54 protein-coding genes and 1 pseudogene (1 of these 55 running past the window's edge) are annotated in these 57,671 nt (G+C 39.6%); 24 read left to right on the plus strand and 31 right to left on the minus strand.

What is annotated here, in order from left to right:
* Positions 1-145, plus strand: a pseudogene (locus H5159_RS12500) (IS4 family transposase); the annotation flags it as partial.
* A 70-nt stretch (positions 146-215) separates the two neighbouring features.
* Here the strand turns inward: H5159_RS12500 and H5159_RS12505 are convergent.
* Positions 216-545: a 5-carboxymethyl-2-hydroxymuconate Delta-isomerase gene (locus tag H5159_RS12505; RefSeq protein ID WP_002957818.1), complete on the minus strand. Its 330-nt coding sequence runs from the start codon at positions 543-545 to the stop codon at positions 216-218.
* Positions 546-752: 207 nt separating this feature from the next.
* On the opposite strand from H5159_RS12505, the gene H5159_RS12510 reads away from it, so the two are divergent.
* From H5159_RS12510 to H5159_RS12535, 6 genes are all read left to right on the plus strand, one after another.
* On the plus strand, positions 753-1,238 hold the full coding sequence (locus H5159_RS12510) for a CreA family protein (RefSeq protein ID WP_002957817.1): 486 nt from the start codon (positions 753-755) through the stop codon (positions 1,236-1,238).
* 47 nt (positions 1,239-1,285) lie between these two features.
* Positions 1,286-2,059, plus strand: a complete 774-nt coding sequence (locus tag H5159_RS12515; protein ID WP_002957816.1) for a hypothetical protein — start codon at positions 1,286-1,288, stop codon at positions 2,057-2,059.
* Positions 2,060-2,070: 11 nt separating this feature from the next.
* On the plus strand, positions 2,071-2,709 hold the full coding sequence (locus tag H5159_RS12520; protein WP_182780379.1) for a LysE family transporter: 639 nt from the start codon (positions 2,071-2,073) through the stop codon (positions 2,707-2,709).
* Positions 2,710-2,736: 27 nt separating this feature from the next.
* On the plus strand, positions 2,737-3,231 hold the full coding sequence (locus H5159_RS12525) for a gamma-glutamylcyclotransferase family protein (RefSeq protein WP_182780380.1): 495 nt from the start codon (positions 2,737-2,739) through the stop codon (positions 3,229-3,231).
* A gap of 15 nt (positions 3,232-3,246) precedes the next feature.
* Positions 3,247-4,788 (plus strand): serine hydrolase, encoded by a 1,542-nt coding sequence (locus H5159_RS12530; protein ID WP_182780381.1) that lies wholly within the window; start codon positions 3,247-3,249, stop codon positions 4,786-4,788.
* Positions 4,789-4,888: 100 nt separating this feature from the next.
* A complete protein-coding gene (locus H5159_RS12535) occupies positions 4,889-5,806 on the plus strand; it encodes a histone deacetylase family protein (protein WP_182712045.1) in 918 nt (305 codons plus the stop codon).
* A gap of 13 nt (positions 5,807-5,819) precedes the next feature.
* Here H5159_RS12535 and H5159_RS12540 read toward each other — a convergent pair whose 3' ends face one another.
* The 14 genes from H5159_RS12540 to rsmD form a co-directional block, all read right to left on the minus strand.
* Positions 5,820-6,113: a hypothetical protein gene (locus tag H5159_RS12540; protein WP_002957811.1), complete on the minus strand. Its 294-nt coding sequence runs from the start codon at positions 6,111-6,113 to the stop codon at positions 5,820-5,822.
* A 6-nt stretch (positions 6,114-6,119) separates the two neighbouring features.
* Positions 6,120-6,929, minus strand: a complete 810-nt coding sequence (locus H5159_RS12545) for a DUF2797 domain-containing protein (RefSeq protein ID WP_024597548.1) — start codon at positions 6,927-6,929, stop codon at positions 6,120-6,122.
* Positions 6,930-6,951: 22 nt separating this feature from the next.
* Entirely contained in the window at positions 6,952-9,492 is a 2,541-nt protein-coding gene (locus H5159_RS12550; RefSeq protein WP_182682567.1) for an EAL domain-containing protein, read from the minus strand.
* A gap of 112 nt (positions 9,493-9,604) precedes the next feature.
* Entirely contained in the window at positions 9,605-10,888 is a 1,284-nt protein-coding gene (gene purD, locus H5159_RS12555) for a phosphoribosylamine--glycine ligase (protein WP_182780382.1), read from the minus strand.
* Between the two features lie 15 nt (positions 10,889-10,903).
* Positions 10,904-11,725 (minus strand): class I SAM-dependent methyltransferase, encoded by an 822-nt coding sequence (locus tag H5159_RS12560; RefSeq protein WP_182682566.1) that lies wholly within the window; start codon positions 11,723-11,725, stop codon positions 10,904-10,906.
* Between the two features lie 106 nt (positions 11,726-11,831).
* A complete protein-coding gene (purH, locus tag H5159_RS12565) occupies positions 11,832-13,418 on the minus strand; it encodes a bifunctional phosphoribosylaminoimidazolecarboxamide formyltransferase/IMP cyclohydrolase (protein WP_024603688.1) in 1,587 nt (528 codons plus the stop codon).
* 325 nt (positions 13,419-13,743) lie between these two features.
* Positions 13,744-14,034 (minus strand): DNA-binding transcriptional regulator Fis, encoded by a 291-nt coding sequence (gene fis, locus H5159_RS12570; protein WP_002957804.1) that lies wholly within the window; start codon positions 14,032-14,034, stop codon positions 13,744-13,746.
* 19 nt (positions 14,035-14,053) lie between these two features.
* Positions 14,054-15,025 (minus strand): tRNA dihydrouridine synthase DusB, encoded by a 972-nt coding sequence (gene dusB / locus H5159_RS12575; RefSeq protein WP_024597553.1) that lies wholly within the window; start codon positions 15,023-15,025, stop codon positions 14,054-14,056.
* Between the two features lie 282 nt (positions 15,026-15,307).
* Positions 15,308-16,189, minus strand: a complete 882-nt coding sequence (gene prmA / locus H5159_RS12580) for a 50S ribosomal protein L11 methyltransferase (protein WP_182780383.1) — start codon at positions 16,187-16,189, stop codon at positions 15,308-15,310.
* A gap of 68 nt (positions 16,190-16,257) precedes the next feature.
* Entirely contained in the window at positions 16,258-18,108 is a 1,851-nt protein-coding gene (rpoD, locus tag H5159_RS12585) for an RNA polymerase sigma factor RpoD (protein WP_002957800.1), read from the minus strand.
* Between the two features lie 390 nt (positions 18,109-18,498).
* Positions 18,499-20,250 (minus strand): DNA primase, encoded by a 1,752-nt coding sequence (dnaG, locus tag H5159_RS12590; protein WP_182780384.1) that lies wholly within the window; start codon positions 20,248-20,250, stop codon positions 18,499-18,501.
* Positions 20,251-20,494: 244 nt separating this feature from the next.
* Positions 20,495-20,941 carry a GatB/YqeY domain-containing protein gene (locus H5159_RS12595; RefSeq protein ID WP_007376027.1) on the minus strand — a complete coding sequence of 149 codons (447 nt, stop codon included), beginning with the start codon at positions 20,939-20,941 and terminating at the stop codon, positions 20,495-20,497.
* A 19-nt stretch (positions 20,942-20,960) separates the two neighbouring features.
* Positions 20,961-21,176, minus strand: coding sequence for a 30S ribosomal protein S21 (gene rpsU / locus H5159_RS12600; protein WP_002957797.1), 216 nt, complete (start codon positions 21,174-21,176; stop codon positions 20,961-20,963).
* A gap of 145 nt (positions 21,177-21,321) precedes the next feature.
* Entirely contained in the window at positions 21,322-21,927 is a 606-nt protein-coding gene (gene rsmD / locus H5159_RS12605; RefSeq protein ID WP_182780385.1) for a 16S rRNA (guanine(966)-N(2))-methyltransferase RsmD, read from the minus strand.
* A 207-nt stretch (positions 21,928-22,134) separates the two neighbouring features.
* Between rsmD and ftsY the strand changes: the two genes are divergently transcribed.
* The 4 genes from ftsY to rpoH all read left to right on the plus strand — a co-directional run bounded on the left by ftsY (position 22,135) and on the right by rpoH (position 27,040).
* Positions 22,135-24,114: a signal recognition particle-docking protein FtsY gene (gene ftsY / locus H5159_RS12610; RefSeq protein ID WP_182780386.1), complete on the plus strand. Its 1,980-nt coding sequence runs from the start codon at positions 22,135-22,137 to the stop codon at positions 24,112-24,114.
* An 87-nt stretch (positions 24,115-24,201) separates the two neighbouring features.
* Positions 24,202-24,879: a cell division ATP-binding protein FtsE gene (gene ftsE / locus H5159_RS12615; protein WP_002957793.1), complete on the plus strand. Its 678-nt coding sequence runs from the start codon at positions 24,202-24,204 to the stop codon at positions 24,877-24,879.
* Positions 24,876-25,862 (plus strand): permease-like cell division protein FtsX, encoded by a 987-nt coding sequence (gene ftsX / locus H5159_RS12620; protein ID WP_002957792.1) that lies wholly within the window; start codon positions 24,876-24,878, stop codon positions 25,860-25,862. Before ftsE ends, ftsX begins: the two co-directional genes overlap by 4 nt.
* A gap of 314 nt (positions 25,863-26,176) precedes the next feature.
* On the plus strand, positions 26,177-27,040 hold the full coding sequence (gene rpoH, locus H5159_RS12625; RefSeq protein WP_002957791.1) for an RNA polymerase sigma factor RpoH: 864 nt from the start codon (positions 26,177-26,179) through the stop codon (positions 27,038-27,040).
* 344 nt (positions 27,041-27,384) lie between these two features.
* Here the strand turns inward: rpoH and H5159_RS12630 are convergent, their stop codons facing one another.
* From H5159_RS12630 to gpmM, 4 genes are read right to left on the minus strand one after another with little or no spacing between them, the layout of a single operon-like run.
* On the minus strand, positions 27,385-28,146 hold the full coding sequence (locus tag H5159_RS12630) for a divergent polysaccharide deacetylase family protein (protein ID WP_024597557.1): 762 nt from the start codon (positions 28,144-28,146) through the stop codon (positions 27,385-27,387).
* Between the two features lie 50 nt (positions 28,147-28,196).
* Positions 28,197-29,462, minus strand: coding sequence for a S41 family peptidase (locus H5159_RS12635; protein WP_024597558.1), 1,266 nt, complete (start codon positions 29,460-29,462; stop codon positions 28,197-28,199).
* Positions 29,463-29,496: 34 nt separating this feature from the next.
* Complete coding sequence (locus H5159_RS12640; RefSeq protein ID WP_024603730.1) at positions 29,497-30,636, minus strand: murein hydrolase activator EnvC; 1,140 nt, start codon at positions 30,634-30,636, stop codon at positions 29,497-29,499.
* 3 nt (positions 30,637-30,639) lie between these two features.
* Positions 30,640-32,184 (minus strand): 2,3-bisphosphoglycerate-independent phosphoglycerate mutase, encoded by a 1,545-nt coding sequence (gene gpmM / locus H5159_RS12645; RefSeq protein WP_002957786.1) that lies wholly within the window; start codon positions 32,182-32,184, stop codon positions 30,640-30,642.
* Between the two features lie 340 nt (positions 32,185-32,524).
* Here gpmM and H5159_RS12650 point away from each other — a divergent pair, with 340 nt between their 5' ends.
* Genes H5159_RS12650 through gpsA form a run of 4 tightly spaced genes read left to right on the plus strand, consistent with a single transcriptional unit; the run spans position 32,525 to position 34,776 of the window.
* Positions 32,525-32,956 (plus strand): rhodanese-like domain-containing protein, encoded by a 432-nt coding sequence (locus H5159_RS12650; protein ID WP_024604567.1) that lies wholly within the window; start codon positions 32,525-32,527, stop codon positions 32,954-32,956.
* Positions 32,957-32,987: 31 nt separating this feature from the next.
* On the plus strand, positions 32,988-33,245 hold the full coding sequence (gene grxC, locus H5159_RS12655; protein ID WP_002957783.1) for a glutaredoxin 3: 258 nt from the start codon (positions 32,988-32,990) through the stop codon (positions 33,243-33,245).
* Between the two features lie 34 nt (positions 33,246-33,279).
* Positions 33,280-33,765, plus strand: coding sequence for a protein-export chaperone SecB (gene secB / locus H5159_RS12660; protein WP_002957782.1), 486 nt, complete (start codon positions 33,280-33,282; stop codon positions 33,763-33,765).
* Between the two features lie 3 nt (positions 33,766-33,768).
* Entirely contained in the window at positions 33,769-34,776 is a 1,008-nt protein-coding gene (gpsA, locus tag H5159_RS12665) for an NAD(P)H-dependent glycerol-3-phosphate dehydrogenase (RefSeq protein WP_024597561.1), read from the plus strand.
* Between the two features lie 68 nt (positions 34,777-34,844).
* On the opposite strand, the gene trmL is transcribed toward gpsA, so the two are convergent.
* Positions 34,845-35,309 carry a tRNA (uridine(34)/cytosine(34)/5-carboxymethylaminomethyluridine(34)-2'-O)-methyltransferase TrmL gene (trmL, locus tag H5159_RS12670; RefSeq protein WP_002957780.1) on the minus strand — a complete coding sequence of 155 codons (465 nt, stop codon included), beginning with the start codon at positions 35,307-35,309 and terminating at the stop codon, positions 34,845-34,847.
* Positions 35,310-35,469: 160 nt separating this feature from the next.
* Between trmL and H5159_RS12675 the strand changes: the two genes are divergently transcribed.
* Positions 35,470-36,333, plus strand: coding sequence for a cation diffusion facilitator family transporter (locus H5159_RS12675; RefSeq protein WP_182194048.1), 864 nt, complete (start codon positions 35,470-35,472; stop codon positions 36,331-36,333).
* Here the strand turns inward: H5159_RS12675 and H5159_RS12680 are convergent.
* The 3 genes from H5159_RS12680 to H5159_RS12690 are packed head-to-tail and all read right to left on the minus strand — an operon-like array spanning position 36,296 to position 39,329.
* Entirely contained in the window at positions 36,296-37,243 is a 948-nt protein-coding gene (locus tag H5159_RS12680) for an alpha/beta fold hydrolase (RefSeq protein WP_182780387.1), read from the minus strand. The genes H5159_RS12675 and H5159_RS12680 overlap by 38 nt on opposite strands.
* A gap of 3 nt (positions 37,244-37,246) precedes the next feature.
* Positions 37,247-38,662, minus strand: a complete 1,416-nt coding sequence (locus H5159_RS12685) for an ATP-binding protein (RefSeq protein ID WP_182692887.1) — start codon at positions 38,660-38,662, stop codon at positions 37,247-37,249.
* Positions 38,640-39,329, minus strand: coding sequence for a response regulator (locus H5159_RS12690; RefSeq protein WP_182692886.1), 690 nt, complete (start codon positions 39,327-39,329; stop codon positions 38,640-38,642). The genes H5159_RS12685 and H5159_RS12690 overlap by 23 nt, the downstream gene beginning before the upstream one ends.
* A 165-nt stretch (positions 39,330-39,494) precedes the next feature.
* Here H5159_RS12690 and H5159_RS12695 point away from each other — a divergent pair, with 165 nt between their 5' ends.
* The gene (locus tag H5159_RS12695; protein ID WP_039488264.1) at positions 39,495-39,983 is read left to right on the plus strand and encodes a periplasmic heavy metal sensor; all 489 of its coding nucleotides are present in this window, start codon (positions 39,495-39,497) and stop codon (positions 39,981-39,983) included.
* Between the two features lie 72 nt (positions 39,984-40,055).
* Here H5159_RS12695 and yacG read toward each other — a convergent pair whose 3' ends face one another.
* From yacG to nadC, 8 genes are all read right to left on the minus strand, one after another.
* Positions 40,056-40,286, minus strand: coding sequence for a DNA gyrase inhibitor YacG (yacG, locus tag H5159_RS12700; RefSeq protein ID WP_002957774.1), 231 nt, complete (start codon positions 40,284-40,286; stop codon positions 40,056-40,058).
* 110 nt (positions 40,287-40,396) lie between these two features.
* Positions 40,397-42,073 (minus strand): type IV-A pilus assembly ATPase PilB, encoded by a 1,677-nt coding sequence (gene pilB / locus H5159_RS12705; RefSeq protein ID WP_182675564.1) that lies wholly within the window; start codon positions 42,071-42,073, stop codon positions 40,397-40,399.
* 126 nt (positions 42,074-42,199) lie between these two features.
* On the minus strand, positions 42,200-42,841 hold the full coding sequence (coaE, locus tag H5159_RS12710) for a dephospho-CoA kinase (RefSeq protein ID WP_182747965.1): 642 nt from the start codon (positions 42,839-42,841) through the stop codon (positions 42,200-42,202).
* 1 nt (position 42,842) lies between these two features.
* The gene (locus H5159_RS12715) at positions 42,843-43,736 is read right to left on the minus strand and encodes an A24 family peptidase (RefSeq protein ID WP_182720037.1); all 894 of its coding nucleotides are present in this window, start codon (positions 43,734-43,736) and stop codon (positions 42,843-42,845) included.
* Between the two features lie 162 nt (positions 43,737-43,898).
* Positions 43,899-45,128, minus strand: coding sequence for a type II secretion system F family protein (locus H5159_RS12720; RefSeq protein ID WP_182780388.1), 1,230 nt, complete (start codon positions 45,126-45,128; stop codon positions 43,899-43,901).
* Positions 45,128-46,438: an O-antigen ligase family protein gene (locus tag H5159_RS12725; RefSeq protein ID WP_182780389.1), complete on the minus strand. Its 1,311-nt coding sequence runs from the start codon at positions 46,436-46,438 to the stop codon at positions 45,128-45,130. Before H5159_RS12725 ends, H5159_RS12720 begins: the two co-directional genes overlap by 1 nt.
* 49 nt (positions 46,439-46,487) lie before the next feature.
* The gene (locus H5159_RS12730) at positions 46,488-46,937 is read right to left on the minus strand and encodes a pilin (protein ID WP_182780390.1); all 450 of its coding nucleotides are present in this window, start codon (positions 46,935-46,937) and stop codon (positions 46,488-46,490) included.
* 483 nt (positions 46,938-47,420) lie between these two features.
* A complete protein-coding gene (nadC, locus tag H5159_RS12735) occupies positions 47,421-48,272 on the minus strand; it encodes a carboxylating nicotinate-nucleotide diphosphorylase (RefSeq protein ID WP_182193949.1) in 852 nt (283 codons plus the stop codon).
* A gap of 326 nt (positions 48,273-48,598) precedes the next feature.
* On the opposite strand from nadC, the gene ampD reads away from it, so the two are divergent.
* The 7 genes from ampD to H5159_RS12770 form a co-directional block, all read left to right on the plus strand.
* Positions 48,599-49,153: a 1,6-anhydro-N-acetylmuramyl-L-alanine amidase AmpD gene (gene ampD, locus H5159_RS12740; RefSeq protein ID WP_182780391.1), complete on the plus strand. Its 555-nt coding sequence runs from the start codon at positions 48,599-48,601 to the stop codon at positions 49,151-49,153.
* A 13-nt stretch (positions 49,154-49,166) separates the two neighbouring features.
* Entirely contained in the window at positions 49,167-50,018 is an 852-nt protein-coding gene (gene ampE, locus H5159_RS12745; RefSeq protein WP_182780392.1) for a beta-lactamase regulator AmpE, read from the plus strand.
* Positions 50,019-50,370: 352 nt separating this feature from the next.
* Positions 50,371-51,120 (plus strand): pyruvate dehydrogenase complex transcriptional repressor PdhR, encoded by a 750-nt coding sequence (pdhR, locus tag H5159_RS12750; RefSeq protein WP_002957764.1) that lies wholly within the window; start codon positions 50,371-50,373, stop codon positions 51,118-51,120.
* A gap of 90 nt (positions 51,121-51,210) precedes the next feature.
* Positions 51,211-53,877: a pyruvate dehydrogenase (acetyl-transferring), homodimeric type gene (aceE, locus tag H5159_RS12755; protein ID WP_002957763.1), complete on the plus strand. Its 2,667-nt coding sequence runs from the start codon at positions 51,211-51,213 to the stop codon at positions 53,875-53,877.
* A gap of 10 nt (positions 53,878-53,887) precedes the next feature.
* Entirely contained in the window at positions 53,888-55,804 is a 1,917-nt protein-coding gene (aceF, locus tag H5159_RS12760; RefSeq protein ID WP_182780393.1) for a pyruvate dehydrogenase complex dihydrolipoyllysine-residue acetyltransferase, read from the plus strand.
* A 205-nt stretch (positions 55,805-56,009) separates the two neighbouring features.
* Positions 56,010-57,434, plus strand: coding sequence for a dihydrolipoyl dehydrogenase (gene lpdA, locus H5159_RS12765; protein ID WP_002957761.1), 1,425 nt, complete (start codon positions 56,010-56,012; stop codon positions 57,432-57,434).
* Positions 57,435-57,570: 136 nt separating this feature from the next.
* A protein-coding gene (locus H5159_RS12770; RefSeq protein WP_182780394.1) for a tRNA-uridine aminocarboxypropyltransferase crosses the window boundary here: on the plus strand, positions 57,571-57,671 show its beginning. The gene runs 580 nt beyond the window's last position; the window shows 101 of its 681 coding nt (coding positions 1-101); the start codon lies at positions 57,571-57,573; its stop codon lies beyond the right edge, outside the window.

Here is a 57,671-nt window from a genome sequence, read left to right on the forward strand (position 1 = left end):
TCAGGAACTGGCAAAGTTAGGAGGCTGGAAAGATACCAAGCGCACAGGGCGTGCATCTGTGAAAGTGTTATGGCAAGGATGGCTTAAGTTACAAGCCATCCTGGAAGGCTACGATTTAGCAAAATTTCTTGAGTCAGACTTGTGATCAAGAGACAGCTATTGGGGCTTTTTACTTACTAGTGTTTACTTTTATTGCTCAAAGCTACAAGAGTTAACTAATTTTTACGGTATATCTCATGCTCAATATCGTAAATATTTACGCTTAGACTGTCTGATGCTCTGCAATATGTTTTTAAACATGAAAGTAGCAGTTCGCTTAACATTTGTTTTTGCTCAATTGAGCGTCCTGCCAAAATATGTACCGCGATATGTATAAACCCTGATTTTCCTGCGCCAAGTTGATATTGCTGATAAGCAATAGCACGTGTTTTTATGGTTTCTAATTCAAACAAGTTACTTTCGAAAGCGGTTGTATGAATTTTTTCTACCAGTACTTGAGGTAAAACGGGGAGGTCTTCTGAGTGTTCAATAATAATGTGCGGCATTTAGGCGTTTCCTATTATGAGTTACTGCATGAGCGAGAGGTAATTGTATCAAATACAAGAGGGGTCACTAAACCCTGAGCTATCTAAAATCTTTACTTTAAACTAATTTAGTCGTATTTATTTTTGATGTTAGTATAAAAACAAACAGGTGAACCTTCGCTTAGTAACTTATCTACTAAGTTACCTATATATTGATTAAGGATAAGTATGAAATTACCACAAAAATTTAAACGTTTAGCTTTACTTGCAGGTGCAATTGTTACGTTAAGTGCTTGCTCTGACGATGTTGCTTCGGTAAGCCTTGGGTTATTTACAACTAAAGATGTTGTGGTGAATTCGCAGCAAGATCCTATTGTTGAGGGCGTTACTTGTCATATTAGTCATATAGAGGCTAATTTAGATTTTTCAGATCCCTCTGATATGTCTATAGCGTGTCGTCAAACGGGGCCAATTACAGCGCAGCAGCTACAAAAAATAGACCGTAGCAAATCGGGCGAAGTGATCTTTAAATCATCTAAAAGTATATTATTTAAATCACTAAAAGTACGTCGTATTTACGATGCTGAAAATCGTACTTTATTGTACTTATCGTACTCAACTAAAGAGTCTAGTGGAAGCCACCACCATGCGCTATCAACAGTGCCGCTATACAATACTCAAGCGTGGGACTGGGCGCTTACACAAAAAGACTAAGTTAGCACCTACGTAAGCACCTAAACTAAAACCTAAAAGAGCACACTATGTTAGCTTTATTTAAATCAAAGCCATTATTAGAGCAGCAAGAACAGCAATGGCTTATTGATACATTTATTTGGGCTGTAGAAAACTTTGATGCTGAGTTTTTTACAAAGCACACTCAAATAATACTGCCAACGGCCACTTTTTTCCCTGATTCGGTATCGAGCATTGAAGAAATGGCGAGTAATGTTTTTAACCGCGTTACTAATTACGCGGGTATGAACGCATGGCCTATCCAACTAGTTGCACCGCAGCAATTACAACCGCAAGTTTTTCCACACTTTGAATTTAGCAATGAAATACGTGGCGAAGGCAGCCATCTAATTGTGCCTCCAAGCCATACGATTAATATTTCTTTTAATCCTAACCAGATTAATCAGCCACAAGATTTAGTGGCTAGTTATGCAGGTACTCTGGCCACCATACTTATTCATCACGTTGGGGTGCTACCGCCAGGTGGTAGGGAGTATTTACCACAAGCTGCTGATGCACTTGCTTGTTTTTTAGGGTTTGGTGTGATGATGAGTAATACGGTGTATCAGTTTAAAGGCGGGTGTGGCTCTTGCTATAACCCATACGCTAACCGTGAAGCTAAGTTAAGTGAAACGCATACGGTATTTATGCATGCCCTAATTAGTTACTTTAAAAACGATAAAGTGTCTAAAAAGCATTTAAAGCCGCATTTACGTGGCCAGTTTAAAAAAGCACAAAAAGAAATTAAAGCATTGGTAAATAACTCGGCCAACCCGCTGTTATTAGCTTATTCGCCAAACTAGCAAGGATCTGCGTGGAATACTTAGATGAATTTTTACTGATTGTTATTGCTCATTTTTTTGCAGTAGCAAGCCCAGGGCCTGACTTTGCCGTAGTACTCAAGCAAAGTGTGCAACAAGGAAGGGGCAATGCACTCTGGACAAGTGCCGGTGTTAGCGCTGCTATTTTATTACACGTTGCCTATTGTGTTTTAGGTGTTGCGCTTATTTTAACGCAGTCACCTAGCTTATTTATGGCGCTCAAGTACCTTGCTGGTGCATATTTAGCTTACTTAGGCGTACAAGCTCTTAGAGCTGCAAAACCGCCTGCAAGTAATGAAGGCGAGGCTGTAAAAGATGTTGAAAACAAAACCGTTCAAGAGGAACCCGTTTGGGTGGCTTTTAGGCGCGGCTTTTTCACCAATGCATTAAACCCAAAAGCCACGTTATTTTTTATGTCGTTATTTACACTCGTGATTAGCCCAACAACACCTACTAGCATACAAGTCGGCTACGGCGTATACATGGCATTGGCTACTTGGGCGTGGTTTTCAATGCTTTCAATGATGCTTTCTCGAGATAATGTAAGGGGCTTTTTCCAACAACGCGGTTATTGGTTTGACCGTGGAATTGGCATTATTTTAATTGCACTTGCAGTACGTGTTGTTATTTAACTAATTCAAAAAGCGCAGGAGATAAAAATGCCGCTATATAATTTTTCGTTTGGTTCTAATATGTCATCTAATCGTTTGTTAGCGCGCTTGCCCAATGTAAAGCGTGTAGGAACTGCGGTACTTAAAGGCTACGAGCTTACTTTTGATATGCTATTTAAAGATGGCTCAGGTAAATGCAGTATTTGTCCAAGCGATAAAGAAGATGCATTGGTTTACGGCGTTATTTATGAGCTTAATGAAGATGAAAAAGCTATTTTAGATGGTATTGAGGGCGTAGGTTACGATTGTGTAGATATAGCCCCAACGCTTTTAACGGGTGAGACTGTAGCCGCACATTGTTATATAGCTAATACCCATGACAGCAATGTACTCCCATATGATTGGTACATAAAACACGTTCATCGCGGTTCACTTGAAGCGGGCGTACCAAAAGAATACAGTGATGCCATATTAAATCGCGCACAAAAAAGCGACACCAATCAAGAGCGCGCAGCAATTGAATTTGCAGTTCATCAAAAATAATAAAATAGGATTGATATGAAATTAACCAAACTTGCCGCAATTGCACTATTAGCAGGCTCTACGTTTAGCAGCTGGGCACAAGTTGATACCAACAAAGTTGACGACGTAATTAAAGCGTCAATGGCACGTTTTGACGTACCCGGTATGGCAGTTGCCATTGTTGAAAACGATAAAGTAATATTTGCTAAAGGCTTTGGTGTAACTAATCTCGATACCAACAAAAAAGTAAACAAAGACACTTTATTTGGTATTGCTTCAAACACAAAAGCATTCACTACTGCGGCACTGGCAAAGTTGGTTGATGAAGGTAAATTAAGCTGGGATGACCGCGTAATTGATCATTTACCCGAGTTTAGATTGTACGATTCGTACGTAACACGCGAAATGCGTATTCGTGACTTATTAAGTCATCGCAGTGGGCTTGGGCTTGGGCAAGGAGATTTAATGATTTGGCCAAGTACCGATAAATCAGTTGATGAAATTTTAGCGGGATTACAGTATTTAAAACCAGCGAGCAGCTTTCGTAGTAAGTACGCTTATAACAACTTGATGTTTGTTACCGCTGGTGAAGTGGTTGCACGTGTGTCGGGTATGAGCTGGAACGATTACATCGAAAAAAATATATTACAGCCGCTGCACATGGATAACTCACGCGCGGGCTTTTCACGTATTCCTAAAAGTAATAAAAACTGGGCGACAGGTCATATCCCTATGGATGGCACGCTTCATCCATTTTTTGTGAACTACCTTGAGGACTTTAGAGGCGCAGGCGCCATTGCTTCAAGTGTAAGCGATATGAGTCAATGGCTACGTACGCAATTAGCAGGCGGTAAAATGCCAAGTGGCGAGCAGCTATTTAGTGAAAAGCAACAAGCGCAAATGTGGCACCCACATATTACATCTATGGCGTCTAAAAGTGCGTTTGAATCGTATCATCAGCAGTTTAGGGGTTATGGGTTAGGCTGGAGTATTGAAGACTACCACGGCTTTAAAAAGCTAGGTCACGGCGGTGGTATTTTGGGAATGGTATCGCAAGTTACTTTATTGCCTGAGAAAAACCTCGGTATTGTTATTTTATCTAATCAACAAGCTTTTGGTGCACTTTCGGCAGTAACCCATGAAGTGCTTGAAGATGCACTTGAACTTGAAGATAAAGACTGGGTAGAAGATTTAGCTAAAAGTCATTTTGAAGGCAAGCAACAAGCGTATGCTAATGCAAAACCAGAAGCCCCCGCTGACTACCAACCACAATTACCAAATATTAATTACACCGGAACATTGCACGATGACTGGTACGGCGATGTAATTATTGAGCAGTTAGATGGTAAATTACGCATTGATTTTACCCACACTAAACGCTTGAAAGGCACTCTTGAGCATTACACTGGCAATACATTTATTGTTAAGTGGGATGAAAAATTACTAGAAGCAGATGCGTTTATTCGTTTTGAAATGAGCTCACAAAACCGTGTAAACAGTGCCAAAATGCGCGCGGTATCAACACAAGTGACCGACTTTAGCTTTGACTTTAGAAACCTACATTTAAAAGCAAAATAGCTAATATTGATATTTAAAGTATTGATATAAACCAAAGTCGCAAAGCCACCCATCGGTGGCTTTGCTATATTAAGTTTTTACACCTTGTAAGGGACTTTTTATGCGTACCGCTGTTATTTCTCATCCTCATTGCCGTAAGCATAAAATGATAGGCGACCACCCCGAGTGCCCAGAGCGTCTAGATGCCATAACCGATAGATTACTTGCCAGCGGCGTAGATGTTGGCTTAACACACCTACAAGCACCCAAGGCCGAGCGTGAGCATTATTTACTTGCTCACGATGAAGCTTTACTTAAACACGTAGAAAATACGCTACCAACAGAAGGGCTCGCTAATTTAGATGGCGATACGTGGCTGTGCCCCGATTCGTTTAAAGCGATTGAGCGGGCAGTAGGTGCAGGATTGTTAGCGGTTGATGAAATACTTGCCGATAAACTCGATGCTGCTTTTTGCTCAGTACGCCCGCCAGGGCATCACGCTAATAAAAACTCATCATCTGGGTTTTGTGTGTTTAATAACTTAGCTATTGCTGTTAAGTACGCACAAAGCAAAGGGGTTAAGCGCATTGCTATTGCGGATTTTGATGTACACCACGGTAATGGCACGCAAGATATTTTTATTGATGACGAAAATGTACTGCTTTGTTCGTTATTTCAGTATCCGTTTTATCCAAATACAGCGGTTAAAAATAATAGCCATATAGTTAATTCACCTCTGCCAATTGCCAGTAATGGCGACGATTTAAAAGAGGTGTTTACTGGGCAATGGTTACCAAAATTAAAAGCGTTTAAACCTGAATTACTTTTTATAAGCGCAGGGTTCGATGCTCACCTAGAAGATGATATGGCAAGCTTAAAGTTTGTAGAGGATGACTATATTTGGCTTACCGAGCAACTATGTGGTGTTGCTAAAGAGGGCGGTTGTAAAGGGGTTATTTCGTATTTAGAAGGTGGCTATGCGCTATCAGCTTTAGGTCGCAGTGCTGTAGCGCATATAAAAGTGCTTACTGAGGTTTAAATAAAGAGAGTGTTTATAGTCCTAGTAAATCAAACGCCTGCGCAGTACTTAGGGTTTTGATTTTACCAAGGCAGCATTGCCCTTCATTTAATAAGTAAGCTGTAACAAGCTGTGCTAGTTGCTCGCCATTCAATTTAGGGCAAACAGTGCCTTGTAAATTAAGGTAGTCACCTTGCTTGTTAAGTACTCGCACATCGCTTAGCTCACTTTGCGTAACGCTGTGCAAGCATTCTTGTTGCTCTTGTTGGTTATGGGCTATCTCAAGCTCATTATAAATAACCAATAATTGTGGGTAGCTGTTTAACATGGCCCGTTAGCCTACGGTTACTTCATAAGACGTAAATTTACGTATATTAATAACGCCTTTTTCAAAGATTAAGTACTGACCTTTAATACCTTGTAAAACACCACTTACAACAGGGTCTTTATCAAAGTTAAATGAGCTGATTTTTGTTGGGTATTCGGTTACTGGAAAGTTTAAATCAACCACATCTTCATCAAGTTGCTCTATTGCTGTTGCGCCAAATAATTCACTGAGCTCGTTTAGCTTTTCACTAATTTGTGGGATCAGCTCGGCTGCCGCTGCTTTTAAGTCAATTGCGTCGTTTTGACCTTTTAGCATATTGCGCCAATTAGTTTTGTCGGCAATAAATTCAGCCAATGCAACTTCTACTAAACCAGATTGCAGGCGAGTTTGCACTTTAAAAATAGGTAATGCCTGAGTGGCGCCTTGATCAACCCAGCGAGTCGGTATTTGTGTGTGGCGGGTAATACCTACCTTTAAACCTGAGGTATTAGCGAGATATACATAGTGTGGGATCATGCAGTTTTCTTCGCCCCACTGCGGCTCTCGGCAAGTGCCTTGATCGTAGTGGCAGGTTTCTGGTTTCATTATGCACATATCGCAACTAGCAAGCTTGCGCATACATACAAAACAGTGACCTTGAGAATAGCTTTTTTTGGTTTTTTTACCGCAGTTAGAACATAAAATAGTGCCACTAAAGGTAAGCGTAAGCTCCTTACCTATAAATGCATTTAAGTCTACTAAGTGTTCACCTACAGGTAAGTGATATTGTACTGGTTCGGTTAAGCTCGATTTTAGTTTACGCAGTGTGCCTTGCATCTTTACTTGGCCCCTAAAGATGTTAAAAAGAGGAGTCTAACATTTTTAAGCTATATTGGCTTTTTAAGAAGTGTAAATAGTCGGTGTAAGGCAGTGCTTTTGCGTATAAATAACCTTGGGCGGAATCAGCGTTCATATCTTTGAGCAAGTGATGGATTTCTTGGGTTTCTACCCCCTCAATTGTTATTGATAAATTGAGGTTATGCGCCATATCAATGGCTGTTTGTACAATAACTTGGTGAGTTGGGTTATTAGGCAAATCAAAAACAAATGACTTATCTATTTTAAGCTCACTAAAGTGATAATTAACTAAGTAGCTAAGTGACGCGTAGCCTGTCCCAAAGTCATCCAGTACCACTTTAATACCTAACGCGGTTAACTCATCAACTAACTTTATAAGTGCATCTTGACTATCTACGAAGGCCGATTCGGTTAGTTCAAATTTAAGTAAGTGTGCCGGCACTTGGTATTTAATTAAAATATTTTCTACTTTTTCGGCTAAGTTATTTATGGTTAAGTTTTTAGCACTTAAATTTACGCTAATTGTGTGCTCGTTATAGCCATTTTTTGTAAGCTCAACTATGTCTTTACAGGCTTGCTCTATTACCCACAGTGTTAGCTCGTTAATAATACCTGTGTGTTCAGCAAGTATTATTAGCTCTTCAATTGATAAGTTGCTGTAAGTTGGGTCGGGCCAACGTAATAAAGCTTCAGCACCACTTACGTGGTTACTTAATAAGTTTATTTGAGGTTGGTAATAAAGCGCCAGTTGATTTGTTTTGATTGCTTGTTGCAGCTTAGCGGCTAGAGCAACGTCCATCATCAGATTATTACCGTTTGACGATGACCCAACTTGATTAACGCTACCTTTTGCTTTTTTAAGCGCTAAATAACCACGCTTTAACCAATATTCAAAGTCGTTAGTCTTGCCTGCACTACTAATACCTATACTGTAACTAAGCTGCAGGTTTAGCCCTTTAATTTCATATTGTTTTGGTAGGCTACTAATTATTTTAGTCAGTAGTGCTTCTAGCATTTCTTGGTTTTGTGTTTTTGTAGAAATACAGGCAAATACACCACTGCTTAAATCGGCTAAGCGAGGACTGGTGTTTAAATCTGTTTCGAGGTTTGTAAATTCACGTTCATGGCTGAGTTCTAATTCAAGCTCTTTGGCTATATGCTTTATAAGTGTGTAGCCCTGAGAAGAGGTAATAATCGTATTAAGTGAATTAAAGTGACGTATTTTTATTAAACACAACGTTGTTGAGCGGTTTTGGCTTTGTAGTGCCATAAATGCTTGTTTTAGCTTGGAGCTATTAAGTAATCGTGTTTGTTGTGTATGCGTGGCATGATAAAGCGCACGTTCTCGCTGATACCTTACCCTGTCTGCTAATGCCATCGCCATTAAAATAACTTCACACAAAATAGCGACTAAAAAGGCATGGCGGGTTGCAAAGGTATACGGTAAAACACCAGTGAGTTCCATAGGCTGAATTGCCGCACCAAAAATTAGCGGTATCCATGATAAAACATAAAACTTAGCCCACCTAAAACCACTGCGTAACTTGTTATATATTAAAATAATACAAGTAATATAAAGCAGTACCATTACACCAAAAAATATAGGAGCCGCTATATTTTCAGGAATAAACAAGCTACATACAGCAAGAGTAAACATAAGCCAAAGTAGAGCTATACTCATTTTGTAACGCCAACATTTATCTTTATGATAGCGCAAAAACATGGTGCAAAAAGCAAGGGTGAAAAAGGCGACCCCATAATTACTAAACACAATTTGTTCGTGAATAAAGAGCTGCCATTGCTTAGGCCATAAATAAAAACCAAAGCCCAGTACTGCACCCATTAGTGTAATAGCGCTGACGATGTAGCCAATATAAATTAAATAAACACGGTCTTTTATACCAAAATAAAGCACCAAGTTGTAAAGCGCAGCCATCAATAGCACGCCTACAAAAATACCCCAGATCCCAGTTTGAGAGCGCACTAAGTCAATAAACTCTTTATCACGATACAAGTTTACAGGTGTTTTACTTATGCCTATTGTGTCTATTTTTATTACTAGGCGTTGTGATGATTTTCTTTCTACTAAAAAGCGAATATGCGGTACGCTGTATTCAAACAAAGAGAGGGCTTCTTCTTTATCGCCGAGTTTGTATGTTTCAACTAGTTTGTTATTTTTATCGAGGCGATAAACCGTAAGGTGATCGACCATAGGGTTGTCAAAATGTGCTACAACATTTTGCTTGTTAAGGCTTTTATTTTCTAAATCAAGAAACAACCAATAATTTTGTTGGCTAAAGCTCCATGGAACATCTGAAAATGGTTGATGAGTAAGTAATTCAGGTTGGTTAATGATGGTATCGAATGTTTTAGTTTTGGTTTCGTCAATATAGTAGGCGTAATCGAGGTACATTGGAGCCGTTTTATCAATTGTATATCGTGTAGGCACGACTAAGTTTGATGCCAATGTACTGATTATAAAAAATATAAAAATCAGTATGGCAACAGCAATTGCATGGTAACGTAAAGTTCTTAGTTCCAACGTTAATTTACTTTTAAAAAACCTTTTAATTAGTGTAGCACTAAAAAAGCGCAGGGAAACTGCGCTTTTTTAGTTAAATTAATTGGTTATACCAATGAATAGGTATTATAGGCTATTGCTCGCGTGCAATAGCACGGTAAGCTATATCTGTACGATATTCCATACCATCCCAGCTAATTTGTTTAACAAGCTCATAGGCGCGTTGCTGCGCTTGCGTAACAGTGTTACCAAGTGCTGTTGCGCATAATACGCGACCGCCTGCGGTTACAACCTCATTGCCACTTTGTTTAGTACCCGCATGGAACACTTTTTCACCTGCAGGGTAATCCACTTTTAGCCCCGAAATAGCGTCACCTTTAGGGTAATCACCAGGGTAGCCTTTAGCGGCAAGTACAACACCAACGGCTGCGCGTGGGTCAAACTCAATTGTTGTTTTATCAAGTTCTACACGATTAGCAGCTTCAATCAATTCAACCAAATCTGATTGCAAACGTAGCATCATTGGTTGAGTTTCAGGATCGCCAAAGCGACAATTGTACTCAATTACTTTAGGGGTGCCTGTTTCGTCAATCATTAAACCTGCATATAAAAAGCCGGTGTACGGATGGCCTTCGCTTGCCATGCCTTCTACCGTAGGGTAGATCACCTCGTTCATAATACGCTGGTGGATTTCATCAGTAACAACTGGCGCAGGTGAGTATGCACCCATGCCACCCGTGTTAGGACCCGCATCGCCATTGTAAGCGCGTTTATGATCTTGGCTTGTTGCAAATGGTAATACGTTTTTACCATCAACCATTACAATGAAAGACGCTTCTTCACCGTCTAAAAACTCTTCAATAACAACACGACTTCCCGCATCGCCAAAAGCATTACCCGCAAGCATATCGCGAATCGCTTCTTCGGCATCGGCCTCCGTCATGGCTACAATTACGCCTTTACCCGCAGCCAAACCATCTGCTTTTACAACAATTGGCGCGCCTTTCTCTTTTAAATAAGCAAGGGCAGGCTCAATCTGTTCAAACGTTTGGTAGTCGCCAGTTGGGATTTTATGACGTGCTAAAAAGTCTTTAGTAAACGATTTCGAACCTTCAAGCTGAGCTGCGCCCGCCGTTGGTCCAAAAATAGCCATGTTATGCTCACGAAACTTATCAACAACACCCAGTACTAACGGTATTTCTGGACCTACAATAGTAAGCTCTACCTTATTTTGCTGTGCAAAACTAAGTAAACCATCTAAGTCGTCAACGTTTATTGCTACGTTTTCAAGTTTTGGTTCAAGTGCAGTACCTGCATTACCAGGGGCTACAAATACAGTATTTACTTTGGTGTTTTGAGCGGCTTTAAACGCAAGTGCGTGTTCGCGGCCGCCGCTGCCAATGACTAAAACATTCATGGCGAAAATTCCTATTTAAAGCGGTTTCTTAAATTTCAGCGTCATGCGGTCGCTTTCACCAATGGCTTTATATTTGTCAGCATCTTGTTCGCCGAGTCTTAAGCTTGGTGGCAGCGTCCATACACCTTTAGGGTGATCGGCTGTATCTTTTGGATTTGCATTTATTTCACTGCTTGCTACTAATTCAAACCCAGCTTGTTCAGCAAGGTCTACTACGTAGCTCTGCTTCATATAACCTGATGTTTTTTGATCTTCATCAGCACGCTCTTCAGCTAAACGGTGTTCAACTAAACCTAATGTACCACCTGGTTTAAGGGCTTTATAAAAAGCTTGGAATGCACTTAATGCACCGCTTTTATCTTTGCCCATATACCAGTTATGTACATTACGAAATGTTAAAACCATATCGGCACTGCCAGCTGGTGCAATATCTAAATGTGTTACAGGTGCAAACTCAGTAATTTTAACGCTACTAAAGCGCTCATCTTCAGCTACTTTTTGTTTAAAGCCTGCAAGAGAGCGTTGGTAGTAGCCAACTGATGAATCAGCAGGAAAGTGCGCGGCATAATAAGTGCCTTGCTCTTTTAATGCTGGCGCTAAAATTTCACTATACCAACCACCACCGGGTGCAATTTCAACAACTGTCATGGTTGGTTTAAAGCCAAAAAATGCAAGTGTTTGAGCTGGGTGACGATATTCATCACGAGCGCTGTTTTTAGCACTGCGTTCGCTTGATTGAAGTGCATGTTCAAGGCTTGATTCGTGGTTATGGCTAAGCGCCATAGTCGATGTCATTGTTAGTGTGGCTACAAGTAGCGATTTTAGCGCAAATTTCATTGTTTGTTCCTTCACATTATAATTTTAAATAGGTTATTGAATAATCAGAATACGTGAATTTATAGCAAACAAAAAGGGTTAAACCAACGTTTAACCCTTTGTGTGATTAGTGGCGGAAATGGCGCATACCAGTTAGTACCATTGCCATGCCAGCTTCATCAGCAGCTGCAATCACTTCTTCATCACGCATTGAGCCACCAGGCTGAATTACCGCAGTAATGCCAGCGGCTGCGGCTGCGTCAATGCCATCACGGAATGGGAAGAATGCGTCAGACGCCATAACTGAACCTTTAACTTCAAGGTTTTCGTCGGCGGCTTTTATACCTGCAATTTTAGCTGAGTATACGCGGCTCATTTGGCCTGCGCCTACACCAATGGTCATACCGTCACGGGCATAAACAATTGCGTTTGATTTAACAAATTTAGCTACTTTCCAGCAAAACAGTAAATCTTTAAGTTCTTGCTCAGAAGGCTGGCGCTTAGAAACAACTTTTAAGTCGCCTTGCGTTACCATGCCTAAGTCGCGGTCTTGAACTAAAATACCGCCGTTAACGCGTTTAATATCTTGGCCAGCTGCTTTACCTGTCCACTGTCCACATTCTAATAGGCGCACGTTCTTTTTAGCTTCAACAATTTTTGCAGCGTCGCTCGAAATACTAGGTGCAATAATTACTTCAACAAACTGACGGTCAACAATTGCTTGTGCAGTTGCTGCATCTAGCTCTCGGTTAAAGGCAATAATGCCACCAAATGCTGATGTAGGGTCTGTTTTAAAAGCGCGCTCGTATGCTTGTAGAATATTGTCGCCAATTGAAACACCACACGGATTAGCATGTTTTACAATTACGCACGCAGGTACGTCAAATTCTTTAACACATTCAAGTGCTGCATCGGTATCTGCAATGTTGTTAAACGAAAGGGCCTTACCTTGCAATTGAGTTGCTGTTGCAACTGATGCTTCAGCAATGTCATTTTCAACATAAAAAGCAGCATCTTGATGTGAGTTTTCACCGTAACGCATATCTTGCTTTTTAGTGAACTGCATATTGATAGTACGTGGGAATTTAGTCTCTACAGCAGCTTCCTCGGTGTAATCAGGCACCATTTTACCGAAGTAGTTAGCAATCATGCCATCGTATTGTGCAGTGTGCTCGTAGGCGGCAATCGCTAAATCAAAACGTGTTTTGTACGTTGTTGAACCATTGTTGTTTTGCATTTCGCTAATAACACGGTCGTAGTCGCTCGCGTTTACCACGATTGTTACATCTTTGTGGTTTTTAGCGGCTGCACGAACCATTGTAGGGCCGCCAATATCAATATTTTCAATGGCATCTTCAAGGCTGCAGTTTTCTTGAGCGACTGTATTCGCAAAGGGGTATAAGTTAACTACAACTATGTCGATAGCAGAAATGTTGTTATCTGCCATTACGCTTTCATCTTGTCCGCGACGGGCTAATATGCCGCCGTGAATTTTTGGGTGAAGGGTTTTTACGCGACCATCCATGATTTCAGGGTGGCCTGTGTGATCTGATACTTCAGTCACTTTTATGGCGTTATCAGCAAGTAGTTTACATGTGCCGCCAGTTGATAAAATATCAACGCCTTGCGCTTCAAGTGCGCGGGCAAATTCAACAATACCGGTTTTATCAGACACACTTAATAGTGCGCGACGAATGGGACGATGAGTATCCATTGTAGTTTGATTTCCTCAGTTAATGAGCTAGCTTAGAAGCGGGCATTTTAACTGATTACTACTCAAAAAACGACTTATAAAGGCTCAATAAGCGTGAGCATTTTGCAATTTAGTTAATAAACTGTAGGCATAAAAAAAGCACCCTAAGGTGCTTTTTTTGCAAAATACCAGTTGTATTGGATTAGTAAGTAGTAATAACGATAGAAAAACAAGTCTATAACAAGGCAAAAATTTTGCAGTGTAGTTATTCTACATAAAAAACTTTTAACGACGTTATGGGCTTGTTTAGCTCGTTAGAATACTTACGCTTTCAATATAATTGGTATTAGTTCATGCCGTATTTTTTAAGCTTTTTACGTAAAGTACCACGGTTGATACCTAGTAAAATTGCTGCACGAGTTTGGTTACCACGTGTATATGTCATTACTTCTTCAAGTAATGGCGCTTCTAGCTCTGAAAGAACAAGGTCGTAAACGTCTTGCACATCTTGACCGTTAAGCTGCTTTAAATAGTGGTGAACAGCTTTTTTTACTGCATCACGCAATGGCTGCGGTTTCTCGTGTGACTGAACATGAGGGTTAGTGATAAATGGAGAAGTCACGTTTTGTTCGAACATTATTAAGTCTCTTTCTTTCTTAGTTAGCTGCTAGTGTTTTAAAGTATTGCTCTAATGCGACGACCTGTGCCTGTGGGTTGTCGAGCGCATTAAATACTCGCCTAAACTGACCATCACTGTCATGGGTTTGCAAATACCAAGATACATGTTTGCGAGCAATTCGCGCTCCCATTGGCTCACCGTAAAACATATGGAGGTTTGTTAAATGCTCCATTAATATACTGCGCACCTCTGCAATAGCAGGTGGCTGTAAATGTTCCCCAGTTCGCAAATAGTGGTCTATCTCCCTAAATATCCAAGGGCGACCTTGGGCGGCTCGGCCAATCATAATGGCATCTGCACCCGTATAGTCTAAAACCTGTTTTGCTTTTTCTGGTGATGTAATATCACCATTGGCAACTACAGGAATCGACACTGAACGTTTTATATCCCTAATCGTGGCGTACTCAGCCTCACCTTTGTACATACATGCGCGCGTACGCCCATGTACAGCAAGTGATGCAATGCCATAACGTTCAGCTATTCTCGCAATCTCTACACCATTACGGTTATCCGGATCCCATCCTGTACGGATTTTAAGTGTCACAGGTATATCAACAGCATTAACAACTGCATCAATAATCTCTTCCACAAGTTCAGGAAACTGTAATAAGGCAGAGCCTGCGAGTTTCTTGTTCACTTTTTTTGCTGGGCACCCCATATTGATATCTATGATCTGTGCACCATTAGCAACATTGAATTGTGCGGCCTGCGCCATAAGCTCAGGATCTGCTCCTGCAATTTGCACCGCGCGTATACCCGACTCACCGCTGTGATCCATACGGTTCATCGACTTTTCTGTTTTCCAAACCTTAGGATTTGACGATAGCATTTCAGACACAGCTAAGCCCGCACCTAAGCGTCGACAAAGTTGTCTGAATGGTCTGTCTGTAATGCCTGCCATTGGCGCGACAATTACATTATTCTCAAGTTGGTATTTACCGATACGCACTATATTCAATAGGCCTCTTTTCAAGGGGCGCTAAGTTTACGGTTTTTTTCACAAAAATCAAAGGCTATAAATTGAACAAAAGTAACTTTTTTTTGCCCTTTTCGTATTGACATTTGATAACCACATGACAAGTAGGTTGATTTGTTTGAAATTCATACAGATTTTATTTTTTACAAGATAACTAGAAAATTTTTTGATATGTAAAAAAATAGTAAAGCCTGTTAAATACAGGCTTTACATGCATGTTTTGAGTTAATGCTCTAGATTTGATTGTTCGATTTATTACGCTTTTTTAGTGCCACTTACTCGAGTCCAATCACCTTCAACGGCAATGTCATCTAGTTCAATAAACGGTGCATAAATGTCAGCAACCGATTGTGCTTGTTCTTCTAAAATACCTGACATGGCAATTTTACCACCTGGCTTTAATAACCCTAAAATCACACTATGTAATTCGCGAAGTGGCTGGGCTAAAATATTGGCCACTACTATATCTGCACTAAACTCAGGTTGGTTTTCTGGAAGGTATACTTCGAGTTTGTCTGCAACACCATTTCGGTTCGCGTTATCAAGGCTAGCTTCAAGCGCTTGAGGGTCAATATCTATCCCAATCATACGCTCTGCACCTAGTTTTATAGCTGCAATACCTAAAATGCCTGAGCCACAACCAAAATCAACAACCGTTTTACCCGTCAGATCTTGGCTTTCTAACCATTTAAGGCACAAGGCCGTTGTTGCATGCGTACCCGTGCCAAAAGCAAGGCCAGGGTCTAGCAATACATTTACAGCATTAGGGTCAGGAATGTCGCGCCAGCTTGGGCAAATCCATAGTTTTTCGCCAAATTGAATAGGGTGGAAGTTATCCATCCATTCACGTTCCCAGTCTTTATCTTCAAGTTGCTCGATTTTGTATACTAAATTGTCTTTTAGCTCATCATGGCGCTTCAATAACGCAACGACTGCGTTCATATCATGATTAGCTTCGAACAGGCCAATAACTGTGGTATCAGCCCAGAACACAACGGTGCCAATTTTAGGCTCGTAGATAGGGGTGTCTTTTGCGTCAATAAAGGTTACTGAAGCGCTACCCGCTTCCATTAATAGATCGCTTACGGCATCAGCTGTTGCAGCATTGGCATTAATACGAATTTGGATCCAAGCCATGGTTATTTCCTTCAAATAGAAAAAAGGCCGCTATAGCGGCCTTTTTAGTTTATATAGTAGCGCTAAAATTATTTAGCGTCTAAAAAGCTTTTCAGTAAATCTGAGCGAGAAGGGTGGCGTAATTTACGCAGCGCTTTCGCTTCTATTTGACGAATACGCTCACGTGTTACGTCAAACTGTTTACCTACTTCTTCTAAGGTGTGGTCGGTATTCATATCAATACCAAAACGCATACGTAGTACTTTAGCTTCACGAGCTGTTAAGCCTGCAAGTACATCGTTAGTTGCGCCACGAAGAGATTCCATTGTTGCCGAATCGATTGGCGAATCAATAGTTGTATCTTCGATAAAGTCACCTAAGTGAGAATCTTCATCATCACCGATTGGTGTTTCCATTGAAATTGGCTCTTTAGCAATCTTAAGTACCTTACGGATTTTATCCTCAGGCATCATCATGCGTTCTGCTAATTCTTCTGGATTTGGCTCACGACCCATTTCTTGTAACATTTGACGAGAGATACGGTTAAGTTTATTAATCGTTTCAATCATATGCACAGGGATACGGATTGTTCTTGCTTGGTCAGCAATAGAGCGTGTGATTGCTTGACGTATCCACCACGTAGCATAAGTAGAGAACTTATAACCACGGCGATATTCAAACTTATCAACCGCTTTCATCAGACCAATGTTACCTTCTTGGATTAAATCTAAGAATTGTAAGCCACGGTTTGTGTATTTTTTAGCAATTGAGATTACAAGACGTAAGTTAGCTTCAACCATTTCTTTTTTCGCACGGCGTGCTTTCGCTTCACCTATGCTCATTCGACGGTTGATGTCTTTAATACGCTCAATGCTTAAACCTGTTGTTTGTTCAATAACAGATAATTTATTAATGCTACGAATGATTTCTGGCTTAACTTCTTCAAGTTTAGCTGAATACTTTTCGTTACCTGAAATTTCTAAATCAACCCAAGAAGCGTCAGTTTCGTTATTAGCAAAATGCTTAACGAATGTTTTCTTTGGTAATTTAGCAATTTGAACAGCTTGCTTCATGATTAGGCGTTCTTGAACACGAACACGATCCATCATTTCACGCATGTTATTTACCATGCGGTCAAACTGTTTAGGTATTAATTTAAATGTTCTGAAAAGCTCACCAATTTCAAAAATGGCTGCTTGTGATTCAGGATGCGAACGACCTTTAGCTTCAAACGTATCACGTGCTTTATTATATAAATCACGTAAATTTTCAAAATGAATACGAGCTTCTTCAGGATCTGGCCCTGTGTCTATCTCTTCTTCATCTTCATCATCGCTATCAGCATCATCTTTGTCATCTTTATCGTCGTCCTCAAGTTGCTTAGCACTTAATTCTGAACCGATGTTAGTTGCTGAAATTGGCGCTGTATCTTCATTAGGATCGATAAAGCCAACGATAATATCGCTTAAACGCATTTCTTCAGCTTCAAACTTATCCCACTGCTCTAGTAGGTAAGTGATTGCTTCAGGGTACTCTGCAACAGAAATCTGTACTTGATTAATGCCTTCTTCAATACGTTTAGCGATTACAATTTCGCCTTCACGTGTAAGAAGTTCAACAGTACCCATTTCGCGCATGTACATGCGAACTGGATCCGTTGTACGGCCGATTTCTTTTTCTACAGTCGCAAGGGCTGCAGCGGCAGCTTCAGCTGCGTCTTCGTCTGTCGTTGTTTCTTGCATCATTAATTCATCAGCATCAGGCGCGTTTTCGCTAACCTTGATACCCATGTCATTAATCATGCTTATGATATCTTCTACTTGATCTGAGTCTATAATGTCTTGTGGAAGGTGATCATTTACTTCTGCAAAAGTTAAGTAGCCTTGCTCTTTACCTTTCTGAATCAGAAGTTTTAATTGTGACTGAGGAGTTGGATCCATAGAGATTGTTTCTTCCACTCTGATAAGTTGATACAACAGGCGCCATCATGTAGTTTGCATTAAAGCTAACTAGAATAATGTGACGCAGTGAATAGCACAGTATAACAGTTTAAATCAATTTTGACTAGGGTCTGTTGGTCTTTCAGGATTAAAGTTTGTTCTATCCAAGGGTGGTTTAATCGCGGCGCGAGGTTTGTAACCTAGTGGGCTAAGTAAAAACCGAGCAACAAAGAGTAAACCTCCCTTGGGTCGAACCCAAAGGGCAGCGCGTGTTTGGTATTTATGCTGCGTTATCGCCTATTTATGTGGAATAACCACACTACATAAGCTATGTCTTGTCTAAATACCAAACACACTGCTGTAAACTTAACCTCGAAAGATAAACAGACCCTAACTGTTAGTCGCTTTTAACGCTGTCATTAACAAATGACACTCAAGCCTTTCATCGCTACTAAGGCCTTGTGTCTTGTCCTTTATTAATAAGGTCTCGAGTCGATAATTTAAACACTGATCTTCAATAAACTTGAAAGTATTTTTAAAAACCGTCTCTAAACGTTCTTCATTTATCTCATGTTGCCACGTTGCAAGCTTGATTAATGGCTCGTAATCTTCAGTTCCTCGAAAAAACTCGAGCAGTTGCGCAGTGGTCACATTTTCTTTTTCTAAAGCTTGTTCTTGTAATCGTAATAACAGCCCTATGCCAGCAATGTTCATTTGTGCAAGCTCAGGTAAATACGGCACACTTTTAGCTAAATTAGGGTGCTGGATCAATATACCGATAGCTTGGCGCATAGGTGTTATTTTAAATTTACGTTCAATAGAGTGTTGTTGTTTAGGCGTTTTTAAACGGCTATTCAACTGCTCACGCGTTCTGCCAATTAAGCGTCCTAATTGTTCAAGAATGTTTTCTTGATAAAACTCACTTGGAATTTTTTCAATTAGTGGAAGTGCTGCACTAAGAAGTTTAGCTTTTCCTGAATCGAGTGTTAAATCAACCTCTTGGCTTAATTTATTAAACAATACTTTGGTAAAGTCATCTGCTTGGCTTAGGCGCAATTCGAATTGCTCCTTACCTTCTTTTTGTACAAGCGAGTCAGGGTCTTCGCCATCTGGTAAAAATGCAAATTGTAGTGCTTTACCATCGTTTAAATAAGGGAGTGCATTTTCAAGTGCCCGCCAAGCAGCGTCACGGCCAGCCCTGTCGCCATCGTAACAACAGATTACTTTATCAGTAGTTCTAAATAAAGTGTGCATGTGCTCGCTTGTTGTTGCTGTCCCCAGTGATGCAACTGCATATTCAATCCCTTGTTCAGCTAAGGCGACAACATCCATATAACCTTCAACAATCATTACATGATCAAGTTTTTTATGGGCTTGCTTTGCTTCGTAAAGCCCATAAAGCTCAAAGCCTTTATGGAAAACTCGGGTTTCTGGCGAGTTTAGATATTTTGGCCCTTGGTCGGCTTGCATTACACGCCCACCAAATGCAATAACGCGTCCGCGTTTATCGCGAATAGGGAACATTAGGCGATCGCGAAAAAAATCAAATTGTCTGCCTGGTGTTTTTTCTGAAGCTAGCTTTAGCTCAACCAATTGCTCTTTTTGTTCTTTATTACGACCAAGCTGTAGGCATAGCCCATCCCATTCACTGGGTGCGTAGCCAATCATAAATTTTTTAACAGTTTCACCGCTTAAACCACGGCCTTTAACATACTCAATAACAGCAGCAGAATTACTATGGTGTTTTAATTGGTGCTGATAAAAGCGAGCAGTATGAAGCATTAAGTCGTAATCGGAGCGCTTTTGCGCAGCCGTACGCTCTGGTGCTGAATTTGCGCCTTGTTCTCGAGGTACTTCTAAGTTAAGCATGCTGGCTATTTCTTCAATAGCATCTACAAACTCTAGCTTTTCGTACTCCATTACAAACGAAATTGCATTACCATTAGCGCCACACCCAAAGCAGTGATAAAACTGTTTGTCTTGCGATACAGTAAATGAGGGAGATTTTTCGTTATGAAATGGGCAGCAAGCTTGATAATCCTTACCTGCTTTTTTTAGACCTACTTTTGAGTCTATCAGGTCGACAATATCGGTTCTGGCAAGTAAATCGTCTATAAAGTTACGTGGGATCTTTCCGGCCATTAGTAAAATACAGTCCTGAAATAATAAGAAGAAGAACGAATATGAAATTTACTTTTTTATACTTGCTTGATGCAAAATATAGTGTGCTTTAACTTACCAAAATGACAGCGAAATAAATAGGGAAGCTATAAAAAATTTCATTTTAAAGTAACCTAATCGGTGTACTTTTTATTAAAGTTAAAAACAAAGAAACCGAGCGCTAGGCTCGGTTTACTTCAATCATACTTTAATGTATGTGGGAGTATTAGGCAGTTAATCGTTGCTTAATTAAACCAGAAATCTTACCCATATCGGCTCGACCTTCAGCTTTGCTTTTGATTATACCCATTACTTTACCCATGTCTTGCATACCTGCTGCATTAGTATCAGCAATAGCCGCGTCAATGAGAGCAATTATTTCTTCTTCACTCAATTGTTGAGGTAAAAAAGTTTCAAGCGCTACTATTTCATTGGCTTCAATATCAGCTAAATCATCACGCCCAGCATCTTTGTACTGAGTGTAAGAGTCACGACGTTGTTTAACAAGCTTCACTATAACGGAGGTAATACCTGCGTCGTCTAGCGTTATTTGCTCGTCAATTTCACGTTGCTTGATTGCAGCAAGTACCATACGAATAGGGTTAAGACGTTGCTTGTCTTTAGCTCTCATCGCATCTTTTTGCGCATCTTTTAGCGTTATTAAGAGGCTCATTTATACAAGACCTAATATATTAGTATAATTTAACGCGACGAGCGTTATCACGAGAAAGTTTTTTCATGTGACGTTTAACTGCAGCAGCTTTTTTACGCTTACGCTCAGCTGTTGGTTTTTCATAGTGCTCGCGACGACGAACTTCTGAAAGGATTCCTGCTTTTTCACATGAACGCTTGAAGCGACGAAGTGCTACGTCAAACGGTTCGTTCTCTCTTACTTTAATTACTGGCATTAAAAATTCACCTACCTAAATTATGAGCGTTGCTCAAGTTGATCAAACATTGATCAAGTGGTTCAAAAATGGTGCGGTATTGTAATCCGAAGCAACACCACATGTAAAGGATAATATTAACAGAAACGCATTACGTTAAACAGTATTAATTTGCTTGTCGCTGGTACAGTTGGCAAAGTACTTGTCCTGCCTTTTTTTCTTTAATTAACAACCAGTTGGTTGGCGTTTCTAAGGCGGCTAGCTCTGCCTCTACTTCAACATAAATTAATGCGTCGTTGCTTAACCATTGGTTTTTTTCTAATAAATCGCAGGTTGTTTGCGCTAAATCTTTACGAAATGGTGGGTCAACAAATACAAGATTAAAAGCTTCGTTTGTGTTTTTTTGCTCTAAAAAGGAGAGCGAATTAGTATGTTTAACGTATGCGTTGTCGAGCTTTAAAGTGTTAATATTTTGTTCTAATTGCTTAGCAGCTAATGAGTCGAGCTCGATAAATGTAGCGCTTTTAGCATATCGTGATAGTGCTTCAAATCCCAATCCACCAGAACCTGCAAAACAATCAAGTACATTTGCGTCACGCGTATCTTGCATTAGCCAATTAAATACAGTTTCTTTAATTCGATCGGTAGTAGGTCTCAAGCCTTCTACGTTTTTAACAGGGAGTTTATGGCCTCGAAATTGACCACTAATTACTCTAATAAAGCCATCACTTGGCTTGTTAGTAGCTTTATTTTGCGTTGTTTTTTTTCTCATTTAGCTCACTAAAAAATGGTATATGGTATCTAGCTCAGATAATATTATGGGCGATTACGTGTAGCTTCATTTTTCAACCGCATTAAAAGTGTTACTATTGAACACTTACGTTTTGAATGGTTGTATTTATTAGCAACTATTGCTGGGCATTCCCAAGCTATTTCAAATTTTAGTTTATCAGATTTTTATAAGTGGTTATTAGCAAGTATGACAAAAAAAAGTAAATTCATGTCGTGGCTCGGTTTTGGCAAGTCAGATAAAAAAGAAGCAGAGCAAAAAGCAGCAGCTGATAAACAACAAGTATTAGCGCAAGAAGAGGCGCAGAAGCTAGAGCAAGAAAAACTAGCGCAGCAAGAAGCTGAAGCTGATCGTTTAAAAGCTGAGGCTGAAACAGAGCGCTTAGAGCAAGAGCGTATCGCTGCTGAAAAAATTGAAGCAACACGTTTAGAGCAAGAAAAACTAGCGCAAGAGCAAGCTGAAGCTGAACGGTTAAAAGCAGAGGCTGAAACAGAGCGTTTAGAACAAGAACGCCAGCGTGCTGAAAACGCGGAAAAAATTGCCATTGAGCAGGCCAATGCTGAATTACTTGCAAAACAGCAAGCAGATGCCGAGGCGCAAAGACAAGAACATGCGCAACGTTTAGCCGATCAAGAAAAAGAGATGCGCTTAGAGCAAGAACGATTAGCGGCAGAAAAAGTAGAGGCTGAGCGACTAGAGCAAATACGCCTTGAAAAACAAGATGAGGCGATCAAAGCCGAAAAGCTTGCAATAGAGCAAGCGAATGCTGAGTTATTAGCAAAAGAACAAGCGGATGCTGAAGCTCAAAGGCAAGAGCGAGCGAAGCGCTTAGCAGAACAAGAAGCGCAGATGCTTTTAGAGCAAGAACGCATTGCGGCTGAAAAAGCAGAAAATGAGCGCTTAGAGCAAGTACGTATTGCAGCTGAAAAAGCAGAGAATGAACGTTTAGAGCAAGAACGCATTGCGGCTGAAAAAGCAGAGAATGAACGCTTAGAGCAAGAACGCATTGCGGCTGAAAAAGCAGAGAATGAACGTTTAGAACAAGAACGAATTGCTGCTGAAAAAGCAGAGAATGAACGTTTAGAGCAAGAGCGTATTGCTGCTGAACTAGCAGAAAACGAACGCTTAGAGCAAGAGCGTATTACTGCAGAAGAAGCAGAAAATGAGCGTTTAGAACAAGAACGTATCACAGCAGAACTTGCAATTGAAGAAGCTAAAAAAGCCGAAAAGCCAAAAAAAGAAGGGTTTTTCTCTCGTCTTAAAAAAGGCTTGTTAAAGACTCGCGTTAATATAGGTTCTGGTTTTGCGTCTATTTTTAGTGGAAAAAAAATAGACGACGAATTATTTGAAGATCTTGAAACTCAATTACTCACCGCCGATTTAGGCGTTGATACCACCATGAAGTTGATTGATCGTTTAACTGATGCAGCGAACCGTAAACAGTTAAAAGATGGTGATGCGCTTTATGAGTTAATGAAACAAGAAATGGCTGCGATGCTTAAAACGGCAGAACAGCCTTTAGTCATAAGCGAAGATAAAAAGCCGTTTGTTATTTTAATGGTAGGTGTAAATGGTGTTGGTAAAACAACGACTATTGGTAAAATGGCTAAGCAATTTCAAAACGAAGGTAAGTCGGTTATGCTGGCTGCTGGTGATACGTTTAGAGCGGCTGCAGTTGAGCAACTTCAGGTTTGGGGCGAACGTAACAGCATTCCTGTTATTGCCCAACATACAGGTGCAGATAGTGCGTCGGTTGTCTTTGATGCATTCCAAGCTGCAAAAGCCCGTAATATAGATGTGTTAATTGCTGATACAGCAGGGCGCCTGCAAAATAAAGATAACTTAATGCAAGAGCTTGAAAAAATAGCTCGTGTAATGAAAAAGATTGATCCTGATGCGCCGCACGAAGTGATGCTAACTATCGATGCAGGCACAGGGCAAAATGCAATTAGCCAAGTAAACCTGTTTAATCAATGTGTTGGTTTAACTGGTATTACGCTTTCAAAACTTGATGGAACTGCAAAGGGTGGTGTTATTTTTGCGGTTGCAGATAAGTTTAATATTCCAATTCGTTACATTGGTGTTGGTGAAGGTATTGATGATTTACGCGCTTTTAAAAGCGATGATTTTATTGATGCGTTATTTAGCCAAGATGAGGACGACGTTTAATTTACCAAAAAAGGGAGCTAGCTCCCTTTTTAATTGCGAGGAATACTAATTTCATTAATGTGTTAATGGAGTTGGCATAATAAAAAGATGATAAATTTTCAGCAAGTAAGTAAGACCTATCCTGGAGGGCACCGCGCCCTCGAAAAAGTTAATTTTCATATTAAACCGGGTGAACTTGCCTTTTTAACTGGCCACAGTGGTGCGGGTAAAAGTACGTTGCTTAAGTTAATTAGCTTAATGGAACGTCCTTCAGCAGGTAGTGTATTTATCAACGGTGTTGATTTAAACAAAGTAAACTCGCGTCAAATTCCTTATGCTCGTCGTGATATAGGTATTATTTTTCAAAACCATAGGTTATTAGAGCGCTACACTATTTTTGATAACGTGGCATTACCTCTCATTATTGAGGGGACTCACCATAAGCAAATAGCTAAACGGGTCCATGGCGCGCTTGACAAGGTAGGCCTAATTGACAAAGTGAAATGTCATCCTTCAATGCTCTCTGGAGGCGAACAGCAACGAGTTGGTATTGCCAGAGCTATTGTAAACTCCCCACCAATTTTACTAGCTGATGAACCAACAGGTAATCTTGACCCAGAGCTTTCAATGGAAATACTAAAGTTGTTTGAAGACTTTAATAAACACGGTACCACTGTTCTTATCGCAACGCATGATTTGGGTTTGGTTGCACGTATGAAGTATCGTAGCTTAACCTTAAAAGATGGCCGTATGCTTCAAGACCCGCTTGCTGAGGGGGCACTATGAGTTTACTTTTTAAAGGTCGCCAAAATAGTAACGACAAGCAAAAAAAATCAGTATTAGCTGGCGGTTACTTTTTTATTATTAATATTTTTCGCCAAGGTGTGCATAGCTTAGGTGAAATGTGGCGCACGCCGCTTGCGTCTATGATGACTATCGCTGTACTTGGTTTGAGCCTAACGTTACCTGCAACACTTTACTTAGTCGTTAAAAACGTACAGCAAGTGAGTAGTGGCTTTGAAGAGGCGAGTGAAATATCGTTGTTCGTAAAAGAAAGTATGAACGAGCAAGAAACGCAAACATTAGTAAAGCGTTTAGCACTTTACCCAGAAGTGGAAAGTGTTGAGTTTATTTCAAAACAACAGGCATTAACTGAATTTAAAGATGTATCTGGCTTTGGGCAAGCTTTGGAGTATTTAGATAAAAATCCATTACCGGATGTGGTACTCGTTACTCCAACAAAACGTCACAGACACCCAAATGCCGCTAAAGTACTGCTAACTAAATTAGAAAGTGAACGTGAAGTTGATTTTGGTAAGCTCGATATAGCCTGGTTAGAGCGTTTAAATGCATTACTAGATTTACTCAAAGAAAGTGTAATAACTATCGCATTATTACTACTTACCTCAGTGACACTTATTATTGGTAACACCATTCGTTTGTCGATCATGGATAAAAAAGAAGAAATACAAGTAATGAAGCTAGTAGGCGCAACGAACACCTTTATACATGCCCCATTTTTGTGGACCGGTATTTGGTATGGTGTAATAGGTGGTTTGTTTGCCTTTATATGCGTAGGTCTGATGATGTGGTGGCTTTCAAGCGCTGTGAGCAGTGTGGCGGGGGTGTATCAAACAAGCTTTTCGTTAATAGGATTATCGCTTAATGAACTCGGCTTTTTAGTGTTACTTGCAACAAGCTTAGGATTTGTAGGCTCGTACCTTTCTGTAAATCGATATATTAAAGAAATAGAACCCGATAAAGTATAATAAACCCTGCAAACTATAAGTGAACCAACCCAGCTTGAAATGCGTAACGTATCGGACTGGGTTGTACCTCCCGTTATTAAAACTGTCATATTTGTGTACTATCCTCCCATAAAGTAATGAGTTGTAAATAAGGTGATGCGGTTAGGTTAACCTGCTGCAATCCCTCAATTCATCACTTATTCAGTCGCTTGTAGTAGACTAAACACATACTAAAAACTGCTTGATTTATACTTTTAAAAAGTTTTAAATTGGGGTTAGCACTCTTAGAGAAAGAGTGCTAAGATAGTTTCAAATGTTTATCACCGAGGTGAAAAATGAGTAAAGATTTATACGCAATGGCACTTACAGTCGGACAACAAAGCGCAAGCATGGACGGTTACCTTCAAGCGGTAAGCACTATTCCTATGCTTAAAGTTGAACAAGAGCAAGAACTTGCTAAAAGACTTCAGGAAGAAGGCGATCTTAGTGCTGCCAAGCAACTCATTATGTCGCATTTACGCTTTGTAGCACATATTGCTAAAAGCTACTCGGGATACGGCTTACCACAAGCTGACCTTATTCAAGAAGGTAATATAGGCCTGATGAAAGCGGTTAAACGTTTTGACCCTACAGTGGGTGTACGTTTAGTGTCGTTTGCAGTGCATTGGATTAAAGCCGAAATTCACGAGTTTGTTCTTAAAAACTGGCGCATAGTTAAAGTTGCAACCACTAAAGCGCAACGTAAATTGTTTTTTAATCTTCGTAAAAACAAAAAGCGTTTAGGCTGGTTCAACCAAGCTGAGGTTAGCACTGTTGCTAGCGAGCTAGGTGTGAGTGAAAAAGAAGTACGTGAAATGGAATCGCGCATGAGCGGCCAAGACATGGGCTTTGACCTAACTGGTGACGATAACGACGATGCACCAACAAGTACATACTCTCCAGTACAGTATTTAACAGATGGCGCAGCTGACTTAGCTGACGACGTTGAACAAGAGCAGTGGAAAGAGCAAGCGCATACCCGTTTATTTAGCGCACTTAAAACACTAGATGAACGTTCACAAGATATTGTTAGCGCACGTTGGTTGTCTGATGATAAAGCGACGCTTCAGGAGCTTGCACAAAAGTACAGTGTATCTGCTGAGCGTGTTCGTCAGCTTGAAAAAACAGCGATGAAAAAGTTACAAAGCGCTATGAGCTAATATTGCTCAAGCAGCAAAATTTAAAAAGCCCTGCATGAAAATGCGGGGCTTTTTGCTTTTGAGTAGGTTGGTTTGAGCGAAGCGAAACCCAACGATAAAATATCTAATCAAGTAATACCGATACTCTGCATTATCGAATGGTTATACCAATCCGCAATAATACTTAATCATTTTGCGGGGCTAAACGTGTCGCTACCTGCGTTAAAAAAGTCTCATTTAGAACAACTGAATAGTGAATTTTTTGCCTAGCTATCAACACGTTTTTCCGCCCTCAAAATAGACCACTTAATTAAGCGAATTGGTATTAGTTTATTATTCGGATATAGCATTATTTAAAGCTTATATTACCTAGCACTCACTCCCTTTCCCTCAGCATGCGCTAACTGAATGTACTTACGTTCAACTAATTGCGAAACAGGTACGAGTTCAAAACCTTGCTTAGTTAGCTCTGGTAAGGCATGGCGTAAAAACTCGATGGTTTCAGGGTAGGGGTGAGCAATTGCAATGGCAAAGCTATGGGAAATGGCTAGTTGTTTTAACTCTTCAAGCCTTAGCTGCAGTTGTTCTGGTGTAGTTATGTTGTCTAAAAACACTTGGCGACTAATATTAGCAACACCCAAAAAGTTAGCGGCATTTTGTGCCTGACTCAAATCGGTTGTGCGACTATCTAAAAAATATAAATGACGCTTTTTAAGTACTTCCATTGTCCACTTCATAGCTTGGCTTTTTTGCGTAAGCGCTGAGCCCATGTGGTTATTAACGCCTTTAACTTGCGGTAAACTAGCGAGAGCTGTTCCAAGAGTTTGCTGAAGCTGCTCTTTATTCATATTTAAAGTAAGCGCACCAGGCCCTAGTTCTTTACCGTTAAGTGCTTGCATAGGTACATGAAGCAATAACTCTTTATTTGATTGACTGGCAAGTGTTGCAAAAATTTGCGAATAAGGGGTATGGGGCAAAATTGAATACGACAATTGCCCAGGTAAGGAAAGGAACTCTAAGTCCCGTTGATGATAGCCTATATCGTCTATCACTATTGCTATTTGCTTGGCGCTAATTGTTGCAGAGCTAAAACAAATAGCTAATGTTAGCCATTTTATTATTTTCACGTTTATAGTTTTTATTATCTTTTTAGCTTTATTTATACAGCTTATACAAGCTATTGCATGCTGAGTAATTGTTTGGCTTTAACCAACTGTAAATCGGTTAGATTACCAGTAAGTAATTGCGCATTATTGTTAGTGTGTTCATTTTTTATTATAACGGCTTTATTACTTTGTGAAAGGTTTGTTTGATTAACCGCCACATCTGGGGTTATTCCTATTCCATCAATCGATTTACCTAACGGTGTGAAGTATTTCGCTGTGGTGAGCTTTAATGCGGTATTGCCATCACCGAGTGGAATGAGTGATTGTACAGAGCCTTTCCCAAAAGATTGGCTGCCAACAATGGTTGCTCGGTTATTATCTTTAAGTGCTGCTGCAAGTATTTCGGCTGCAGAGGCAGAATTTTCGTTTATAAGCACAACTATGGGCGCATTTTTTAGAATGTCTCCACGCTTTGCATAAAATGCTTGGTTAGCATCGTAAAAACGTCCTTTAGTCGTTACTATAGTGCCACTTTGTAAAAATAGGTCTGAAACAGCCACTGCGCTTTGTAATGTCCCCCCTGGGTTATCACGTAAATCAATTACTAAGCCTTTAAGTGGGTAGCCAAAATGGCTTTGCAGGGCGGCAACTTGTAGTGCAACTTCATGTAATGTGTGGTTAGAGAAGTTATTGATAGCTATGTAACCAGTTCCAAAATCTAAAAGTTCGCTTGTTACACTTTCGAGGTTTATTTGGCGACGTGTGACATGAAAAGTGAGTGGGTTTTTATTGTTATCGCGATTTACAATTATATCTATATTCGAAAATTCACTGTCTCTTATTAGTGTTGCTACTTCGTCGATAGTACGGTTTTGGGCTGCGTTGTTGTTTACACTTACAATAATATCGCCTGGTAAAATACCTGCCGCTTTTGCGGGCGAATTATTAACCACGTTAACAATAGTCATATTCTCGTCTATGTTCTTAACTTCTATACCAATACCTGTGTAACGACCATTTGTGTTATCAAATAATGAGGCTAATTCATACTCATTTAAGTACTTAGAATAGGAGTCGAGTTTTGAATATAAACGCTCAAACTGTTGGTTGTTATATTTAATATGGTGGCTATTTTGTAAGGTGAGATCTTCAACGTAATAGGTATGAATGTTGAAGAGTATTTCGTCTATTTGTTGTCTTTTAAGATCTTTAATTGAGCTTGCTAGTGCATTACTAGTAAAGGTAATTAGGGTTAGTAATACAAGCAAGTACAGACTTATATAAAAGTCTGCACTTTTTTTATTAACGGTATTTATTGTGTGTTTTTTAGTTGTCATCAGCTGCTCCAGGGCGGTGCAGCGATTTATCTAATTAAATACGTTTGCACCATTTTACAGGATTTACTGCGCGTCCTTTGTGGCGTATTTCAAAGTATAGACCAGAACTTGCCTGTCCGCCGCTTTGGCCTACTAAAGCGAGGGTTTCGCCTTCACGTACCATATCCCCTACATCTCTTAGTAGCGTTTGAGCGTGGCCATATAGGCTCATAAAACCTTCACCATGGTCTACAACAATTACCCATCCATAACCTTTTAGCCAATCGGCAAATACAACTTGCCCGTTGTGCACGCTATTAATATTAGTGCCTTCTTTTGCACCAATTAATACGCCTTTCCAATCAATACCACCATGTTTACGTTGGCCGAATGTGTGCTCTAACTTGCCTTTGCTCGGCCAGTCTAATTTTCCCTTACTCTTATTTAGGCCAAGTAATTCTATTTTTTGTGTTTTTTCTTTTTCGAGCTCTTTAATCGTTGTTACTAAAGTTTGTTGGTTTTCTTTTAAATAATTTATTGAGCTTTTAGTGCTGTTGAGCTGAGCTTGTAAGTTTTTAAGATTAGCTTGGCGTTCACTTTGTGCATTAAGTAATGCAGTTTGACGTCTTTTTTGTTCATCAAATAAAAGCTCTAGTTTTTCTTGTGTTTTAACAAGCTCTTCTTGGTTTTGTACTATTTGCTGTTGAAGATCTTTTAGATCTTCGATTTGTTCAATACGGGCTTTATTTAAGTAATTGTAATAGCTAAGTGTGCGCTCAAACTTGGCTGTGTCTTCTTGATTCAACAGCATTTTAGAGTAGTCGTCGCCACCGGCCATATAGGCACTTTTGAGTTGCGCGGCTAAAATTTTCTGAAACTGAGTGTGCTTTTTATCGAGCTCATCGGCTTTACTTTGTAACTCTTTTTGCTGTGTTTTAGTCTCTTTTACGGATTGCTCTGCCATGTTAAGTGCTTTAGCATTTTTAGCTATATCGAGTTCATGGCTTTTTAGATTTTTTTGTAGCGACGCTATTTTTTTTCTTTGGGCGTTATATTCAGCTTGGCTTTGCTCAAGTGCATTTTGAACCTCTGATAAGTCTTTTTTAGTACGATCTTCATTAGCAACTGCAGATGCAGCCACTAATGAAGTTAGTATCAAACCGCACTTAATTAACCGGTTAATACGTTTGTTCATGTATTATTTCAACATCATGATAGGCGTACCAGTCATTTCTTTTGGTTGCTCCATACCCATTAAGTGAAGCATTGTTGGGGCTACATCACTCAAGGCTTTACCTTGCATTGGCTCTGCATCGCGACCAACATAAATAAAATGCACAGGTTCGCTAGTGTGGGCAGTATGTGCTTGGCCTGTTTTGAGATCAGCCATTTGCTCAGCATTACCATGATCGGCTGTAATTAGTGCTTCACCACCAAACTCTTCTAGCGCATCAACAACACGTCCGATACAGCTATCTACAGCTTCACAAGCTTTAACAGCGGCTTCAAATACACCTGAGTGACCAACCATATCGCCATTAGGGTAGTTACAAATAATAGCATCGTATTTACCGCTTTTAATTGCTTCTACCAGTTTGTCGGTTAGCATTTCTGAGTTCATTTCAGGTTGTAGGTCGTAGGTTGCTACTTGCGGCGAAGGAATTAGCTCGCGTGTTTCACCTTTAAATTCGCTTTCACGTCCGCCACTAAAGAAAAACGTAACGTGTGCGTATTTTTCGGTTTCTGAAATACGAAGCTGTGTTTTATTATTTTTTTCAAACCATTCACCAAGTACGTTTATTAGTGGTGTAGGTCCAAATGCAACAGGTGCGTCTATATCGGCTGCATACTCTGTCATCATTACAAATGCGCTAAGCTCTGGCGTTCTTTTTTTAGTAAAACCATCAAATTCAGGCTCAACAAAAGCGCGAGTAATTTCGCGGGCTCTATCTGCTCTAAAGTTAGCAAAAATAACGGTGTCACCATCGTTTATTGAAGCCGGAGTGGCACCTGTTGGCGTAATAGTCGTAGCTGCTACAAACTCGTCGTTTTCGTCGCGCTCGTACGCTGCATTAAGTGCTTCAACACCATTATCAAAATTAAAGTCGCCTTCGGCGAGCGTCATTACGTTGTAAGCTTTTTCTACACGGTTCCAACGGTTGTCTCTGTCCATTGCGTAGTAACGGCCAATAAGTGATGCTAAACGTCCGCACTTAAGTTTACTAAATAACGCTTCAATTCGTTCAATTGATGCTTTTGCGCTACGTGGAGGTGTGTCACGGCCGTCTAAAAATGCATGGAAATAGACTTCTTTAGCACCACGTTTTGCCGCCAGCTCAATACTTGCAACTATATGATCTTCATGGCTATGCACACCACCTGGGCTTAAAAGACCCATTATGTGAACCGCTTTACCAGCACTTACTGCTTTGTCTATGTTTTCAACTAAGGCTGGGGTTGAATCAAACTCGCCATCGTTAATTGCTTTGGTGATACGGGTAAAATCTTGATACACAATGCGCCCTGCACCTAAGTTTACATGGCCAACTTCTGAGTTACCCATTTGACCATCAGGAAGACCAACATCTAAACCCGAAGCCGATATTAATGTGTGTGGGCGGGTGGCCCATAAGTTGTCTAATACAGGTGTGTTAGCTGCAAGAATAGCATTACTTTGCGTATCTTCGCGGTGTCCCCAACCGTCTAAAATCATTAATACCAGTGGTTTTTTATGCTCTGTCATAATAGCTCCTGAAAATTAGTATCTGTTGATGGATACTGTGCACCTAAAAAGGTTTATTAGCGTGGTTTTAGCATACCGTGTTTTTAAGCTAGGATCAGCATTGAAAACAAGATATTAAATTTTTTCACTTATACCTCATTGACTAACCTGAACTCTGCTTGAGATAGATTTATTATCCAGAGTTCTTGTTAACTATATATGGGGGGGCTTTATCGTTTTTTAAACGCCTCTAAGTGCTCCTAAACTCGCATTTTAGGTTGGTTTGGGTATACTTGCGTGGCTAAAGTACAAAATCCTTAAAACATCACGTTTTAAAACATAATTTCATAGTGGAAGTAGAATGGAACAATATATTGAATTTATTACAAATCATCCCATTTTAAGCCTTGCTTGGGTTGGTATTGTTTTCCTTATTGTTAGTGGCTGGATAAAAAGTAAGCTTTCAGCTGTTCGTCAAATAAATCCCCAGCAGCTTACGTTACTTATTAACCGTGATGACGGTCAAGTAATCGATATACGTGCGCAAAAAGAGTTTAATGCAGGGCGTATTTCTGGTGCTGAGCACTTAAGCCCAGAGAATGCGAAAAAATCTGACTTTTCAAGCCTTGAAAAGTACAAGACTAAACCCATTATAGTTGTATGTACTACAGGTATGACTGCCCAAGGTACTGCAGCCGCTATGAGTAAAGCTGGTTTTGAACGAGTTTACTTATTAGCAGGTGGCATGGGTGCGTGGCAATCTGCCAGCTTACCAACTACAACAGGTCGCTAATCAGTTTAGCTAGGCCGATAGAGGATTTATTATGAGTAATGTTGTTTTATACACCAAGGCGTATTGTCCATTTTGTCAGCGTGCTCTTTCGCTTTTAAACAGCAAAGGCGTTGAATACACAAATTATGATATTGGTGTGCAGCCTGAGCTACGCGATGAAATGATTGCCAAAGCAGGTGGTGCAAGCACAGTACCGCAAATTTTTATTAATGATGAACATATCGGTGGCTGCGACGACATGATGGCTATTGAAGCGCAAGGTAAACTTGACGCTAAGCTAAACGCTTAATTTAATTATAATAACGAACAAGTTAGGAATAACAATGAACGAAGAAAATCAAAACGTAGCAGCTGCTGAAGCTGGCGCACAATTTACTATTCAACGCATTTACACTAAAGATGTATCGTTTGAAACGCCAAACTCTCCGGCCATCTTTCAAAAAGAATGGACACCAGAAGTTAAGCTAGACCTAGATACACGCTCAAACAAGTTGGACGAAGGTGTATTTGAAGTTGTTTTAGCGCTAACTGTAACTGCATCTATTGGTGAAGAAACTGCGTTCTTATGTGAAATTCAACAAGCAGGTATTTTTACTATTGCTGAAGTTGAAGAAGTGCAACTTGCGCACATGCTAGGTGCATTTTGTCCTAACGTGTTATTCCCATATGCACGTGAAGCTGTTTCAAATCTTGTTAACCGTGGTACTTTCCCACAGCTTAACCTTGCGCCAGTTAATTTTGATGCGTTATTTGCACAATACATGCAACAACGTACTGCGCAAGCTGACCAGGCTTCAGCAGACGCATAACTTATGAGTACAGCAACTACAGCTGTTACTGTATTAGGGGCGGGGTCTTACGGCACCGCCCTTGCTATTTGTTTAGCCCGAAATGGTCACCAGGTGACACTTTGGGGAAGAAATAGCGACGACGTTGCCACGCTTGCAGCTGAGCGGAAAAATCAACGTTACTTACCTGATGCTCCTTTCCCAGATACTCTTACTCTTGAAGCTAACCTACAACATGCCGTTGCTAGCAGTGCTATTGTACTTGTTGTTGTGCCAAGCCATGCTTTTGGCGACACGCTTGCGCAGATAAAACCTGCATTGCAAGAGGGTGCTAAAGTAGCGTGGGCAACTAAAGGGCTTGAGCCTAATACTGGACGTTTGTTACAAGAAGTTGCTTTGCAAGAATTGGGTGATGACATACCACTTGCGGTACTTTCGGGTCCTACGTTTGCAAAAGAAATGGCGATGGGGTCACCTACAGCTATTTCAGTGTCTTCTACGTCACCTGAATTTGCGCAGCAACTGGCTGATTTACTTCATTGTGGTCGCTCATTCCGTGTGTATAACAATGATGACTTTATTGGTATACAGCTCGGTGGTGCGGTTAAAAATGTAATTGCAATTGGTGCCGGTATTTCGGACGGTGTAGGTTTTGGTGCTAATGCGCGTACCGCGCTCATTACCCGAGGCCTTGCAGAGCTCACTCGTTTAGGTTGTGCTCTGGGTGCTAAGCCAGAAACCTTTATGGGAATGGCAGGCCTTGGTGATTTAATACTAACCTGTACAGATAACCAATCACGTAATCGTCGATTTGGTTTGGCGTTAGGTAAAGGCGAGAGTGTTGATGCTGCTATTGAGTCTATTGGCCAAGTAGTTGAAGGCTTTAGAAACACTAAAGAAGTGTATTTACTAGCGCAGCGTGCTGGCGTAGAAATGCCAATCACAGAGCAAATTTATAAAGTACTTTATGAAAATAAAGACATGAAAGAAGCCGCTATGGCTCTTTTAGGACGAGAACAACGCGCTGAATAAGCGCTTGAGCTAGGCCTTAACTAAAAAACCGACATTATGTCGGTTTTTTATTGCCTAACGGATTATATTTACTGGGCGTTAGGGAAGCCCAACTGACGCCACGACTCGTAAACAAACACGGCGACTGCATTTGACAGGTTCATACTACGGCTATTTGCTTGCATAGGAATACGAACACGCTGATCGTTTGGTAATGCTTGAATCATTTCATCAGGCAGGCCGCGTGTTTCAGGACCAAATACCAAGCAGTCGCCAGCTTCGTAACTTGCTTCATGATGAAACTGACTGCCTTTAGTTGTACAGGCATACACTTTTTTAGGTTTGCATTTTTCAAGGTAGTCCTCAAAAGAGGCATGGCGTTGAACATGGCTAAATTCATGGTAATCAAGGCCCGCACGTTTCACGCGTTTATCGTCCCATTCAAAACCTAATGGCTCAATTAAATGTAATGCATAGCCAGTATTGGCACATAGGCGAATAATATTACCTGTGTTAGGCGGTATTTCAGGTTGGTATAAAACAATATCCAGCATAATGAGCCTTATAAAATAATCTGTAGTTTGACGAAGGGCAGTATACACGAAACCTTTTAAAAAAATGATATACTCAACACATTCAATACAGTGATTAATGGATACACGCGTGCATAACCGTAGCTACGAATTTTGGGTTAAAACTTCCAGCATTGTTACCATGGTCATGGTTAGCTTAATGATCGGCGCAAAAACATGGGCCTGGCTGGCTTCTGGCTCGGCCTCAATGCTTGGCTCGTTAACTGATTCGTTAATGGATATTACTGCCACCGCAATGAGCTTTTTAGTGTTGGGTTACGCACTGCGCCCAGCGGATGATGACCATAGGTTTGGGCACGGAAAAGCTGAAGCACTTGCAGGACTAGGCCAAGCCGCATTTATTGCAGGCTCAGGTTGCCTACTAGCTTTTCATGGTATTGAGCGATTATTTAACCCTATACAGTTAAGCCATTCTTTATTAGGTGTGTGGGTAAGTATTTTTGCTATTGCGTGTACGCTCGTCATTGTATTTGTACAAAATAAAGTGGTTAAGTATACCGATTCAATTGCTATAAAAGCCGACTCAGTACATTACAAAGGCGATTTAATATTAAACGCTGCTGTGCTGTTAGCTATTTTGTTAGCTTATTATGGCGTGTTGTATGCAGATCCTATTTTTGCAATAGGTGTAGCGGGTTACTTACTTTATAACAGCTGGGATATAGCTCGCGATAGTGCTGATCATTTAATGGATAAAGAACTCCCTGATGATGAAAAACAAAGCATATTTGACATAGCCAGAGCCCATGCCGATGTACATGGTGTGCATGATATTCGTACTCGCCAAGGTGGAAAAGTTAAGTTTATTCAAATGCACTTAGAGCTTGATGATCATCTAAGTTTGATTCGCGCGCACAATGTGGCTGATGAAGTAGAGGCAATGCTCAAAGAACGTTTTGAGTCGGAGGTAGATATACTGATCCACCTCGACCCTTTGTCAGTACTTGTTAAGCCGTCACCGAATCACAAAATTGATAAAAGTTAGTTAATAGCGGCTTTCGAATTTCGTCACGTTCAAAAAGTAGCTCGTGTTTAGCGCCTTCAAAACTCTCAATCGTTGCATGAGCATGCCTTTTTGCAATACTGTACTGTGCTTCGTTGTTTACCACTGTATCGCTAGCTGCACTTGCTATAAACAAAGGGATTGGTACGTTTAGGTTATCAACAGACTTTAAAAACGATATCGTAGCTGCTAGCCAGCCAAACGTAACGCCACCTAATTGTATGTTAGGTTCTAATTTATAGGTTTGCCTAAAGTAGGTGTAACGCTTCTCGCTGCTAGTAAGTACGTTTTCGGTAAATGGGATCGGGTTGTAGTTGCCTTGTCCAAATGCATAGCAAGAGTGTAAACCAAGTAAAGTGGCTAATTTAACAATAAACTTCGTTGGTATTTTTGGTACGTCTTTTGTAAAAATATCAAACATAGGAGCAGACAAAAACACGCCTTTATAGCTATTTTCAAATTTTGCTAAATAATCAATAGCAATGGCGCCACCCATTGAGTGAGCCAGCATGACTTTTTTACCTTGCCAATGTTTTGAAACTATTTGCTGATCAAAGTTATTTAGGTCACTGCTGTAGTTATTATAATGTTTTACAAAGCCTTTATGTTTATTTTTAAGGTGCCTGTAAGAGCGGCCCTGACCTTGATGATCCATAATAAACACAGCAAAATTATTACAATACAGCTCCCAGAGTAGTTCTTTATATTTTTCTAGGCCTTCAATACGCCCTGTACTTACTACTATTGCGGTTGTCGCGTTTTTAGGGATTGCGTATGCGTAAAATAGCTTTCCTGATGGCGTATCTAAGTAGCTTTTAATTAAATTTGAAGTATAAAAAACATTAATGGCCTCTTGATTGCTCTCAAGCTGGGCTTCTGAACTATAAAACATGCTTTACTCTTTTATTAATGGCAAGGTTATATTAGCACACAAGCCACCTAGTTCTTTATTTGATAATACTAAACTGCCACCATGCGCAGTAATAGCATTTTTAGCAATCGCCAGCCCTAAACCCGTACCACCACTTACGCGATCCCGCGCATCTGATTGCCTAAAAAAGGGCTCACAAAGCTTGCCCAGTTGGTCATCGGGCACACCAGAGCCATCATCACATATTTCTATATAAATGGCATCTGTATGCTTTAGGGCAATGCTAATAGTCTTATTTGCGTATTTAATAGCGTTGCGTAATAGGTTTTCAAGTGCGCTGGCAATAAGGCCTTCGTCGCAATTAATATTTACGTCTACAGTGCCCACTATATTTAGCTGCTTATTATTTTGTTTTGCTTCAAACTGCGCATCGTTAATAACGTGATCTACAATTATTTGTAATGATTGTTTTTGCAGTGAAAGCGCTTGGCTTTTTGCTTCTAAGCGAGAAACTTGCAGCACGTCGGCAATCATCTTATCAAGTTGGTTTGCTTCTTTTTCTATGCGTAATAAATACGATTGGCTAGCGTCGTTAGCTTGCATTTGCGCAAGACCGGTAGCCATTTTTAAACGCGTAAGGGGCGAGCGTAACTCATGTGATATGTCGGCTAATAAGCGTTTTTGTGAACTAATTAAAAGCTCTAGCTGATTGGCCATGCTGTTAAAGTCTCGCCCAAGTATTCCCAGCTCATCTTTTCGGTTTACAGAAATGTCGGCTCTTGCGCTTAGGTTGCCCGCTGATAGTTTAATAGCTGCTTTTTTAAGACTATTTATAGGGGCTATTAAGTTACGGCTAAATACAAAGCTTAAAATAAGAGAGGCAACAATTGCGATGACTATTTTCATCCAATTAGGCATAAGCTTAAAGCGCATTAATAGCGGCGGTTGATGGTTAATATCTATTTCATAAAGATAAAAACTCCCTTCAGGCACGTTTATGTTAACAGGGCCGAAGGCTTGATATTTTTCAGTAAAAATAATTTGTGGTGACATATTTTGAGTAAAGTTTAATAAACTTAAGTCGATGCTCTCTGGCACCTCTTTACTACTAAGGGAGTCTTCGCTTTGAGCTGCGCTTAAGTATAAAAGTTTACGCTTTGATAGGCGAGGGTGTACTAATACATCGCTTAGGCTGCGCTTATGTTTAATAGCAGTGCGCTCAATACTTTTGGCGGTATATATTAAGTTTTTTTTCATAGGGCCATAAAGCGGCTCGTTAGTTACCGCGTTAATAGCGGTAATGTTACTTAAAAATATAAGCGCTGCAACGGTGCCGATTATAGTTAACCAAAACCAAATAAATATTTTAAAAAACAGGTAGTGCCCAGGGTGTTTTAACCAAGCAAAGTAAGTGCTTTTATTCGCCTTGGATAAAGACATAACCCGTACCTCTCATTGTTTTAATTCGCTCACCTGGAATATGCTCTGCTATTTTTTTGCGGATATTACTTACATGCATATCGATAGAGCGATCAAAAGAAGCTAAACGCCTACCTAGTACTTCTTCACTAATTTGCTCTTTACTAACCACTTCACCTGCATTTTTACACAATAGCGTGAGTATTTCGTACTCTGTACCAGTAAGCGTTAGTGTAGAGCCGTCTATTGAGGCTTCTCGAGCTGCAAGGTTAACAGTAATGCCATTAACGAGTAACTTACTCGTTGTAGCTATATTTAAACTATTAATGTGCTCTATACGGCGAGTTATCGCTTTTACGCGGGCTAGTAATTCACGATGATTAAAAGGCTTTGGAATGTAATCGTCAGCGCCTAGCTCTAGACCAAAAATACGGTCAAAGTCTTCACCTTTTGCTGTAAGCATTATTACCGGTGTGAGTTTTGTTTGCCTAAGTTGTTTAAGTACTTCAAAACCATCAAGCGTTGGTAACATTACATCTAGCAATATAAGGGCGTAGTCATTTGCTTGTGCTAGTTTAAGGCCTTGTTCACCGTCGTGTACGCTTTGTATTTCAAAGCCTTGGGCAGTTAAATATTCACTTAATAGCTCACAAAGGCCAGTGTCGTCATCAATCATTAATAGTTTCATTTACAAACCCTTAGAGTTGTTTATAGCGTTATTTTACCCGCTAAATAGTGCAAAGGTGAATCTTTACACAACCTTTACACTGCTTTGCGTTACTTTGCGTTGAGTTAGGTATAGTTAACTCACTGGCTTAGCAGCCACAACCAACCCAATATTAAGGTAATGATTATGACTAAATTAAACACACTTTCAAAATTAGTACTTATCTGTGGCTTAGCAACAGCAACGCTTGGTGCTGGTAGCGTGTTAGCTAAAGGCGACGGACATAAGCAAGGCCATTCTCAAGCTCGTTTTTTACTTTCTGAGCGCGGCGTTGAAAAATTAAACCTAACAGATGAGCAGCAAACTAAGCTAAAGGCTATTTTTGAAGCGCAAAAAACACAAATGAAAGCACTGCGTGGCGACGATAAAGAAGCCCGTAAAGCGATGCGTGAAGCGCACAAAGCAAAAATGGATGCATTACTTTCGGCTGCAACATTTGACGAAAATGCAGCAAAAGAGCTATTAAATGAACGTCATGAAAAAGGTGAGCAATTTGGTTTAATTAAACTAAAAACACAACACCAAGTAATGCAAGTGCTTAACGCTGAGCAAAAAGAGAAGTTTGCTAAAATGCAAAAGCGTATGAATAAAAAGCACCGTAAACAAAAAAGTTAATTTTACTTTTTTGTAAATACTAAAAAACCAGCGTAATGCTGGTTTTTGTATTTAGGGCATTATGAAGATAAATTATTTAAAAAAGTCATCTTCATTTTTAGCCATCATTGCCTCAATATCTTCTATCATGTCTTGGCTAAACTCTTCAGCCGAGGTGATTGGTGCAGAAATTTTATTATTTTCGAACGACCATTCACCTAAATCAATTAGTTGGCAGCGCTTTGAGCAAAAAGGGCGAAATGGGCTTTGCTCTGACCATTCAACTTTAGTTTTACAGGTTGGGCAGTTTACAACAGTAGGCATAAATTACTCTCTACAAATTTTTGGTGCATATTACATTACTTAGATATGAGTCTCTAGCTATAAGGCTCTGAGCTTAAAGCTTAGAGCCTTATATCTTTTACTGTGGGCCATTAAAAATTGGTTACGCGGTTAATTTCACCAAGGGATGTAAGGCCATCGGCTGCTTTGCGTAAACCCGATAAACGTAAATTATTAAAACCGGCTTTAAGTGATACCTCTGCTATTTCAAGCGAATTACCACCGCGCATAATAATTTGGGCTATTTCAGGAGTAATTTGCATTACTTCGTAAATACCCACACGCCCTTTGTAACCATCAGTACAGCTATCACACCCTTTAGGCATATATAACGTCATTTCTTCAATTTGCTCGGCACTAAATCCTTGGCGAGCAAGTTCTTCACTCGGAAGTTGTTCTGGCGTTTTGCATTTAGGGCACAAGCGACGTGCTAAACGCTGGGCTATAATTAAGCTAATCGAACTTGCTACGTTATAAGCGGGTACACCCATATTTAATAAACGAGTGATTGTTTCCGGCGCTGAGTTTGTATGCAATGTTGATAAAACCAAGTGACCTGTTTGCGCCGCTTTTATTGATATTTCTGCGGTCTCTAAGTCACGTATTTCACCTACCATAACTACATCAGGATCTTGACGTAAAAATGCGCGCAGGGCGTTGGCAAAAGTCATGTCGGCTTTAATATTTATTTGTACTTGGTTTACACCTTCAAGGTTAATCTCAACCGGATCTTCCGCAGTACTAATATTACGCTCAGGCTGGTTTAATATATTTAAACCTGTGTATAGCGATACTGTTTTACCAGAACCGGTGGGCCCTGTTACTAGTATCATCCCTTGAGGCTGGGCAAGCGCATCCATGTAGAGCTTTTTCTGCTCAGGCTCATAGCCTAATACATCAATGCCTAACATAGCGCTTGATGAATCAAGAATACGCATTACTATTTTTTCGCCCCACAAGGTAGGCATGGTACTTACACGAAAATCGATACTTTTGCGTTCAGTAATTTTTAGCTTAATACGACCATCTTGAGGTTTGCGTTTTTCGGCAATATCGAGTCTCGACATAACCTTAATACGCGCAGAAAGCTTGGTGGCTAATGTATTGGGTGGGCTTGCCACTTCATGCAAAATGCCATCAATACGAAAGCGAATACGGTACTTGTGCTCATATGGTTCAAAATGTAAATCAGAGGCACCTTTTTTAATGGCATCCATTAAAATTTTGTTGATGTATACGATGATAGGCGCGTCGTCTTTATCATCATCTTGTGGTGCTGTATCTCTTTGGCTTTCTGAGTCTAAATCAGCAAATTCTTGAAACTCGTCATCAGTTAGATTTAAGCTGCCAGTGGCATCTAGTAATTGCTCTATTTTGGTATCGAGTTGAATATAATCAACAACAACAATTTCGCATGAAAGACCGGTACTAAACTCAAAGTTTTCGAATGCGCCGTAATCTGTTGGGTCTGATGCAGCTATATAAACTTTTCGATCTTTTTGAACAAGCGGCAAAATATGATGTTTACGTATAAGTTTTTCTTTTACGAGGTCGGCCGGGATTCTTGTAGGATCAAAGTCTTTTAAATCAAAATAAGGTACGCGAAACAAGTCGATACATTGTTCAGCTAAATCTTTACTATCGATTTTTCCACATTTAGAAATAAGCTCAGCTGTTGAGGCAAATTCATTTTGTTTGTTTTTAACCGTGTCGGCATCAATGCGGCCAAGGGTTATAAATTTTCTCAATAACGGTGAGTTAATATTCATTGCGCACCTGTTTTATTCCTTCAATAGTAAGCAATTTATCAGAAAAAAGAAGGGGATTACATCACCTTTCATTCATTGTTGTGATTTTACTAACTAAAATACGAGTTTGTGTGAGTTAGGACAGTGTTATTGTGAGTTAGTTTTGTTGTGTAATGCATATTGTAGGTACTTTTTATGAAGATCAACAAGTTCTATATTCACTAGGTTTAAACTACGGTCGTTATTTAAAATATCATCCGCTTTTTGTTGCTTATCATCACGTGACATTTGCGAGGCAATAATACTTTTAACTTGCTCACTACTTGTGTTGTCACGTTTTGCTGTACGCGCTACTTGTACAGAGGTTGGTACGTCAATAAGTAAGGTATGGTCGCAATATTTATCAAGGTTGTTTTCAAACAATAAAGGCGCTACTAAAACAACATAAGGGCTAGTTGCATTATTTAAATCGTTTAGTATTTTTGCGCGAATAAGAGGGTGTAGCAACGCATTAAGCCATTCTTTGTCACTGTTGTTAGTGAATATTTTTGCGCGCAATTCTGCTCTATTTAATGTGCCATCAGGCAATAAAATATCTTTGCCAAAGTGTGCTGTAATCGCTTTTAGCCCTTTGCTATTTGGGAGTACGACTTCACGCGCAATTATATCGGCATCAACTATTGTAATACCAAGCTCTTCAAACATGTTACTGATGGCCGTTTTACCACAGCCAATACCGCCTGTTAAGCCTAATACCCAGCTGTTTACTTTAGTTATTTGCTCACTCATTTTAATAACCTATTAAATTAAAATAAGCGCCTTGAATTTGGTTGCCCCAAAGCATGGTGATCCAGCCTGCTATCGCTAAATAAGGGCCAAAAGGGATAGGGGTCGCTTTGTCTTTACCTTGTATGCTCAACAGCGCAATACCTATAATGGCACCTACTACGCTCGAAAGCAGAATAATAGTAAGCAATGACTGCCAGCCAAGTAACGCCCCAAATACAGCAAGCAACTTAAAATCGCCATAACCCATGCCTTCTTTACCGGTTAATAACTTAAATAGCCAAAACACGCTCCACAAACTTAAATAACCGCAAGCCGCACCAATAATGGCATCTGTAGGTGTAATTGTGTAACCCATTACAGAAGCAATAAGTGCAAGCCATACTAGCGGAAGTGTAAGTTGATCTGGCAGTAACATGTGGTCAATATCAATAAAGGTCAGAGCTACCAATATCCACGTTACAAAAATATATAAAAGGGCTTGCTCGGTCGCACCAAAGCTATAGGCAACAATTAAACTTAATAGGGCAGTAATTAGCTCTACAGCAGGGTATCGGACCGAAATAGGATTACTGCAGCTTGCGCATTTACCTTTAAGTATTAACCAACTAATAATAGGAATATTCTGCCAAGGCTTAATGGCTGTTTTGCATTTAGGGCAGGTAGAGTTGGGTTTTACTAAGTTAAAAGGCTTATTGATATTGGCTTGTTTAGATTTATTAGCTGTAAGCTCATCATCTAGCAATATGCGGCATTCGCTTTGCCACTCACGTTGCATCATCAGTGGTAAGCGATAAATAACCACATTTAAAAAACTACCAATACACAAACTAATTAAGCCAATAGTGGTTAAATAAAACCACAACTGGCTTTGCATTACTTCAATAATACTTTGCATCATATTACCTGAAAATTATTTTAAAAATTAAGCGTTTAAAAATTAAGTGAAATTATTATCACAAAGAGAAGTGAAAGAGAGTAAATGAGAAGACATTAATAGCTATGCCTTACCAAAAAGTAAGCCTCTCTTTTATTTCCTGTAAATTGTTGTTTTTGAAAATTAAATTACAGAACCTAATTGGAAAATAGGTAAATACATTGCGATAATTAAGCCACCAACAAGTACACCCAGTACGGCCATAATGAGAGGCTCAAGCAGGCTTGAAAGGCCATCTACTGCATCATCAACTTCTTGCTCGTAAATAGTCGCTACTTTAGCAAGCATACCGTCTAGTGAGCCAGATTCTTCACCAATCGCAACCATTTGTATTACCATATCAGGGAATATTTTTGAGTTACGCATTGCCCAGTTCATTTGATTACCAGAGCTCACTTCAACTTTAATATCTAAGATGGCATATCGATAAACAGCGTTACCTGAAGCGCCTGCAGCAGAGTCAAGTGCATCAACCAGCGGCACACCTGCAGCAAACGTAGTCGAAAGAGTTCGTGCATAGCGAGCAACAGCCGCTTTATTTAAGATCATACCAATTATAGGAAGCTTAAGTATAGCCCTGTCTGTAGCATCTCTAAGTCTTAAGCTTCTTAATTTTGCTTCTTTAAATATCCAACCACTAGCAACTACAGTAATTAATGCAATCCACCAATACTCCTGCATAAATTCCGATATCCCAATTACAAATAATGTAAACGCTGGAAGTTCTGCACCAAAGCCAGCAAAAATATCTTGAAACTGAGGTACTACAAATATTAAAAGAATAGAGGTAACAATTAAAGCTACGACTAAAACTGCAATAGGATAAAACATCGCTTTTTTAATTTTTGATTTTAGCGCTTCGGACTTTTCTTTATATAAAGCAACTCGGTCAAATATTCTATCAAGTGCACCGGATTGCTCGCCAGAGGCTACTAGGTCACAATATAAATCATCAAAATAACGTGGGTGTTTTCTAAGTGCTGTAGATAACGGTTGACCCGCTTTTACTTCATCAGCAATAGTTTCCATTAATTTGGCGACACTTTTATTGGTTGACCCAGAGCCAATCATTTCAATTGCTTGTATTAAAGGAACGCCGGCCATTAACATAGTCGCAATTTGACGAGTAAGTAGTGCTATATCTTTAGGGGTTACCTTTTGAACACTTTGAATACCAAACAATGGTTTAGCTTTACGCTTCACTTTTGACGGAGTGATACCTTGCTTACGAAGCTGAGCTTTTACTAACGCAATACTATTACCTGTTAGTTCACCTTCAAGACGCTTGCCTCTAGCACTAACTCCAACCCACTGGAAAGTATCTAAAGTTTTTTTCCCTGAGTGCTTTGCCATTAAAAGTCCTTCAAGTACATTATTTTACATTGATTAAAAGAGATTTGACCATTTGACCAAAAGTTAGGTCCATAAGGAATAGAGTCTAAACAGTTATAGCTTAGTATTACAAATAATATATAAAAAAGAGATAATAGAGAGTATATAATTATATTTTTATCTGATTTATTACTAACTTTCAAATTTAGAGGTAAGTAGCTCAGTAAAATACCGATTAGAACAAAGATAAAAGTTTGAGGTATAGGCATTACAATAACCCCACTTACTAATGAATAGGTTAATAACCCCAGAAGTGAGAGAAAGCAGATATTGAATTCAGGTATATTGTTGGCATTAGTATATCTGATGCAAAGTTGAAAAATTTTAAAAAATAAGATTATAACAAAAGTGGTTATAATCCCGCCCCAGTTATACAAAAATTGCAATACGCTGTTATGTGGATGGCTATTACCATATTCCTGAGAAAAATATACTCCAGGCCCATTCCCTATAAAAATATTGGATAGTACTAAGTTAGATAATAAGTCACTCCAAATCTCTACGCGGAGTGAGCTACTTGTCCGTATAACATAATTGATCGATTCAGAATCTTGGTGGTGTAAAAAATATATAGAAAATAATATTAATGATATAAAGCTGCACTTTAATATTTTTAATAATTGCTTCCGATTGATTAGTTGATAGTATCCGCCGAGTATAAGCATAACTAGCGAAGCCAAAATAGCTCCTCGAGCACTACTAAAAAGGAGTAGCAATATATTTAATATAAGTAATGTAAATGCGACTCTAGATAACTCTTTATGCTGTAAAAAATAAATAATAAAAGGAATGCAAAGAACTTGGAATTGGTTAAAAAAGCGAATGTTATAAAAACCGTATAATATAGCATCAGGATATGGTTGAGCCTGATTTATAATAAAAAAAGAATAATTAAGCAGTGAATAACATACAACAAATAGATTTGAGAAAAAAAGTAGAAAGAAAATTTTATTTATATTTTTTTGTAGAGTAAACCCTAAATTTATTATGTTTATAAGTAGTATTAAGTGTAAGAAATTTAATGCTGCCTGCAGCTTATTATAACTAAAAATTGTCGATAATAAAGCGGAAAAAAATATGACTACTAAAATTGAATAATACTTTTTATCTAACCTTAGTTTTGGAACTAAAATAATAGATAAGGCTAAAACCGCAACTTGAAAGCCTCTTTTTTCGTTATATAATCCGAGAAAATATGAATCGATTGTAGGGAGTAGCGATAAAATTAAAAAAGAACATAATATATATAAACCGATATTTTGTATTTTCATATGTGCTCGTAAGTAACCCGTTAGGGCTACTTACTTGAATTAATTTTAATTAGCTTTTACGACAGTTTTGAGGTACGAATTTATTTAGAGTTGTAGCACTTACTTCACACGTCCATAAAACTGCATTTGCAGAATATGACGGTGTAAATGACAGCGACCCATTATCTAAATCTGTATTGGTTCCTTGAATTGCAACTGTAATTGCACCAGCAGCACCTACAGTAACCGATTCAACGTAGGTTGAAGTTATATCAGTCGCAGCAGCCAAACCAACGTTACTATTACTTGCACAATTAGTTAAAGCGCCGTTTGAAATTGCACACTCACTAACAGCTGTTTTAGCAGAACTACCAAATGAGATAACTTCACTTACTTTCGCTCTAGTTGTGTAGTCTTGGTAAGCCGGTAGCGCTACTGCAGCAAGAATACCGATGATTGCTACTACAATCATTAATTCAATTAGGGTGAAACCCTGTTGTTTTTGAGTCATTGTTTTCATGTTTCCTCTCCTAAAGGATAGATTTTTGTAACTTAAATCACTTAAGCGGCAAAATGCCTCACTTAATTTAACTGATTTACTTTACAGTTTTACTTAAAATTAATTTTATTACACTTTAGCTTTAGAGTATGAAACACAAAAGCCGAATGTGAATTCATTATGTTTAGTACTAATTATAAAAGTTTACTAAATGCACTACATGTTGTAGCAACAAATAGTATAGGCATAAAGTAAGTAGTTTAGTTGCTTTAGTTTTTAATTATGTCTTTAAAAACTAAAGGTACTAGTTATTTATGACTACCTTTTTAAATAAAATAGTACAACAGAATTAGTCTACCATTTTATTTTAGTATTTAGCACGTATCTTCTTATAAAAAAGCTATTTTATTTAACAATTTGTTACAAAGTAAGCCTTTTGGGCTATTTAATGCTTTTTTACTTAACTTGTCAATTAATTAGCGGTATTAATTACCCATTATTGCTTTAAAATTGTTCAAAACGCATCGATAAATCGATTGATTGTAAGTTTTTTGTTAATGCCCCGCTTGATATAAAATCGACACCTGCTTGTGAATAAGTTTTGAGCGTTTCTAGGGTCATATTGCCTGAAACCTCTAGTTTTGCGCGCTTATTGGTTAAAATTACAGCTTGCTTAATTTGCTCTACGCTAAAGTTGTCTAGCATAATTATGTCGGCGCCAGCTTCAATTGCTTGCTTAAGTTCTGGGAGGGACTCTACTTCTACTTCGACAGGTTTGTTTGGGTGATTTTGTTTAGCTTGAGCAACGGCTTTGTTTATTGTGCCACAAGCCGCTATATGATTTTCTTTAATTAAAAATGCGTCAAATAAACCAATACGATGATTTGCACCGCCGCCACATTTTACTGCGTATTTTTGAAGTGCTCTAAGGCCTGGTATGGTTTTGCGTGTATCGAGTAGTTGCGTTGTTGTGCCGCTTAGTTCTTTTACATAATGTGCTGTAGTAGTGGCTGTACCCGATAACGTTTGTACAAAGTTAAGTGCAGTACGCTCGGCAGTTAATATTGAACGCGCTGAACCAGTGGCTGTAAATAATGTGCTGTTTGCTTTAACTGCGTCGCCATCATTAATAAGTACATTAACCTTAACGCTTGGGTCTACTTGTTTAAATACTTCAAGGATGATGTCTTTTCCGCAAAAAATACAGTCTTCGCGGGTGATTACTTTGGCGTTTGCTTGCTCATTTTGAGGGATCAATTGCGCGGTAATATCGCCTTCTTGTGCTGTTTGATAATTTAAATCTTCGTCAAGTGCAAGAGTAACAAGCTGAGTAATAAGAGTGTGCGAAATAGACATGGAATGCTCATAAGCGTTAATAAATTAAGCAAATTTTACTATGTTTATAAAAGAAAGAGAAGCGATTGCCTTTTCACCAATATAAAGATAAGTGCTTATAGTAAATTAGTATCTACGTGTGGGTTTGAATTATTTGCAGGTAGGGTTTTATACCTCGCTTTTAATTTCAAAATTTACGTTACATGAGCAGACGTAAATTAGTACCTACGTGTGGGTTTGAATTATTTGCAGGTAGGGTTTTATACCTGTTTGTCACTATCATTGTTTTAATAAATCCTTTAGCATCAGTGCTATGTATATCTTGATATTTATATAATAAACGTATCATGAAAATAGATTTAGACGGTGTTTTAAGTACGGTAGCGCAGCGGCCTTGTTCGCATTTTGATGAGCGCCCTGATGAGGCTGATATTTCTTTATTGGTGATTCACAATATATCATTGCCAGCAGGGCAGTTTGGTACACCTTTCGTTGATGAGTTATTTATGGATAGCATTGATTGCAATGCTCATCCAAGTTTTAGTGACTTAAATAATTTACGTGTATCGGCCCATTGCTTTATAAAGCGCACCGGTGAGGCTATACAATACGTGCCTTTTGAAAAGCGCGCTTGGCATGCAGGGCAATCTGAGTTTGAGGGGGTACCTGCTTGTAATAACTTTAGCATTGGCATTGAGCTTGAAGGTACCGACACCGCTCCATATTCTTTAGCACAGTACAAAACATTAACTATTATTAGTAAATCTATAATGCAACGCTATCCAAAAATTACCCCTTCGCGTATTGTTGGGCATTGCGATATTGCCCCTGGGCGTAAAACAGATCCTGGCAGTAGCTTTAATTGGCCATTGTTTTTTAATATGCTTGAACAACTAAGTTAAGAGAGTTATTCCCATGATTTTAGTTTCTATAATAATTGCATTAATACTAGAGCGCTTAGGCGCTCGGTCTAATTACTGGCAGATAAGTTATTACGCAAATGGTTATTTAAATCGCTCTAATAAATTACTTGGTGATAAGGGCTTATTTAGCTCAGCACCGGGCTTTTTAATTTGGCTTTTACTTCCAGTGATTGCGATGGCACTAATTTATTGTTTATCTGATTTTGTTTTGTGGCAGTTGGGCATTAATATCGCGGTGCTTTTGGTTTGCTTTGGTTGTGCTAAGCAGCGTGCTTTATATAAGTCGTATTTAAATGCGTTAACGCGAGATGACGGTACTGCTGCATCTTTATATGCGTTGCAAATAGGTCAAAAGCGTACAGAAGACGAAGAAAGTGGCGAGACTTTTGGGCAAACATTGGCGTGGGTAAACTTTAGATTTTACTGTGCGGTTATTTTTTGGTTCGTTGTTTTAGGCGCGCCAGGTGCGGTTTTATATGCACTGGTACGTACTTTAGCTGATTTAGTACGAGAAGATCATAAAGTAATATTTGCTAAGCGTTTTAAACTTATACATAAACTATTGTTTTGGCTCGACTGGTTACCTGCACGTATTACCAGCTTTGGTTATTTAGTAATAGGTAACTTTAATAAAGGCACAAGTTGTTGGCTACGTTACGTGCTTAACTTTAAGTCTCCAAATCGCGAAGTAGTAACATGTACTGCACTTGCTGCAGAGCAAATTGAAAAGCGTTATTACGGCTGTACCTACGAAGCCACGTGTATGATTAAGCTTGTTAAGCGTAATGTATTATTTTACTTAGTACTTATAGCGTTGCTTACATTATTTGGTGGGCTGTCTTAAGTTAATACTTTTTTAATAAAGTACCTTATGCAATGTAAGGTGCTTTAATCTCTTCCTGCAGTTTTTAAGTGCAATAAAATAGAGCTAATATTCTAATTTATTCTGGTCAGACCAATTGTTTTCATCCCAAATACGTTATAACAATTTTTGTAAATTGCGCATTGTTTGATCTTCGTTCAAAATGCGTTACGCTACTTTAATTGCTCAAACTACCTGTAAATTGACAGCTAATAGTGTTTTTGATACCGTATTGAAAATTTTTGGTATGACCAATTTACCTTTTGGGTAAATCATACTACTTAAAGCCCCGTTTTATGGGCTCTTGGTATTTATACAACGCGGACGTTGATTCATGTCTTTAAAGATTAAAGCAGCAAAATTATCTGATGTTATTTTACAGCAACTTGAGAATATGATTCTTGAAGGCTCGTTAGCACCAGGTGAAAAGTTGCCACCAGAGCGTGAACTAGCAAAGCAGTTTGAAGTGTCTCGCCCGTCACTGCGTGAGGCAATTCAAAAATTAGAAGCGAAAGGTTTAGTTACGCGTCGCCAAGGTGGCGGCACGTTTGTAAAAAATCAGCTCGAAGAAGGGCTTACTGATCCACTTTTTGATTTGATTAGTAAACACCCTGAGTCGCAGTTTGATTTACTTGAATTTCGTCATGCATTAGAAGGGATTGCTGCTTACTACGCAGCACTGCGCGGGACCAGCAACGATTTTAGCAAAGTAAAACAAAGCTTTGATGAAATTGCCTTAGTTAATGATGATTTACAGCAAAAAGCAAAAGCAATTAATGCATTTCACTTTAGCGTGGCAGAAGCCTCGCACAATGTGGTGTTACTGCATTTAGTTAGAGGTATGAAAGCGCTGCTTGAGCAAAATGTATTGCAAAATTTAACTGTTCTATTAAAAAAGTCAGATATTAGCAGTCAGTTAGCCCAACACAGGCGTTTATTAATGGATGCCGTTATTGACGGTAATCCAGAGCAAGCCCGTTTAGCAAGTAATGCGCACTTAGCATTTATCGAAGAAGCACTACTTGAAGCAGGCAAAGAACATTCGCGAATTGAACGTAGTTTAAGACGCACTAAACAAAATTAAGTTAGTACATAACTACTTTGAACACACAAATTAAGTAGCTGTGATATTAAATTAACAATATTCGTATTTTAAACATAAGGAAACCTCCATATGTCTGAAGTCAATAAAATTGACGTAGACGCGCTAGAAACACAAGAGTGGTTACAAGCTCTTGAATCAGTTGTGCGCGAAGAAGGTGTTGAACGAGCTCAGTTTTTACTTGAGCAAGTATTAGAGCAAGCCCGTTTAGACGGCGTTGATATGCCAACGGGTATTACCACGAACTACGTTAATACTATTCCTGTAGATCAAGAGCCTGCTTACCCAGGTGATGTAAATCTTGAACGTCGTATTCGTTCAATTATACGTTGGAACGCGATTATGATCGTTCTACGTGCATCTAAAAAAGATCTCGACTTAGGCGGCCATATGGCGTCTTACCAATCATCTGCTGCATTTTATGAAGTGTGTTTTAACCACTTCTTTAAAGCACCAAATGATGTAGACGGTGGTGACTTAGTTTATTACCAAGGTCATATTTCTCCAGGTATCTACGCACGTGCATTTGTTGAAGGTCGTTTATCGGCTGCGCAACTAGATAACTTCCGCCAAGAAGTTGATGGCGAAGGCTTACCATCGTACCCACACCCTAAGTTGATGCCTGAGTTTTGGCAGTTCCCTACGGTATCAATGGGTTTAGGTCCTATTTCATCAATTTATCAAGCACGATTCTTAAAATACTTAGATGGTCGTGGCTTAAAAGACACTAAAAACCAACGTGTATATGCGTTTTTAGGTGACGGTGAAATGGATGAGCCGGAATCGCGTGGTGCTATTTCTTTTGCTGCACGTGAAAAACTAGATAACCTTTGTTATTTAATCAACTGTAACTTACAGCGTTTAGACGGCCCAGTTATGGGTAACGGTAAAATTATTCAAGAGTTAGAAGGCTTGTTTAAAGGTGCTGGCTGGAACGTAATTAAACTTGTATGGGGCAGCGGTTGGGATATTCTGCTTGCTAAAGACACTACAGGTAAATTACTACAATTGATGAACGAAACAATTGATGGTGATTACCAAACTTACAAAGCTAAAGATGGCGCATACGTGCGTGAGCATTTCTTTGGTCGCTACCCTGAAACAGCTGCCCTTGTTGCAGATATGACAGATGACGAAATTTTTGCGCTTAAGCGTGGTGGTCATGAGCCATCAAAACTATTTGCTGCATTTAAAAAAGCAGAAGAGACAAAAGGTCGTCCAACTGTAATTCTTGCTAAAACTGTAAAAGGTTACGGCATGGGTGAAGCAGCTGAAGGTAAAAACATTGCGCACCAAGTGAAAAAAATGGACATGTCGCATGTTGCACATTTACGTTCACGCCTTGGTCTTGATGACTTAGTATCTGAAGAGCAATTAAAAGAATTACCATACCTAGAGCTTGAAGAAGGTTCACCTGAGTACAAGTACCTACATGCGCGTCGTGATGAGCTTAAAGGTTACACACCTAAGCGTATTCCACGTTTTAGTGAAAAACTTACGTTGCCAGAAGTAGATGCATTTAAGCCACTACTTGAAGAGCAAAAGCGTGATATTTCTACTACTATGGGCTTTGTTCGTGCACTTAATATCTTATTAAAAGATAAAGGCATTGGTAAAAATATCGTACCAATTATTGCAGATGAAGCGCGTACATTTGGTATGGAAGGTTTATTCCGTCAAATCGGTATTTACAATCCGCATGGCCAAAACTACACGCCACAGGATCGTGATATTGTTTCTTACTATAAAGAAGCAACTTCAGGTCAAGTATTGCAAGAAGGTATCAATGAGTTAGGTGCTATGTCGTCATGGGTTGCTGCTGCAACATCATACAGCACTAACGATTTACCAATGATCCCATTCTACATTTACTACTCTATGTTTGGTTTCCAACGTGTTGGCGACATGGCATGGATGGCGGGCGATCAACAAGCACGTGGTTTCTTATTAGGTGCTACAGCGGGTCGTACAACGCTAAATGGTGAAGGCTTACAACACGAAGATGGTCACAGCCACATTCTTGCAAACACGGTTCCTAACTGTGTTTCTTATGACCCAACTTACGCGTTTGAAGTTGCAGTTATTGTACAAGACGGTATTCGTCGTATGTACGGTGACGACCAAGAAAATATTTACTACTACCTAACGCTTATGAACGAAAACTACCATCAACCAGCTATGCCAGAAGGCGCTGAAGAAGGTATTCGTAAAGGTATTTACAAGCTTGAAAGTTACGAAGGTAAAAAAGCCAACGTACAGCTATTAAGCTCAGGTACTATTATGACTGAAGTGCGCAAAGCTGCTTCAATCTTAAGCGAAGAATATGGTATTGCATCAGATGTTTACTCAGTAACATCTTTCAATGAGCTAACGCGTGATGGTCAAGATGTTGAGCGTTTTAACATGCTTAATCCTGAAAGCGAGCAAAAAACAGCATTTATCACAAGCGTATTAAACGACTCTGTGACTGTTGCAGCAACGGATTACATGAAAAACTACGCAGAACAAGCGCGTTCATTCATTCCAAGCAGCAACTACAAAGTGTTAGGTACAGATGGTTACGGTCGTTCTGATAGCCGTGAAAACCTACGTCGTCACTTTGAAGTTAACGCAAGCTACGTTGTTGTTGCTACGTTATCTGAACTTGCTAAACGCGGTGAAGTTGAGAAGTCAGTAGTTGTTGAAGCACTTAAAAAGTTCAACATCGACACTAACAAACTTAACCCACTGTACGCATAAGAGGTTTGCAATGAGTATTGAAATTAAAGTACCTGATATTGGTGACGACGAAGTAGAAGTAACCGAAATATTAGTAAGCGTTGGCGATAAAGTAGATGTTGACCAATCATTACTAAATGTTGAAGGCGACAAAGCATCAATGGAAATACCTGCTTCTCAAGCGGGGACTGTAAAAGAGATTAAAGTTAACGTTGGCGACACCGTTACAACAGGCTCTTTAGTATTTTTGTTTGAAGGCGAGAGTGAAGGCACTGATGAGAAAAATACATCAGCCGCTGCTCCAGCTAAATCTGAAGAGGCAGCACCAGCTGCTTCTGCAGGTTCTTCAATTAAAGAAGTAACTGTACCAGATATTGGCGATGATGAAGTTGAAGTAACTGAAATCATGGTTGCTGTTGGTGACACCGTTGAAGAAGAGCAATCTATCTTAAACGTGGAAGGCGACAAGGCAGCAATGGAAGTTCCAGCTCCATTTGCCGGTACAGTTAAAGAAATTAAAGTAGCCGCTGGCGACACAGTTAAAACTGGCTCGTTAGTGTTTGTTTTTGAAGTAGCAGGAAGTGAATCTGCAGCACCGGCTAAAGAGTCGGCTCCTGTAGAAGCGCCAGCTGATAGTTCAACAGCAAGTTCAGCACCAAGCACTAAAGAAGTTAATGTGCCTGATATTGGTGGCGATGAAGTTGAAGTAACTGAAATTATGGTTGCCGTTGGCGACGAGGTTTCAGAAGATCAATCAATCTTAAACGTTGAAGGCGACAAAGCTGCAATGGAAGTGCCAGCTCCATTTGCAGGTACAGTTAAAGAAATTAAAGTAGCCGCTGGCGATAAAGTATCGACTGGTTCATTAATTTTTGTATTTGAAGTTGCAGGCAGTGCGCCAGCGGCATCTGCACCAGCTGAAAAATCAGCACCTGCAGCAGCGGCTAAAACTGAGTCAGCACCGGCTCAAGCAGCACCTGCAAAAGCAAGTAATGAAAGCTTCACAGAAAACAGCGCATATGCTCATGCATCACCCGTTGTTCGCCGTTTAGCGCGTGAGTTTGGTATTAATCTAGCTAACGTTAAGGGCACTGGTCGCAAAGCCCGTATAGTTAAAGAAGACGTGCAAAACTACGTTAAAAACCTAGTTAAGCAAGTTGAATCTGGTCAATTATCTGCAGGCAGTAGCGCAGGTGGTAGTGAGCTTGGTCTTATTCCATGGCCTAAAGTAGATTTTGCTAAATTTGGTGAAATTGAAGAGAAAAAACTGTCTCGCATTCAAAAGCTATCAGGTAAAAACTTACACCGTAACTGGGTACAAATCCCACATGTTACACAGTTTGATGAAGCTGATATCACAAGTCTTGAAGTATTCCGTAAAGAGCAAAATGCACTTAGCGAGAAGAAAAAGCTTGGCGTTAAAATCACACCACTTGTGTTTGTGATGAAAGCAGCGGCTAAAGCACTTGCAGACTTCCCAACATTTAACTCTTCACTGTCTAGCGACGGCGAAAGTTTAATTCTTAAGAAGTACATTAACATCGGTGTTGCTGTTGATACGCCAAATGGTTTAGTAGTGCCAGTGTTTAAAGATGTTGATAAAAAAGGCATTATTGAATTATCACGTGAACTAATGGAAGTATCTGTTAAAGCACGTGACGGTAAGCTTACATCGTCTGATATGCAAGGTGGCTGTTTTACTATCTCTAGCCTTGGCGGTATCGGCGGTACGGCATTTACGCCAATTGTTAATGCGCCAGAAGTTGCTATTTTAGGTGTATCTAAATCTGAAATGAAACCTAAATGGAATGGCAAAGAGTTTGAACCTAAACTAATGGTTCCGCTGTCTATGTCATACGACCATAGGGTTATTGACGGAGCATTAGCTGCACGCTTTACTGTGACTCTTGCAAGTTACATGAGCGATATTCGCCAGTTGGTGATGTAACCAGTTTAGTAAAATTGGTATACGCAATAAAATAAATAGAATCAAATCCCAGCCAGTTGTTTTTAGCTGGGATTTTTACCATTTGCAATGATACAATCTTTGTACGAATTGCATCACTTTGTGCGCTGCTCACTCTTTCTGCCTTGCAGAAACATGGCAGTTAAATTTTAGGGCAGTGTCCCGTTCAAACAATTAAGGTAAAAGCATGAGCAACGAATTAAAAACTCAAGTTGTTGTACTAGGCGGTGGTCCTGGTGGTTATTCTGCGGCTTTCCGTGCTGCTGACTTGGGCTTAGAAGTTACATTAGTAGAATCTCGCGAAACATTAGGTGGCGTATGTCTTAATGTTGGTTGTATTCCTTCTAAAGCACTTTTACACGTAGCTAAAGTGATTGATGACGCAGCAGAAATGTCATCTCACGGTGTTACTTTTGGCGCACCAAAAATCGATCTTGACCAAGTTCGTACTTGGAAAGATTCTGTAGTTGGCCAGTTAACTGGTGGACTAGAAGGCATGGCCAAAATGCGTAAAGTGAAAGTTGTATCTGGATACGGCAAATTCACTGGCAGCAATACTTTAGTAGTTGAAGGCGCAGACGGCGCTACAACTATCACGTTTGATAACGCGATTATTGCAGCAGGTTCTAAACCAGTTAACTTACCTTTCATCCCAGAAGATGACCGTGTAATTGATTCAACTGGCGCACTAGAACTTAAAGACGTACCAGAAAAGCTACTTGTACTTGGTGGTGGTATTATCGGTCTTGAAATGGGTACGGTTTACCGTGCGCTAGGTTCTGCAATTGATGTTGTAGAATTTGCTGATCAATTAGTACCAGCAGCTGATAAAGACATTATCAAAATTTACCAAAAATACGTAAGCAAAAAATTCAACGTAATGCTTTCAACTAAAGTTGTTGGTGTTGAAGCTAAAGAAGACGGCTTATACGTAACGTTTGAAGGTAAAAACGCACCAGCAGAACCAGTACGTTACGACAAAGTACTTGTTGCAGTTGGCCGTACTCCAAACGGTAACTTACTTGATGCTGAAAAAGCGGGCGTAAACGTTGATGAGCGTGGCTTTATTAATGTTGATAAGCAATTACGTACTAACGTAAGCCATATTTTTGCAATTGGTGACTTAGTTGGTCAACCTATGCTTGCGCATAAAGCGGTTCATGAAGGTCATGTTGCTGCAGAAGTTATTTCTGGTCAGAAGCATTTCTTCGACCCTAAATGTATTCCTTCAATAGCGTACACAGACCCAGAAATCGCTTGGGTAGGTGTTACTGAGAAAGAAGCAAAAGAGCAAGGCTTAAAAGTTGAAACTGCGGTATTCCCGTGGGCAGCATCTGGTCGTGCAATTGCATCTGCTCGTACTGAAGGTTCTACTAAACTTATCTTTGATAAAGAAAGTGGCCGTATAATCGGTGGTGCTATGATCGGTATTAACGCGGGCGAAATGCTTGGCGAAATCGGTTTAGGTATTGAAATGGGTGCTGATGGTGAAGACTTAGCGCTTACAATTCATGCTCACCCAACATTGAATGAATCAATCGGCCTTGCAGCTGAAATTTTTGAAGGTTCAATCACTGATTTACCAAACAAAAAAGCAGCTAAAAAGAAGTAATTTAACTTCTTAGTATTTGCTTAAAAAACCCAACTTCGGTTGGGTTTTTTTATGTCTATTTTTAACTTAGATAAATATAAGATTAAATAACAAGAAGTCGTTACAATGCGCGCTTAATTAATTGAAGGTAAATACAGTGAAAAACTCAGTTTTAGCATTACGCGCTCAACAAATAAGTGAATCTCGTCGAGAGTTTAATGCTCGAGGTGGTAAATTAGAACGCTGTGAACAATGCCT

Origin of the sequence: Pseudoalteromonas sp. SG43-1 (assembly GCF_014164415.1) — a bacterium.
Classification (GTDB): domain Bacteria; phylum Pseudomonadota; class Gammaproteobacteria; order Enterobacterales; family Alteromonadaceae; genus Pseudoalteromonas; species Pseudoalteromonas distincta.

Bases quoted from the DNA above. Each gene is read 5' to 3' on its own strand.
- H5159_RS12505 (WP_002957818.1), bottom strand. From the start codon at position 545: ATGCCGCACATTATTATTGAACACTCAGAAGACCTCCCCGTTTTACCT.
- H5159_RS12510 (WP_002957817.1), top strand. From the start codon at position 753: ATGAAATTACCACAAAAATTTAAACGTTTAGCTTTACTTGCAGGTGCA.
- H5159_RS12515 (WP_002957816.1), top strand. From the start codon at position 1,286: ATGTTAGCTTTATTTAAATCAAAGCCATTATTAGAGCAGCAAGAACAG.
- H5159_RS12525 (WP_182780380.1), top strand. From the start codon at position 2,737: ATGCCGCTATATAATTTTTCGTTTGGTTCTAATATGTCATCTAATCGT.
- H5159_RS12530 (WP_182780381.1), top strand. From the start codon at position 3,247: ATGAAATTAACCAAACTTGCCGCAATTGCACTATTAGCAGGCTCTACG.
- H5159_RS12535 (WP_182712045.1), top strand. From the start codon at position 4,889: ATGCGTACCGCTGTTATTTCTCATCCTCATTGCCGTAAGCATAAAATG.
- H5159_RS12540 (WP_002957811.1), bottom strand. From the start codon at position 6,113: ATGTTAAACAGCTACCCACAATTATTGGTTATTTATAATGAGCTTGAG.
- H5159_RS12545 (WP_024597548.1), bottom strand. From the start codon at position 6,929: ATGCAAGGCACACTGCGTAAACTAAAATCGAGCTTAACCGAACCAGTA.
- purD (WP_182780382.1), bottom strand. From the start codon at position 10,888: ATGAATGTTTTAGTCATTGGCAGCGGCGGCCGCGAACACGCACTTGCG.
- H5159_RS12560 (WP_182682566.1), bottom strand. From the start codon at position 11,725: ATGAAATTTGCGCTAAAATCGCTACTTGTAGCCACACTAACAATGACA.
- purH (WP_024603688.1), bottom strand. From the start codon at position 13,418: ATGGATACTCATCGTCCCATTCGTCGCGCACTATTAAGTGTGTCTGAT.
- fis (WP_002957804.1), bottom strand. From the start codon at position 14,034: ATGTTCGAACAAAACGTGACTTCTCCATTTATCACTAACCCTCATGTT.
- prmA (WP_182780383.1), bottom strand. From the start codon at position 16,189: ATGGCTTGGATCCAAATTCGTATTAATGCCAATGCTGCAACAGCTGAT.
- rpoD (WP_002957800.1), bottom strand. From the start codon at position 18,108: ATGGATCCAACTCCTCAGTCACAATTAAAACTTCTGATTCAGAAAGGT.
- dnaG (WP_182780384.1), bottom strand. From the start codon at position 20,250: ATGGCCGGAAAGATCCCACGTAACTTTATAGACGATTTACTTGCCAGA.
- H5159_RS12595 (WP_007376027.1), bottom strand. From the start codon at position 20,941: ATGAGCCTCTTAATAACGCTAAAAGATGCGCAAAAAGATGCGATGAGA.
- rpsU (WP_002957797.1), bottom strand. From the start codon at position 21,176: ATGCCAGTAATTAAAGTAAGAGAGAACGAACCGTTTGACGTAGCACTT.
- rsmD (WP_182780385.1), bottom strand. From the start codon at position 21,927: ATGAGAAAAAAAACAACGCAAAATAAAGCTACTAACAAGCCAAGTGAT.
- ftsY (WP_182780386.1), top strand. From the start codon at position 22,135: ATGACAAAAAAAAGTAAATTCATGTCGTGGCTCGGTTTTGGCAAGTCA.
- ftsE (WP_002957793.1), top strand. From the start codon at position 24,202: ATGATAAATTTTCAGCAAGTAAGTAAGACCTATCCTGGAGGGCACCGC.
- ftsX (WP_002957792.1), top strand. From the start codon at position 24,876: ATGAGTTTACTTTTTAAAGGTCGCCAAAATAGTAACGACAAGCAAAAA.
- rpoH (WP_002957791.1), top strand. From the start codon at position 26,177: ATGAGTAAAGATTTATACGCAATGGCACTTACAGTCGGACAACAAAGC.
- H5159_RS12635 (WP_024597558.1), bottom strand. From the start codon at position 29,462: ATGACAACTAAAAAACACACAATAAATACCGTTAATAAAAAAAGTGCA.
- H5159_RS12640 (WP_024603730.1), bottom strand. From the start codon at position 30,636: ATGAACAAACGTATTAACCGGTTAATTAAGTGCGGTTTGATACTAACT.
- gpmM (WP_002957786.1), bottom strand. From the start codon at position 32,184: ATGACAGAGCATAAAAAACCACTGGTATTAATGATTTTAGACGGTTGG.
- H5159_RS12650 (WP_024604567.1), top strand. From the start codon at position 32,525: ATGGAACAATATATTGAATTTATTACAAATCATCCCATTTTAAGCCTT.
- grxC (WP_002957783.1), top strand. From the start codon at position 32,988: ATGAGTAATGTTGTTTTATACACCAAGGCGTATTGTCCATTTTGTCAG.
- secB (WP_002957782.1), top strand. From the start codon at position 33,280: ATGAACGAAGAAAATCAAAACGTAGCAGCTGCTGAAGCTGGCGCACAA.
- gpsA (WP_024597561.1), top strand. From the start codon at position 33,769: ATGAGTACAGCAACTACAGCTGTTACTGTATTAGGGGCGGGGTCTTAC.
- trmL (WP_002957780.1), bottom strand. From the start codon at position 35,309: ATGCTGGATATTGTTTTATACCAACCTGAAATACCGCCTAACACAGGT.
- H5159_RS12675 (WP_182194048.1), top strand. From the start codon at position 35,470: ATGGTCATGGTTAGCTTAATGATCGGCGCAAAAACATGGGCCTGGCTG.
- H5159_RS12680 (WP_182780387.1), bottom strand. From the start codon at position 37,243: ATGTTTTATAGTTCAGAAGCCCAGCTTGAGAGCAATCAAGAGGCCATT.
- H5159_RS12685 (WP_182692887.1), bottom strand. From the start codon at position 38,662: ATGTCTTTATCCAAGGCGAATAAAAGCACTTACTTTGCTTGGTTAAAA.
- H5159_RS12690 (WP_182692886.1), bottom strand. From the start codon at position 39,329: ATGAAACTATTAATGATTGATGACGACACTGGCCTTTGTGAGCTATTA.
- H5159_RS12695 (WP_039488264.1), top strand. From the start codon at position 39,495: ATGACTAAATTAAACACACTTTCAAAATTAGTACTTATCTGTGGCTTA.
- yacG (WP_002957774.1), bottom strand. From the start codon at position 40,286: ATGCCTACTGTTGTAAACTGCCCAACCTGTAAAACTAAAGTTGAATGG.
- pilB (WP_182675564.1), bottom strand. From the start codon at position 42,073: ATGAATATTAACTCACCGTTATTGAGAAAATTTATAACCCTTGGCCGC.
- coaE (WP_182747965.1), bottom strand. From the start codon at position 42,841: ATGAGTGAGCAAATAACTAAAGTAAACAGCTGGGTATTAGGCTTAACA.
- H5159_RS12715 (WP_182720037.1), bottom strand. From the start codon at position 43,736: ATGCAAAGTATTATTGAAGTAATGCAAAGCCAGTTGTGGTTTTATTTA.
- H5159_RS12720 (WP_182780388.1), bottom strand. From the start codon at position 45,128: ATGGCAAAGCACTCAGGGAAAAAAACTTTAGATACTTTCCAGTGGGTT.
- H5159_RS12725 (WP_182780389.1), bottom strand. From the start codon at position 46,438: ATGAAAATACAAAATATCGGTTTATATATATTATGTTCTTTTTTAATT.
- H5159_RS12730 (WP_182780390.1), bottom strand. From the start codon at position 46,937: ATGAAAACAATGACTCAAAAACAACAGGGTTTCACCCTAATTGAATTA.
- nadC (WP_182193949.1), bottom strand. From the start codon at position 48,272: ATGTCTATTTCGCACACTCTTATTACTCAGCTTGTTACTCTTGCACTT.
- ampD (WP_182780391.1), top strand. From the start codon at position 48,599: ATGAAAATAGATTTAGACGGTGTTTTAAGTACGGTAGCGCAGCGGCCT.
- ampE (WP_182780392.1), top strand. From the start codon at position 49,167: ATGATTTTAGTTTCTATAATAATTGCATTAATACTAGAGCGCTTAGGC.
- pdhR (WP_002957764.1), top strand. From the start codon at position 50,371: ATGTCTTTAAAGATTAAAGCAGCAAAATTATCTGATGTTATTTTACAG.
- aceE (WP_002957763.1), top strand. From the start codon at position 51,211: ATGTCTGAAGTCAATAAAATTGACGTAGACGCGCTAGAAACACAAGAG.
- aceF (WP_182780393.1), top strand. From the start codon at position 53,888: ATGAGTATTGAAATTAAAGTACCTGATATTGGTGACGACGAAGTAGAA.
- lpdA (WP_002957761.1), top strand. From the start codon at position 56,010: ATGAGCAACGAATTAAAAACTCAAGTTGTTGTACTAGGCGGTGGTCCT.